The 43,526-nt window shown below is 59.2% G+C and carries 40 protein-coding genes and 1 tRNA gene; 27 read left to right on the top strand and 14 right to left on the bottom strand.

What is annotated here, in order from left to right; genetic code table 11:
- Positions 1 to 1,875 (bottom strand): methyl-accepting chemotaxis protein (locus KGA85_RS24255; RefSeq protein ID WP_223543440.1); only part of this gene is annotated, 1,875 nt, incomplete at its 3' end.
- Between the two features lie 189 nt (positions 1,876 to 2,064).
- Here KGA85_RS24255 and KGA85_RS24250 point away from each other — a divergent pair.
- A complete protein-coding gene (locus KGA85_RS24250) occupies positions 2,065 to 3,543 on the top strand; it encodes a helicase HerA-like domain-containing protein (RefSeq protein ID WP_223543439.1) in 1,479 nt (492 codons plus the stop codon).
- A 120-nt stretch (positions 3,544 to 3,663) separates the two neighbouring features.
- On the opposite strand, the gene KGA85_RS24245 is transcribed toward KGA85_RS24250, so the two are convergent.
- Complete coding sequence (locus KGA85_RS24245; protein WP_108228633.1) at positions 3,664 to 4,119, bottom strand: DUF721 domain-containing protein; 456 nt, start codon at positions 4,117 to 4,119, stop codon at positions 3,664 to 3,666.
- A 307-nt stretch (positions 4,120 to 4,426) separates the two neighbouring features.
- Here KGA85_RS24245 and secA point away from each other — a divergent pair, with 307 nt between their 5' ends.
- From secA to KGA85_RS24225, 4 genes are all read left to right on the top strand, one after another.
- Positions 4,427 to 7,162, top strand: coding sequence for a preprotein translocase subunit SecA (gene secA / locus KGA85_RS24240; RefSeq protein ID WP_223459539.1), 2,736 nt, complete (start codon positions 4,427 to 4,429; stop codon positions 7,160 to 7,162).
- Between the two features lie 119 nt (positions 7,163 to 7,281).
- On the top strand, positions 7,282 to 8,499 hold the full coding sequence (argJ, locus tag KGA85_RS24235; RefSeq protein ID WP_090457453.1) for a bifunctional glutamate N-acetyltransferase/amino-acid acetyltransferase ArgJ: 1,218 nt from the start codon (positions 7,282 to 7,284) through the stop codon (positions 8,497 to 8,499).
- 179 nt (positions 8,500 to 8,678) lie between these two features.
- Positions 8,679 to 9,311, top strand: a complete 633-nt coding sequence (locus KGA85_RS24230) for a glutathione S-transferase family protein (protein ID WP_223459537.1) — start codon at positions 8,679 to 8,681, stop codon at positions 9,309 to 9,311.
- Positions 9,308 to 10,252, top strand: coding sequence for a Nudix family hydrolase (locus KGA85_RS24225; RefSeq protein ID WP_223543438.1), 945 nt, complete (start codon positions 9,308 to 9,310; stop codon positions 10,250 to 10,252). Before KGA85_RS24230 ends, KGA85_RS24225 begins: the two co-directional genes overlap by 4 nt.
- Positions 10,253 to 10,320: 68 nt before the next feature.
- Here the strand turns inward: KGA85_RS24225 and KGA85_RS24220 are convergent, their stop codons facing one another.
- The 3 genes from KGA85_RS24220 to KGA85_RS24210 are packed head-to-tail and all read right to left on the bottom strand — an operon-like array spanning position 10,321 to position 13,904.
- Entirely contained in the window at positions 10,321 to 10,902 is a 582-nt protein-coding gene (locus KGA85_RS24220; RefSeq protein WP_223534406.1) for a cob(I)yrinic acid a,c-diamide adenosyltransferase, read from the bottom strand.
- 2 nt (positions 10,903 to 10,904) lie between these two features.
- Positions 10,905 to 12,941 carry a sensor histidine kinase gene (locus KGA85_RS24215; protein ID WP_223459532.1) on the bottom strand — a complete coding sequence of 679 codons (2,037 nt, stop codon included), beginning with the start codon at positions 12,939 to 12,941 and terminating at the stop codon, positions 10,905 to 10,907.
- A 45-nt stretch (positions 12,942 to 12,986) separates the two neighbouring features.
- Positions 12,987 to 13,904, bottom strand: a complete 918-nt coding sequence (locus tag KGA85_RS24210; protein WP_223459531.1) for a putative 2-dehydropantoate 2-reductase — start codon at positions 13,902 to 13,904, stop codon at positions 12,987 to 12,989.
- A 135-nt stretch (positions 13,905 to 14,039) separates the two neighbouring features.
- Here KGA85_RS24210 and KGA85_RS24205 point away from each other — a divergent pair, with 135 nt between their 5' ends.
- On the top strand, positions 14,040 to 14,525 hold the full coding sequence (locus KGA85_RS24205; protein ID WP_007977344.1) for a YajQ family cyclic di-GMP-binding protein: 486 nt from the start codon (positions 14,040 to 14,042) through the stop codon (positions 14,523 to 14,525).
- A gap of 136 nt (positions 14,526 to 14,661) precedes the next feature.
- Positions 14,662 to 15,504, top strand: a complete 843-nt coding sequence (locus tag KGA85_RS24200) for a mechanosensitive ion channel family protein (protein ID WP_223459529.1) — start codon at positions 14,662 to 14,664, stop codon at positions 15,502 to 15,504.
- Between the two features lie 144 nt (positions 15,505 to 15,648).
- Here the strand turns inward: KGA85_RS24200 and KGA85_RS24195 are convergent, their stop codons facing one another.
- Positions 15,649 to 16,977, bottom strand: a complete 1,329-nt coding sequence (locus KGA85_RS24195) for an OprD family porin (RefSeq protein ID WP_223459527.1) — start codon at positions 16,975 to 16,977, stop codon at positions 15,649 to 15,651.
- 910 nt (positions 16,978 to 17,887) lie between these two features.
- Here KGA85_RS24195 and KGA85_RS24190 point away from each other — a divergent pair.
- Both KGA85_RS24190 and KGA85_RS24185 read left to right on the top strand, forming a co-directional pair.
- A complete protein-coding gene (locus KGA85_RS24190; protein ID WP_223459804.1) occupies positions 17,888 to 18,313 on the top strand; it encodes an HIT domain-containing protein in 426 nt (141 codons plus the stop codon).
- A gap of 3 nt (positions 18,314 to 18,316) precedes the next feature.
- Positions 18,317 to 18,523 (top strand): SlyX family protein, encoded by a 207-nt coding sequence (locus KGA85_RS24185; RefSeq protein WP_008052459.1) that lies wholly within the window; start codon positions 18,317 to 18,319, stop codon positions 18,521 to 18,523.
- A gap of 64 nt (positions 18,524 to 18,587) precedes the next feature.
- Here the strand turns inward: KGA85_RS24185 and KGA85_RS31295 are convergent, their stop codons facing one another.
- Entirely contained in the window at positions 18,588 to 19,190 is a 603-nt protein-coding gene (locus KGA85_RS31295; RefSeq protein ID WP_317848683.1) for a cold-shock protein, read from the bottom strand.
- A 592-nt stretch (positions 19,191 to 19,782) separates the two neighbouring features.
- On the opposite strand from KGA85_RS31295, the gene KGA85_RS24175 reads away from it, so the two are divergent.
- The 18 genes from KGA85_RS24175 to nadA all read left to right on the top strand — a co-directional run bounded on the left by KGA85_RS24175 (position 19,783) and on the right by nadA (position 34,221).
- Entirely contained in the window at positions 19,783 to 20,118 is a 336-nt protein-coding gene (locus KGA85_RS24175; RefSeq protein ID WP_223459526.1) for a ribbon-helix-helix domain-containing protein, read from the top strand.
- Positions 20,119 to 20,254: 136 nt separating this feature from the next.
- A complete protein-coding gene (locus KGA85_RS24170) occupies positions 20,255 to 20,476 on the top strand; it encodes an FmdB family zinc ribbon protein (protein ID WP_032829812.1) in 222 nt (73 codons plus the stop codon).
- 121 nt (positions 20,477 to 20,597) lie between these two features.
- Positions 20,598 to 22,373 (top strand): aspartate--tRNA ligase, encoded by a 1,776-nt coding sequence (gene aspS, locus KGA85_RS24165; RefSeq protein ID WP_223459524.1) that lies wholly within the window; start codon positions 20,598 to 20,600, stop codon positions 22,371 to 22,373.
- Positions 22,374 to 22,501: 128 nt separating this feature from the next.
- Positions 22,502 to 23,248 (top strand): YebC/PmpR family DNA-binding transcriptional regulator, encoded by a 747-nt coding sequence (locus tag KGA85_RS24160; protein WP_046042206.1) that lies wholly within the window; start codon positions 22,502 to 22,504, stop codon positions 23,246 to 23,248.
- A gap of 158 nt (positions 23,249 to 23,406) precedes the next feature.
- On the top strand, positions 23,407 to 23,931 hold the full coding sequence (gene ruvC, locus KGA85_RS24155; protein WP_046042207.1) for a crossover junction endodeoxyribonuclease RuvC: 525 nt from the start codon (positions 23,407 to 23,409) through the stop codon (positions 23,929 to 23,931).
- Positions 23,932 to 24,045: 114 nt separating this feature from the next.
- Complete coding sequence (gene ruvA, locus KGA85_RS24150; RefSeq protein ID WP_008052450.1) at positions 24,046 to 24,654, top strand: Holliday junction branch migration protein RuvA; 609 nt, start codon at positions 24,046 to 24,048, stop codon at positions 24,652 to 24,654.
- Positions 24,655 to 25,716 carry a Holliday junction branch migration DNA helicase RuvB gene (ruvB, locus tag KGA85_RS24145; RefSeq protein WP_223534415.1) on the top strand — a complete coding sequence of 354 codons (1,062 nt, stop codon included), beginning with the start codon at positions 24,655 to 24,657 and terminating at the stop codon, positions 25,714 to 25,716.
- 127 nt (positions 25,717 to 25,843) lie between these two features.
- Complete coding sequence (ybgC, locus tag KGA85_RS24140) at positions 25,844 to 26,311, top strand: tol-pal system-associated acyl-CoA thioesterase (RefSeq protein WP_007990726.1); 468 nt, start codon at positions 25,844 to 25,846, stop codon at positions 26,309 to 26,311.
- On the top strand, positions 26,301 to 26,996 hold the full coding sequence (gene tolQ, locus KGA85_RS24135; RefSeq protein ID WP_008147369.1) for a protein TolQ: 696 nt from the start codon (positions 26,301 to 26,303) through the stop codon (positions 26,994 to 26,996). The genes ybgC and tolQ overlap by 11 nt, the downstream gene beginning before the upstream one ends.
- A 23-nt stretch (positions 26,997 to 27,019) precedes the next feature.
- Positions 27,020 to 27,472: a protein TolR gene (tolR, locus tag KGA85_RS24130; RefSeq protein ID WP_162135951.1), complete on the top strand. Its 453-nt coding sequence runs from the start codon at positions 27,020 to 27,022 to the stop codon at positions 27,470 to 27,472.
- Complete coding sequence (gene tolA / locus KGA85_RS24125; RefSeq protein ID WP_046042213.1) at positions 27,472 to 28,551, top strand: cell envelope integrity protein TolA; 1,080 nt, start codon at positions 27,472 to 27,474, stop codon at positions 28,549 to 28,551. Before tolR ends, tolA begins: the two co-directional genes overlap by 1 nt.
- Before the next feature lie 17 nt (positions 28,552 to 28,568).
- Entirely contained in the window at positions 28,569 to 29,849 is a 1,281-nt protein-coding gene (gene tolB / locus KGA85_RS24120; RefSeq protein ID WP_191624928.1) for a Tol-Pal system beta propeller repeat protein TolB, read from the top strand.
- A gap of 52 nt (positions 29,850 to 29,901) precedes the next feature.
- Complete coding sequence (gene pal / locus KGA85_RS24115; protein WP_003178634.1) at positions 29,902 to 30,399, top strand: peptidoglycan-associated lipoprotein Pal; 498 nt, start codon at positions 29,902 to 29,904, stop codon at positions 30,397 to 30,399.
- Positions 30,400 to 30,405: 6 nt separating this feature from the next.
- On the top strand, positions 30,406 to 31,245 hold the full coding sequence (ybgF, locus tag KGA85_RS24110) for a tol-pal system protein YbgF (RefSeq protein WP_223533557.1): 840 nt from the start codon (positions 30,406 to 30,408) through the stop codon (positions 31,243 to 31,245).
- 166 nt (positions 31,246 to 31,411) lie between these two features.
- The gene (gene queE, locus KGA85_RS24105) at positions 31,412 to 32,059 is read left to right on the top strand and encodes a 7-carboxy-7-deazaguanine synthase QueE (RefSeq protein WP_150754451.1); all 648 of its coding nucleotides are present in this window, start codon (positions 31,412 to 31,414) and stop codon (positions 32,057 to 32,059) included.
- 1 nt (position 32,060) lies between these two features.
- The gene (gene queC, locus KGA85_RS24100) at positions 32,061 to 32,753 is read left to right on the top strand and encodes a 7-cyano-7-deazaguanine synthase QueC (protein WP_223459520.1); all 693 of its coding nucleotides are present in this window, start codon (positions 32,061 to 32,063) and stop codon (positions 32,751 to 32,753) included.
- A 63-nt stretch (positions 32,754 to 32,816) separates the two neighbouring features.
- Positions 32,817 to 32,892 (top strand) — tRNA-Lys (locus tag KGA85_RS24095).
- Positions 32,893 to 33,162: 270 nt separating this feature from the next.
- Entirely contained in the window at positions 33,163 to 34,221 is a 1,059-nt protein-coding gene (nadA, locus tag KGA85_RS24090) for a quinolinate synthase NadA (protein WP_095942772.1), read from the top strand.
- A gap of 135 nt (positions 34,222 to 34,356) precedes the next feature.
- On the opposite strand, the gene KGA85_RS24085 is transcribed toward nadA, so the two are convergent.
- From KGA85_RS24085 to KGA85_RS24055, 7 genes are all read right to left on the bottom strand, one after another.
- Positions 34,357 to 34,845: an RDD family protein gene (locus KGA85_RS24085; RefSeq protein WP_057713522.1), complete on the bottom strand. Its 489-nt coding sequence runs from the start codon at positions 34,843 to 34,845 to the stop codon at positions 34,357 to 34,359.
- A 96-nt stretch (positions 34,846 to 34,941) separates the two neighbouring features.
- Positions 34,942 to 35,154 carry a cold-shock protein gene (locus KGA85_RS24080; protein WP_007977299.1) on the bottom strand — a complete coding sequence of 71 codons (213 nt, stop codon included), beginning with the start codon at positions 35,152 to 35,154 and terminating at the stop codon, positions 34,942 to 34,944.
- A 403-nt stretch (positions 35,155 to 35,557) separates the two neighbouring features.
- Positions 35,558 to 36,682, bottom strand: a complete 1,125-nt coding sequence (gene gcvT / locus KGA85_RS24075; protein ID WP_223543437.1) for a glycine cleavage system aminomethyltransferase GcvT — start codon at positions 36,680 to 36,682, stop codon at positions 35,558 to 35,560.
- Between the two features lie 36 nt (positions 36,683 to 36,718).
- On the bottom strand, positions 36,719 to 38,095 hold the full coding sequence (locus KGA85_RS24070; RefSeq protein WP_223459514.1) for an L-serine ammonia-lyase: 1,377 nt from the start codon (positions 38,093 to 38,095) through the stop codon (positions 36,719 to 36,721).
- 128 nt (positions 38,096 to 38,223) lie between these two features.
- Complete coding sequence (gene gcvP, locus KGA85_RS24065; protein ID WP_223459512.1) at positions 38,224 to 41,076, bottom strand: aminomethyl-transferring glycine dehydrogenase; 2,853 nt, start codon at positions 41,074 to 41,076, stop codon at positions 38,224 to 38,226.
- Positions 41,077 to 41,087: 11 nt separating this feature from the next.
- The gene (gene gcvH / locus KGA85_RS24060; RefSeq protein ID WP_008047373.1) at positions 41,088 to 41,471 is read right to left on the bottom strand and encodes a glycine cleavage system protein GcvH; all 384 of its coding nucleotides are present in this window, start codon (positions 41,469 to 41,471) and stop codon (positions 41,088 to 41,090) included.
- Positions 41,472 to 41,902: 431 nt separating this feature from the next.
- Entirely contained in the window at positions 41,903 to 43,411 is a 1,509-nt protein-coding gene (locus KGA85_RS24055; RefSeq protein WP_223459510.1) for a sigma-54-dependent transcriptional regulator, read from the bottom strand.
- Between the last annotated feature and the right edge of the window lie 115 nt (positions 43,412 to 43,526).

Here is a 43,526-nt window from a genome sequence, read left to right as displayed (position 1 = left end):
GCCTACCAACTGCTTCAACCGTGCCGCCTGCTGCTCAAGGTCCGAACACGCGCGCAAGGTCGATTGCAGGTTTTCCACACCTTCCTGGTTCAGCGTGTTGATCTCGGTGATGTCGACGTTGATCGACTCCACCACGGCGGTCTGTTCCTCGGTCGCGGTAGCCACCGACTGGTTCATACCGTCGATTTCACCGATACGCAGCGTCACGCTGTTCAGGCGTTCACCCGCGAGGTTGGCGATTTCCACGCTGTCCTGGCTGTGGCGCTGGCTGTCGCTCATGGTGCTGACCGATTCCCGGGCGCCGACCTGCAGCTCCTCGATCATGGTTTGCACCTGTTGCGCCGATTCCTGCGTGCGGTGTGCCAGGTTGCGCACCTCGTCCGCCACTACGGCAAATCCACGACCGGCCTCACCGGCGCGGGCGGCCTCAATCGCGGCATTGAGCGCCAGCAAGTTGGTTTGCTGGGAAATGCTGGTGATCACTTCGAGAATCTGCCCGATGTTCACCGTTTTGCTGTTCAGCGATTCGATATTGGAGCTCGAAGCAATGAGCATGTTCGACAGTTGATTCATCGCCACGATGCTGCGGTCCACCACTTGCTGGCCGTCCTCGGCCAGGCTGCGGGCATCGCTGGCCTGGCTCGAAGCCTGCGCGGCGTTACGGGCAATTTCCTGGGCGGCGGCGCCGAGCTGGTTGATGGCGGCCGCGACGCTGTTGGTGCGCGAGGCTTGCTGGTCGGAGTTGAACATCGACGAGTTGGACGCGGCCACCACGCGCAATGCCACTTCGTTGACTTGCCCGGTGGCCGAGGACACTTCGCGGATCGAGCCGTGAATACGCTCGACGAAACGGTTGAACGCGGTGCCGAGGGTGCCGAACTCGTCATTGTTCTGGATGGTCAGGCGCTTGGTCAGGTCGCCTTCGCCGTCGGCGATGTCGGCCATGGCGCGTGTCATGACGTGCAACGGCTGGATCAGGATGCGAATCAGCATGCCGAGCAGGGCGATGATGATGGCCACGGCAATGATGGTCGCAACGACAGCCGAGGTGCGGAATTCGCTGAGCATCGAGTAGGCTTTTTCCTTGTCGACCGACAGACCGATGTACCAGTTGACCGACGACAAGCCTTTGATCGGGGTGAAGGTCACGATGCGGGTTTTGCCGTCGACCTGGATTTCGCTCATTGCGCTGCTGATGGCCGGCGTGTCTTGCGGGTAGACATCCTTGAGCGTCTTCATTGCCAGCGTTTTGTCGGGATGTACCAGGATCTTGCCGTCGGAACTGACCAGGAAGGCATAACCGATGCCGTTGAAATCCAGCGTGCCAAGGCTGTCGGCGATCACCTGCAAACTCAGGTCGCCACCGACCACGCCGATGTTCTGGCCGTCCTTGATAACGCTGTCGACAATGGAAATCACCAGTTGGCCGGAGGCCAGATCAATATATGGCTCGGTCAATGCCGAACCGCTGCTGCCTTGTGCGCTCTTGTACCAAGGGCGTGCACGCGGGTCATAGCCATCGGGCATCTTGCTGTCCGGGCGAATGATGAAAGAGCCATCCTTGTTGCCGAGGTAGGCGCCCATGAAGGTCGAGGTCACGGCTTTTTGTACAAGCAACCTGGAAACGTTGTCGGCATCGGGATTGAGCGCGACAGTTTGTGACAGGTTTTCAATCAGCAGGCTGCGCCCGTTCAACCAGGTCTGGATATTGTTGGCGGTCACTGCGCCCATTTCCTGCAGATAATTTTCCAGGTCTTTGCGGATGGCGTTGCGCTGCAAATAGTCGTTGTACAGCGTGAAGGAGGCGAAGGCGGCAATCACAATGAGGGCGGCGGCCAGCAGGATCTTATGGCTGAAACGCAGATTTTTGTTCATGGCTTGGGGTTCCACTAAGGTCTTAATGTCCAGCGCGTGCTTTTATAAAGGGACGCACGACGGGCAAGGTTGAAAGCAAGTGAATTTTCCGACTCTCCTTAGGGAAATTTCCGACCAGATCGTGTCTGACTGCTTTGTCAGTTATCTCTATCGGCCGTGTAGGGCCAAAGATTAATCATGGGTGACCAAATGCCTGACTCATTGCAACTCGTTATCGGCGCCGATCTCGAAGGGCAGCCGATTGCCCAGGCCATGCGCCTGGCGAACCGCCACGGTTTGATCGCGGGCGCGACTGGCACCGGCAAGACCGTCACGTTGCAAAGAATGGCCGAAGCCTTCAGCGATGCCGGCGTGGCGGTGTTCGCCGCCGACATCAAGGGGGACCTGTGCGGTCTCGGTGCCGCCGGCAACCCCCAGGGCAAGATCGCCGAGCGGATTGCCGGGATGCCCTGGCTCAACCACAAGCCTCAGGCTTATCCGGTGACGTTGTGGGACGTACACGGTCAGTCCGGTCATCCTTTACGCACGACCTTGAGTGAAATGGGGCCGCTGCTGCTGGGCAGCCTGCTGGAGCTGACCGACAGTCAGCAGTCGGCGCTGTACGCCGCGTTCAAGGTGGCGGACCGCGAAGGCCTGTTGTTGCTCGATCTCAAGGATCTGAAGGCGTTGCTCAATCACCTGCGGGACAACCCCCAGTTGCTGGGCGACGATGCGGCATTGATGACCACCGGCTCCAGCCAGGCATTGCTGCGACGACTGGCAACCCTGGAGCAACAGGGCGCCGAAGCCCTGTTTGGCGAGCCGGCGCTGCAACTCGAAGACATCCTTCAACCCACCGCGGAGGGCCGTGGGCGCATTCATTTGCTGGATGCCAGCCGCCTGGTGCATGAAGCGCCGAAAGTCTACGCGACGTTCCTGCTGTGGCTGCTGGCCGAGCTGTTCGAGCAGTTGCCGGAGCGTGGCGATGCTGACAAACCGTTACTGGCGCTGTTTTTCGACGAGGCTCACTTGTTGTTCAACGGTACGCCCCAGGCATTGCGTGATCGTCTGGAGCAAGTCGTGAGGCTGATTCGTTCGAAAGGCGTGGGCGTGTATTTCGTCACCCAGTCACCGGGTGACCTGCCGGATGATGTGCTGGCGCAGTTGGGCTTGCGCATCCAGCACGGTCTGCGTGCGTTCACCGCCAAGGAGCAGAAGTCCCTGCGCGCAGTGGCCGAAGGTTTCCGACCGAATCCTGCGTTCGATGCGTTGTCAGTGTTGACCGAGCTCGGGATCGGTGAGGCGCTGGTTGGCACCCTGCAGGAAAAGGGCACGCCGGAAATGGTCCAGCGGGTGCTGGTGGCACCGCCGCAATCGCGGATCGGGCCTTTGACCGACGCCGAGCGCACGGCGCTGATTGCCGGTTCGCCGTTGCAGGGGCGTTATGACAAGCCGATTGACCGTGAATCGGCCTATGAGGTGCTGATGGGGCGCAAGGGGTTGGCACCTGAGCCCGAAGCGGAGCAGGGCAAACAGGAACCGAGCTTCACCGAGCAGGCGGGAGAGTTCCTCGGCACAGCGGCAGGGAAGGCGCTGAAATCGGCGATGCAACAGGCGGCGAACCAGATTGGCCGACAGTTGGTGCGCGGCTTGATGGGCTCGTTGCTGGGCAGCAAAAAACGCCGGTAGCGAGTGGACACAATTTAACTGTGGGAGCGAGCCTGCTCGCGATGGCGTCGCATCATTCAACTTATGCATTGAATGTTGCATGGCAATCGCGAGCAAGCTCGCTCCCACATTGGATTTGTATCAGGTCCTGGATTTGGCGTGCGCCGCCAGTCGCTCCAGCGCTGCCCGCAAATTCGGGTCGCTGATGCCATCGGCCGTGGCCTGAATGGTCGCGGCCGCGTCGTTGGACAAATCCATGGTATGCCCGGCCGCACCTTGCTGAACGGTCGGCGGTTGAACTTTGAACAGAATCCGGGTCAGATTGGCGAACTCATCGAACATCTGCAGTTGCCGTAGCAGGCGCTTCTGCTGGTAACGCAGGCGGGTTGCCCAATGTCCGTCGGTGACAATCAGCAACAAACTGCCTTCGCGCCAGGAAGCCACGTGGCAATGCTCGCGAGCGGCGGGTTGCAATTGGCTTTCGAGCAAACGTTGCAGATGACCCAGGCGTTGAGCGTGGCCGAGAATGGCCTTCAGCGGCTTGGCTTCGCGTAGTAGAACGGCAGGTACTTTGGCCGTAAGTGGGCGAAATGCCATGATCAGACACCTGAAGTAACAGAGGCGCCATGGTAGCAGAAAGCGCCGGATGCACCCGCCCATTGCTTTTGTGGGTGCTTTGCCCATTAAATCAACAACTAACTTCTGCCTTGAACGGCTTGAAGTTGAGCAAAACGCCCTTATTTTAAGTGAGCCCCGTCAAAGCGTTGTGCCAGCATCGTGGAATATCGCCACTTTCCTCTCCATCGTTTCCGGGTAGAATGCTCGTTCGCATGCGGCCATGAGGGCTGCACGGGCGACTCACGGGGCCGCCCTCCATCCCTTTAGTGTGGAAGATCCTGCCGATATGTTTGCGCCTTTGTTAAAGAAACTTTTTGGAAGCAAGAACGAGCGTGAAGTCAAACGCATGCTCAAGACGGTGCAACTCGTCAATGCCTTCGAAGAGCAAATGGTGGCCCTTTCGGACGATCAATTGCGTGCCAAGACCAGCGAGTTCAAGGCCCGCATCGCCAAAGGGGAATCCCTCGACAAACTGCTGCCAGAAGCCTTTGCGGTCGCCCGCGAAGCCGGCAAGCGTGTCATGGGCATGCGCCACTTCGATGTCCAGCTGATCGGCGGCATGACCTTGCATGAAGGCATGATCGCGGAAATGCGTACCGGTGAAGGCAAGACCCTGGTGGCAACACTGGGCGTTTACCTCAACGCGCTGTCCGGCAACGGCGTGCACGTTGTGACGGTGAACGACTACCTGGCCCGCCGTGACGCCAACTGGATGCGCCCGCTGTATGAATTCCTCGGCATGACGGTCGGCGTTGTCACGCCGTTCCAGCCGCCGGAAGAGAAGCGCGCTGCCTACGCCGCCGACATCACCTACGGCACCAACAACGAATTCGGTTTCGATTATCTGCGCGACAACATGGCGTTCAGCATGGAAGAAAAATTCCAGCGCGAACTCAATTTTGCCGTGATCGACGAAGTCGACTCCATCCTCATCGACGAAGCCCGCACGCCGCTGATCATCTCCGGTCAGGCCGAGGACAGCTCCAAGCTGTACATCGAGGTCAACAAGCTGATCCCGACGCTTGAGTTGCACATCGAAGAAGTGGAAGGCGAAGTCACCAAGGCCGGCCACTACACCGTTGACGAGAAGACCCGCCAGGTCGAACTCAACGAAGCCGGTCACCAGTTCGTCGAAGAAACGCTGACCCGCATAGGCCTGCTGGCTGAAGGCGAGAGCCTGTATTCGGCGCATAACCTGAGCCTGCTGACTCACGTTTACGCCGGCCTGCGCGCGCACAAGCTGTTCCATCGCAACGTCGAATACATCGTGCAGGACGGTCAGGTGGTACTGGTCGACGAGCACACCGGCCGTACCATGCCGGGTCGCCGTTTGTCCGAAGGCCTGCACCAGGCCATCGAAGCCAAGGAAAACCTGAACATTCAGGCCGAAAGCCAGACGCTGGCGTCGACCACCTTCCAGAACTACTTCCGTCTGTACAACAAGTTGTCCGGCATGACCGGTACGGCCGACACCGAAGCGTTCGAGTTCCACCAGATCTATGGCCTGCAGGTCATGGTGATTCCACCGAACAAGCCGCTGGCCCGTAAAGACTACAACGACCTGGTGTTCCTGACTGCCGACGAGAAATACGCGGCAATCGTGGCTGACATCAAGGAAAGCATGGCCGCAGGCCGTCCGGTTCTGGTCGGTACCGCCACCATCGAAACCTCCGAGCACATGTCCAGCCTGCTCGTGAAGGAAGGCATCGAACACAAGGTTCTGAACGCCAAGTTCCACGAAAAAGAAGCCGAGATCATTGCCCAGGCCGGTCGCCCGGGCGCACTGACCATCGCCACCAACATGGCCGGTCGTGGTACCGACATCCTGTTGGGCGGTAACTGGGAAGTGGAAGTGGCTTCCCTGGAAAACCCGACCCCTGAGCAGATTGCCCAGATCAAGGCCGACTGGCAGAAGCGTCACCAGCAAGTGCTCGAATCGGGCGGTTTGCAGGTGATTGCCTCCGAGCGTCATGAATCGCGCCGTATCGACAACCAGTTGCGTGGTCGTGCCGGTCGTCAGGGCGACGCCGGTTCCAGCCGCTTCTACCTGTCGCTGGAAGACAGCCTGATGCGCATCTTCGCCTCTGACCGGGTGAAGAACTTCATGAAAGCCCTGGGCATGCAGCCTGGCGAAGCGATTGAGCACCGCATGGTGACCAACGCCATCGAAAAGGCTCAGCGCAAGGTTGAAGGCCGCAACTTCGACATTCGCAAGCAACTGCTCGAGTTCGACGACGTCAACAACGAACAGCGTAAAGTGATCTATCACATGCGTAACACGTTGCTGGCCGCCGACAACATCGGTGAGACCATCGCTGACTTCCGTCAGGATGTGCTCGACGCCACAGTCAGCGCACACATTCCTCCGCAATCGCTGCCTGAGCAGTGGGACGTGGCCGGTCTGGAAGCTGCATTGCAGAGCGATTTCGGTGTCACGCTGCCGATTCAGCAATGGCTCGACGAAGACGATCACCTGTACGAAGAAACCCTGCGCGAGAAGCTGATGCAGGAACTCATTGCCGCGTACAACGAGAAAGAAGACCAGGCGGGCGCCGAAGCGCTGCGCACCTTCGAGAAACAAATCGTTCTGCGCGTGCTGGACGACCTGTGGAAAGACCACCTGTCGACCATGGACCACCTGCGCCACGGTATCCACTTGCGTGGTTATGCCCAGAAGAACCCGAAGCAGGAATACAAGCGCGAGTCGTTCACCCTGTTCTCCGAGTTGCTGGATTCGATCAAGCGCGATTCGATCCGTGTGCTGTCCCACGTTCAGGTTCGTCGCGAAGATCCGATCGAAGAAGAGCAGCGCCTGCGTCAGGAAGCCGAGGCATTGGCCGCTCGCATGCAGTTCCTGCATGAAGAGGCTCCGGGCCTTGAGCAACCGGAAGTGCTGGGCGAAGAGGTCGATGTTGCCCTCGCTGCTGCGCCGGTTCGCAACGAGCAGAAGCTGGGTCGCAACGAGCTGTGCTACTGCGGTTCGGGCAAGAAGTTCAAGCATTGCCACGGGCAGATTCAGTAAACCCGTTTCAAACGCTGAAATACCTGCGCCGCGACCGGCTTCTGCCGTCGCGGCGTTTTACCATTCGAACCACCGTTCTGCTGAAACGGTGCTGACATCATTTATAAAGGAGCGCATTCATGGCTGTTGGTCTTGGTCCTTTGCCAACGTTGCACCCGGTTGCCGGTTTTGAACTCGGTATCGCCTCGGCCGGCATCAAGCGCCCGGGGCGCAAGGATGTTGTGGTCATGCGCTGTGTTGAAGGCTCCACGGTTGCCGGCGTGTTCACCTTGAACGCCTTTTGCGCCGCGCCGGTGATCCTGGCCAAGCAACGCGTGCAAGGTGCTGTGCGTTACCTGCTGACCAACACCGGCAATGCCAACGCCGGCACCGGCGAGCCAGGCCTGGCCGCGGCCGAGCGCACTTGCGCGAAACTGGCCGAGTTGACCGGCGTCGATGCCAGCCAGGTGCTGCCGTACTCCACCGGCGTGATCGGCGAGCCGCTGCCGGTCGAGAAAATCGAAGGCGCGCTGCAAGCGGCCCTCGACGACCTGTCGATCCACAACTGGGAAGCTGCCGCCACCGGCATCATGACCACCGACACCCTGCCAAAAGGTGCCAGCCGTCAGTTCCAGCACGATGGTGTGACCATCACCGTTACCGGTATCAGCAAAGGCGCCGGCATGATTCGCCCGAACATGGCGACCATGCTCGGCTACATCGCCACCGACGCCAAAGTCTCCCGCGACGTGCTGCAAAACCTGATGCTGGACGGCGCCAACAAGTCGTTCAACCGCATCACCATCGATGGCGATACGTCGACCAACGACTGCTGCATGCTGATCGCCACCGGTCAGGCGGCGTTGCCGGAAATCACCCGTGCCGAAGGCGAGTTGTTCGCCAAGTTGAAGCAAGCGGTGTTCGAAGTGTGCATGGACGTGGCCCAGGCCATCGTTCGCGATGGCGAAGGCGCGACCAAATTCGTCACCGTTGAAGTCAACGGCGGCGGCAACCACCAGGAATGCCTGGACGTCGGTTACACCGTGGCTCACTCGCCGCTGATCAAGACCGCGCTGTTCGCTTCTGATCCGAACTGGGGCCGTATCCTGGCGGCCGTCGGCCGTGCCGGTGTACCGAACCTGGACGTGAGCAAGATCGACGTATTCCTCGGCGATGTGTGCATTGCCAGCCGTGGCGCGCGCGCGGCGACCTACACCGAAGCCCAGGGCGCGGCGGTGATGCAGCAGGAAGAAATCACCATCCGTATCGAGCTGGGTCGTGGCGATTGCAGCGAAACCATCTGGACCACCGACCTGTCCCACGAATACGTGAAGATCAACGCCGAGTACCGTACTTAATACACGGTTCAAGACCGAGTCGTCCCATTCGCGAGCAAGCCCGCTCCCACAGGAGATCTTCAGTGAACACAATATGTGCGTACTGCCCGATCAACTGTGGGAGCGGGCTTGCTCGCGAAGGCTGACGACCAGACGCTAGATATTCTGGCTTGTTACCCTGACGAGAAGGCACCCCGAACATGAGCCTGCACCTGATCATCGGCGACAAACTGCATTCCTCCTGGTCCTTGCGCGGGGCTCTGGCCCTCGATCTGGCTGGTGCCTCCTACACCGAAGAACTGATCAAGCTGAACCAGCCGGACACCCGTGAGCGTCTGCTCAAGCATTCGCCGACCGGCAAGGTCCCGCTGCTGAAAACCGGGCACGGCACCATCGCCGACTCCTTGGCGATTGCCGAGTACCTGGCAGAACAGTTTCCCGACGCGAACCTGTGGCCCAAAGACACTGCCGCCCGTGCCCAGGCGCGTTCGGCGTGCGCGCAAATGCACAGTGGCTTTTTCGCCATGCGCGGCAACATGCCGTTCGATCTGAGCCATGACGCAGCGCTGTCGCCGGTCCCGGCCGATGTCCAGGCGGACATCGAGCGCATGTCGGCGCTGTGGGCCGAGTGCCGTGCCGCTGCGACCGAGAGCGGTCCGTACTTGTTTGGCCGCATCACGTTGGCCGACGCGTTTTTTGCACCCATCGCCGTGCGCCTGCGCACCTATCGGGTGAAACTGTCCGCGGCTGACGAAGCCTATGTTGAAACCCTCTACCAATGGCCGGCGTTCAAGGCCTGGCAGAAGGCTGGACTGGAGGAGTTGCAAAGGTGAAACGAGTCCATGTCGCCGCCGCCGTCATCCGCGATGGCAGTGGCCAAATCCTGATCGCCCGTCGTGCCGACTCACAGCACCAGGGTGGCCTGTGGGAGTTTCCAGGCGGCAAGGTCGAGGCCGACGAGTCGGTCGAAACTGCGCTGTCCCGCGAACTCCATGAAGAGCTGGGCATCGTGGTCGGCGCGGCGCGCCCGCTGATCAAGGTCCGGCACGATTACCCGGACAAGCAGGTGTTGCTGGATGTCTGGGAAGTCTCGGCGTTTACCGGCGAACCCCACGGCGCCGAAGGCCAACCGCTGGCTTGGGTGTCTCCCCGCGACCTGTCGGATTACGAGTTCCCGACGGCCAATCAGCCGATCGTCGCGGCCGCGAAATTACCCGCTCAGTACCTGATCACGCCGGAAGATCTGGAAACCCCTGCGTTGCTGCGTGGTATTCAGAAGGCCATTGCCGGCGGCATCAAGCTGATTCAGTTGCGCGCACCGAACGGTTACGACCCGAAGTATCGCGACCTGGCAGTGGATGCTGTGGGGCTGTGTGCCGGCATGGCGCAATTGATGATCAAGGGGCCGTTCGAATGGCTGGGCGACTTCCCGTCCGCCGGTTGGCACATTACCTCGGCGCAGCTGCGCAAATACGCAGCGGCAGGGCGACCGCTACCAGCATCGCGCTGGCTGGCTGCGTCGTGCCATAACGCTGAAGAGCTGGCGCTGGCCGAACAGATGGGGGTGGATTTCGTGACCCTGTCGCCGGTTCAACCTACCCTGACTCACCCAGGCGCCGAGCCGTTGGGTTGGGAGCAGGCGTCGAGCTTGATCGAAGGGTTCAGCAAGCCGGTGTTCCTGCTCGGTGGTGTTGGCCCGGCTGAGGTCGAGAAAGCCTGGGCGGCGGGTGCGCAGGGGGTAGCGGGGATTCGGGCGTTTTGGCCTGAGGCCTGATTTTGTAGCGTTCCTGCTGGCCTCTTCGCGATCCGGCTTGCTCGCGAAGGGGCCCTGAGAGGCGCCGACTAAACCTCAGGTTTCGCAGCCGGCTGCCATAGAATCTCCGCCACTCCCTGACGCTTGGCAATCAGCCGTGCTACCACAAACAGCAAATCCGACAACCGATTGATGTACGCCAGGCCAACCCCAGCCAACGGCTCAATCGCATTGAGCTGCTGACACCGCCGCTCTGCGCTGCGCGCCAGGCTGCGGCAGACATGAGCCTGGGCAATCAGCGTCGAGCCGCCAGGCAAGATGAAGTTTTCCAGCGGCCCCAACTCTTCATTCCACACATCGATCGCCGCTTCCAGGCGTTCGATTTCCGCTGCATTCAACGCCTGATACACCGGCATCGCCAATTCGCCACCCAGATCAAATAACCGATGCTGGCAGGGAGCCAATACCTCGATCACTTCGTTCAAGCCTGGAAACCGAGCGGTTTCCGCCTCCAACCCGGCCAGAAGCACCCCAACCTGGCTGTTCAGCGTATCGACCTCACCGATTGCTTCAATGCGCGGGTGATCCTTGGGGACGCGACGGCCATCGCCCAGCCCGGTTTCGCCTTTGTCGCCAGTGCGGGTGTAAATCTTCGACAAACGAAAGCCCATGGTTACCTCGATAGCAGATTGAGTTGTTGCGAAACGGGCGGCGTGGTCGCCAGGGGCAGGCGCAAGGTGAAGCAAGTGCCTTGGCCCAGGGTCGATTGCACTTCCATCTGGCCCTTGTGGTTATTGGTGATGATGAAGTACGACACCGACAGCCCAAGTCCGGTGCCCTGGCCGATTTCCTTGGTGGTGAAAAACGGCTCGAAGGTGCGTTTGCGCACGCTTTCGCTCATGCCGATGCCGTTGTCCTCGACCTGAATTTCCGCCCACGGCGGATTCAGCCTGGTGCGCAGAATGATCCGCCCCGGCTCGCTGTCGTCTTCGCGCTGGTGAATGGCTTGCGCGGCGTTTTTCAACAGGTTGAGCAGCACTTGCTCCAGTTCGTTGGCGGTGCCGGGGACCGGTCCCAGTGCCGGATCGAACTGGCGAAGGATGGCCTGGCCCTTGAAGTCGAAGCCGATCGCCAAGTCGAAATCGTTACCGGCGATCTCCACCGCTTGGTCGATCAGGGCAGGCAGATCGCAGGGAGCCATCTGCCGGGTGCTGCGGCGGCTGAAACTGAGCATGTGGGTGACGATTTTCGCCGCCCGGGCACCGGCCTGCTGGATGCCGTCGAGCAACTGCGGCACTTCACGCACTTGCAGATACTGATTGACCATCGCCAATTCGATGCCGGCCTGTTCGGCCACTTCGAGGTTCTTCGGCAAATCGGGCGACAGGCGTCGGCGAATGTTTTGCACGTTGTGCAGGATCGCGCCCAGCGGGTTGTTGATCTCGTGGGCCATGCCGGCGGCCAGGCCACCCACCGAAAGCATTTTCTCCGACTGCACCATCATCTCTTCCAGGGATAGGCGCTGGGTGATGTCGTCGATCCGGATCACCACGCCACGCCCGGCACCGCCCATCAGCGGATAGAAAGTCAGGGCGTAATGGCGGGGGTCGTCGTCCTTGAGCCAGGTGACACGTTCGATTTTGGCCACCGTATGCTGCTCGACCGTTTCCTTGAGTTGCGGCAAAAACGGTTTGAGCGGTTCGAAGGCGAGGAAGATGGGCTGGTTCAGGGCTTCATCGAGGCGCGTGCCGGATAGGGCGCTGGCTTCCTGGTTCCATTGTGTTACGTAGAGCTGTTCGTCGAGGGCGATCAGCGCCGACGGCATGGAGTCGATGATGCTGTTGAGGTAGTTCTGGAAACCGGTGAGCTTTTTCTCGATCTTGCTGCGCACCTGGACTTCGAGCTCCAGTTTACGGTTGGTATGGCGGGTTTCCTCTGCCAGTCCCTGGGCCTGGTCGTAGGCTGCCTGGGAGTCGTCCCTGGCCCGCTTGAGTTGCTGCTCCCTGGCCTCGATCCGCGAGAGCATGGTGTTGAACGCCTCGGCGAGGCTGCCGATTTCATCGTGGTTTCCTCGCGAAGCGCGCAGTGCGTAGTTTTCTTCACGGGTTACCTGCCGGGACAACTCCTCGAGTTGGTGGATCGGCCGGGTAATCAGGCGCTTGATCTGGCGGGCAATGATCAGCCACAGCAGCACGCTGAAGATCAGAATCCCCAGGCTCGCCGTCAGGGTCCCGGTGTAGAACGCCACTGGCAATTCGCTCGTGGCCACCAACAGTAAGTGTCCTGGTGCCGCACCGGAGCGGGGCAGGGGGATGACTTGGTTGGTACGAAACTCGGTGGCCTGCCAGTCTTCGATATGCCGGAAACGCTTCGGCAGCTCCAGGTTGTCGCCATGCTGCAATTGCGCCAATCGCTCGCCCTTTGCGTCATACAGGGCCGCCGCGCGCAACGGCGAATAGCTGTTGAGTTCATTCAGCAGGCGCTCGGCGTTTTGCGGTGACTCCAGGGCTTCGGAGGCCAGGCTCGGGTTGGATACCAGCCGGCCGATGGTCTGCAGGGCCTGGGGCGCCATGCTTTCCTGGGAGATGTAGTAGGCGGCGCTGATAAAGGTCAGGTTGGCAACCAGCAGGACGGTGACCATCAGTACCAGCAGGGCGGCCAGCAGTTTCTGGCCGACGGGCAGGTTTTCAAGGCGCTGGCGCAATGGCATTGGATTCATCGCAAACAAGGAACAAGTGGCCAGCGTAGCCGCTGCTCAGTCGCTGGGCAATCCAAGGCTTTGCAGGCGGGCGATCAACCTTGCCTCAAGTTGATTGAGGTGAGGCAGGTTCAGTTGATGGCGCTCGGCCACTTTGCAGGCGTAACCCAGCAGGTAGCTGATTTCCGTGCGGCGCTGGCTCGTGACGTCCTGATGCATCGAGGAGTAGTTGGCTGCGGTGGCGTGAATCACCCGTTCGACTTCCTGCGGCAGGTTTTCGGCTGCTGCCGGCTGACCACAACGCTCAAGCAACTCCACCAGTTCACCGCACAGGGTGGCGACTTCGCAGTGATGTTGCTGCAAACCACCGTTGCGGCAATCGTGCAGCACCGTCAGCGGATTGATCGCACAATTAAGGGCGAGTTTGCGCCACAGTCTGGTCAGGATTTCGGTGCTCCACTCATGTGGGATGCCGGCAGCGCTCAGGTCATCGAGCCAGATCGGCGCGACCGGATGGCTCGCGTCCCCCAGCCAGGTGAAGCCATGACCGGCAAACACCACGCGCCAATCACCATCGCGGAAAGCGCCTTCGGTGCTCGAGGCATAGATGCAGCGTGCCTGGGGGATCTGTGCGGCCACCGCGTCCTGACTGCCCAGGCCATTTTGCAGCAGGATCAGTTCGGCGCCTGGGGCCAGGCGTGGCGCCAGTCGGGCCACCGCACTTTCGGTATCGTAGGCTTTGCACGCCACCAGCAGGCGGTTGATCGGTTGGGGGCTGTCGGCTGTCTCGGCGGGCACAGCATAGTGTCGCGCCTCGCCGTGTTCAACCAGGGTCAATCCACCGGCCGCCTCATAGGCCTGCAGTCTCGCGGTGTCCCGCAGGATCAGACTGACCGGCACTCCAGCCCGTGCCAGACGTGTCGCCCATAAAGTGCCGAGGCTGCCGGCGCCCAGTACATGCCAGGTGGTAGACATCAGCTTTTTGCTCTGTTTAAGGCGTGCATCGGCAGCTCACAGTGAATGATGGGAAAGACCCGTTATAATCAGCGCGGATTTTAACCGCAAGCCAGGCGTGCTCCATCAGTGCGCCTTTAAATTTGGAGAGATTACATGCCGTCGTTCGACGTGGTATCCGAACTGGACAAACACGAAGTCACCAACGCGGTCGAGAACGCCGTCAAGGAACTCGATCGTCGTTATGACCTGAAAGGCAAAGGCAGCTTCGAGTTCAAGGAAAAAGACCTGACCGTCAACCTGACCGCGGAAGCGGATTTCCAGCTCGAAGCAATGATTGAGATCCTCAAGCTGGCGCTGGTCAAGCGCAAAATCGACGTGCAGTGCCTTGAAGTCAAGGACGCGTTCGCGTCGGGCAAGCTGATGAAGCAGGAAGCCGTCCTCAAGGAAGGTATCGACAAGGAACTGGCGAAGAAAATCGTCGCTCACGTCAAAGACGCCAAGCTCAAGGTCCAGGCGGCCATTCAGGGCGAGCAGGTTCGTATTACCGGCAAAAAGCGTGATGACCTGCAAGAAGCCATTGCAGTGCTGCGGGCCAAGGAATTCGGTATGCCGCTGCAGTTCAACAACTTCCGCGACTGACCTTTAAAGCGGGAACCTCTTGGCGTTTGCGACGTCGGAGGCCCAAGCAACGGCAGAAACGATTGAGCCCGTCGCGGTTCAATCTTTCTGCCGCTTTTTTACGCATGCCGGGTAGCCGGAAAACAGGAGTAAGCAGATGGACTTAAATGCTGAGGTAGACAACCTGGTCAAGGTATCCCAAACCTGGATCCCGATGATCATGGAATACGGCAGTCGTGTACTGCTGGCGGTCATCACCCTGGCCATCGGCTGGTGGCTGATCAACAAAGTCACGAAAAAACTCGGCGGCCTGATTGCATTGCGTAATGCCGACCTGGCGCTGCAAGGCTTTATCAGCAGCCTGGCGAACATCATCCTCAAGATCCTGCTGATCGTCAGTGTGGCCTCGATGATCGGTGTGGAAACCACTTCGTTTGTGGCAGCGATTGGTGCGGCTGGCCTGGCCATTGGCCTGGCCTTGCAGGGCAGCCTGGCGAACTTCGCCGGTGGCGTGCTGATTTTGCTGTTCCGTCCGTTTCGTATCGGTGACTGGATCGAGGCTCAGGGTGTCGCCGGTACTGTCGACAGCATCCAGATTTTCCATACCGTACTGCGCACCGGTGACAACAAAACCATCATCGTGCCCAACGGTAATCTGTCGAACGGCATCATCACCAACACCAACCGTCAGCCGACCCGCAAAGTCGTATTTGATGTAGGCGTCGATTACGAAGCGGACTTGCAGAAAGCCCGAGAAGTGTTGCTGGAGTTGGCCAAGGACCCGCGAGTATTGGCAGATCCGGCACCACAGGCAGTTGTTTCTACCCTGGGTGACAGTTCGATCACACTTTCGCTTCGTGTCTGGGTAAAGACTGCCGATTACTGGGACGTGATGTTCATGTTCAACGAACTGTCCCGTGATCGTTTGAGAGAGGCCGGCATCGATATTCCATTTCCACAGCGGGTTATTCGTGTGGTTCAGGAATCTGCTGCGCAGTAATTGGTTTTCTGGTCAATGCCTGACTATTCGGTCAGGCATGTTCTGCATAGATCTGATCGTTTAAACGCACTGTTGACACGCCAACGAAAAAGGCCCATCCGAAGATGGGCCTTTTTTTGATTACCGCGAACTAGCTTTCTGCAATTACAGAATGTTGAGCGGGTAGTCGGTGATCAGGCGGAACTCAGAGATATCGCCTTCGCCTTCGTCAGCATTGGCGGTGTGCCATGCTTGACGGATGCGGAACGACAGATCTTTGGCTGGGCCGGATTGAATGACGTACTTGGCTTCCACGTTGGTTTCGTGGTGTTTGCCGTCTGCACCGTACAGACCGGTGTAGGTGCTGTTCGATGGAGTGTTGGTACCGTCGATGTTCCAACCATTCGCGTAACGGACCATGAAGCTCAGGCCAGGTACGCCGTACTCGGCCATTTTCAGGTCGTAACGGGCTTGTACCGACTTCTCGCCAGGGGCGTTGAAGTCAGAGTACTGGATGGAGTTGGCGAGGAAAATCGAGTCGCCACCACGGTTGTTGTCACCCACACCGATGTAGTCGAACGGAGTATCGCCGTTGACCTTCTGGAAGGCCAGGGTCACGGTGTGTGCTTTCAGGAACGAGTAAGCAGCAGCCAGGGAGTAGGCGGTGTTGCTGATGTCGCCTGCTTTAGCGTCACCGGTATCCTTGGTGTTGTAGATGTTACCGTCGAAGTTGATCGAGTTGTCGCCGCCCAGTGCGAGGGTGTAGTTCGCGTTGGCGTAGTACTGGTTCCAGACGTCTTCGAGCTTGGCACCGTAGAGCGATACGCTCAGGTCCGGGGTAATGCCGTACTTGCCACCGAAGTAGTCGATGGAGTTGGCTGTCACGCCAGCGTAAGTAGCGAACAGTTCGCCGTCACGAGCGTTGCGGTCCTGGCTGGTTGCCGAGTAGAAGTGACCGGCTTCGAGGTCGAGGTCTGTAACTTCGCTGCTCTGCAGTTGGATACCGCTGGCAGTTTGGTGAAGGATACGGGAACCGCCTACAGCGAACACCGGAGAGGTGCTTGGCTGCATGTCGCCGATTTTCAGCTCGGTCTTGGAGATGCGGAACTTGGCGGCAGCGCCGGCTTTGCCCTGGCTGTTGTTGACCTCGCCATCAGAGTCCACGGACATGTTGCCGGAACCTGCATATTTGTCGGAACCGTCCAGCTTAATGGCCAGTTGGCCCCAAGCTTCAACGCCAACACCGATCAGACCTTGGGTGTAGCCCGAGCTGTACATGCCCTGAATGCCCTGGGTCCAGTCTTTGTCATCGACTGCGCCGTCTTTCTTGTTACGGTTGTAGTAGTAGTTGCGAACCAGCAAGTCGAGTTTGCTGTCTTCAACGAAACCTTTGGCTTCGGCCTGGTCGCTTACGAAAGGTGCGGCTACTGCCAACTGAGTACTGGCTGCTGCTGCAACTGCCAGTGCGATCATGCTCCACTTCATCACGCGCATCGTGATTTGCTCCTTTGGTTTTAGAAGAGTACTGCCGTCCCACCTGATTTATTATCTGGGCGGCTCTTTCTTTTTGTGTCGGCGCAAACTTATATCACGCCGACAATGTTGGCGATACTTGCGTATCTAACCTTTCGCCTTCTTTACGACCCTGTCGCAAACAGCGTGGTAGATGTCGCAAATTTTCCGCTCCGACGCAACAGGGCTGACAGCTTTTATGCTGTTTTCTGAGTCTTGGCACCGGTAAAAAGAGTCCTGGTGAAACGTTTGAATCTCCATCGGGCTACCTTGCCACTGTTTTTTTTGCCTGAGGGCCTCCGCTTCCAGCGGGTGCCACTCAGGCGATGTTGGGTATGAATGCAATAAGTGTGCGCAAATTCGGGTTTTGTTGCAGTTTTTTTCCAGTTGACTGTCTGACGCCGTAAAAACCTCATAAAACCGGGGGTTCAAGCACGTTTAGTTTGGGCTTGACGCCTTGTCCGGCATCATGTTGCACCGTTCTGGTCCACTGCATGACAGGCAAAAATGTTACCGGATCACCCCGTCAGTGAGTAAATGGCGGATGTCGAAGCGTTCAGCGTAGACCCACTGTGCGGTTTTGGTGCAAAAAAATTTTGTGTCGTGCCGAGTTCATCCAGTTTGACCGTTTGTCTGTAACGAACTCCTTCTTGTTAATCAGTCATTTCGGTGTTTTTTGCCGGCTTATCGGTTCTGCAATGGTGCGCAGCAGCGAAAAGTGTCTCAATCGGGGGCGGGTTGTCAGCCTTTCGTTAGCGCTTGTGACTTCTGCGTAAGGTTCGTCGTGAAGCGTGCGCCGTTCGCAGGTATGCTGCCGTCCGGTCGTTTGGCGCGCTGTCCCGTCAGGATGGGCGCTAAGCTGAAAAATGATGATCCGGCGGGAGTGCGCGCAGTGTTCGCTTTAGATCCACGACTTCAACAAGACACGTTACCAATCGGGGACTTTCCGCTCTGCCGGTTGCTGCTGTCCAACGATTCGAACTATCCCTGGTTCATCCTGGTACCTCGTCGCGAGGCTATCAGCGAGATATTTCAGTTGGATGTCGCAGACCAGCAACAGCTTTGGCAGGAAACAACTGCGCTGTCGCAAGTGCTCAAGGACTCGTTCGATGCGGACAAGTTGAATGTTGCGGCGCTGGGTAATGTTGTCAGTCAGTTGCACATGCATGTGATTGTGCGCAAGCGCGAAGATGCCGCCTGGCCCGCGCCGGTTTGGGGTAAACACCCGGCAAAACCCTACAAGTCGGAGCAGATCGTCGCCATTCGCGAACGTTTGCGTCTGATTTTGACCGATGATTTTACGTTTCTGGAGGGCTGAACCATGAGCCTGGAAGAACGCGTTACCGAGCTTGAAAGTCGTCTGGCCTTTCAGGATGACACCATCCAGGCATTGAACGATGTGCTGGTGGCGCAGCAGCGGGTGGTCGAGCGTCTGCAGCTGCAAATGGCCGCACTGCTCAAGCGGCAGGAGGAAATGGTCGGCCAGTTCGAGTCATTCGAAGAAGAAGCGCCGCCGCCCCACTATTAAGTAAATCGCAGGCATGAAAAAACCGCGGACAGCTCGGCTGTGCGCGGTTTTTTTTAGCCTTGAATCAGCGGCGCGGCAGTGCGGCGATCACATCTTCGGCTTGCAGGCCCTTGTCACGATTCATGACGGAGAACTCCACGCGCTGGCCTTCGACCAGGACGCGGTGACCTTCGCCGCGAATGGCCCGGAAGTGGACGAAGATATCGTCGCCGGAGTCGCGGGAGATGAAGCCGAAGCCTTTGGACGTGTTGAACCACTTGACGGTGCCGGTATCGCGGTTGCTCATGTCGTAGCTAGGCGAGGCGGTGGCTGGTGACGACTTGTAGAAGCTGATGCCCAGGTGCAGGGCAACGGCGATCAGGGCAGCGACCAGGCTGAACAGAACGGCGGGTTGACCGGCGATGACGGGCATCGGTGCGAGCAGCGTCAGGGTTTGCAGGACCACGCTCAGAACCAGCAGGGCGCTGACCAGGTTTTGCAGTTGGTGACGCGGGCCTTTGTTCCAGTAAGGGATGACAGGTGCCAGTGTGAGGTTGAGCAGGCCGAAAAAGGCCAGGTACAGCGCGTCGGGTTGTTGCAGGTAAGGTAAGGCTTCGGATTGCAGGCTAGGGATGAAGGACAGCAGCAAGGCCGCTGCGCCTATCAACAGATGGACGATTTTCAACATTTTGATTAACTCACGTTAAGACAGCTCACAAGGAAGAGCTGATGGCGCACGGTTCGCTTCAAGATAATAAAGAGGCGTTGGACACGTACCCGGTATCAGCCTATGCGCCGTGCCCGGAAAAAATAGGCACTGGCGACACGCTGTCTATTTAACAGCAAAGCTGCAGGCTACTCAAATCAGGGCGTCCGGCGGCTCTTTGGGGATGATTTGGTGCAGGTTGCCCCGGGTTGCGGGGCTGCGGTACCTACGGCCGACTTGCTGCCCCAGCCTATGCAGGTGCATGAAAAAAAACGGGGTGGATACTTCGCTCTCTGCTAGATCAGTAACGCTCGCGTGCGCGGATGACGCCTTGAAGTGTTGTTCGCGCTCTTCTTTCCTACACCGTTCAGCACGGCGCTTCTGAAGGGGGCATCACTTTGCTGCGTGGGAAAATGTCCGGAGTAGGACGTTCTCCGGGGTCTGCCAACAGTTGTTGGCTTATCTTACGTTGATGGTCATAAAGTCGTCTGGATATGCCTTTGTAACTGCGTTTCTATAAGTCGACAGACAGTTGCTCTTAACGAAACCAGGATGGCAAAGGAGTGTCAGCGTTATGGTTTATGAACGGCAAGAAGAGGGGCGATACGGTTCGCACAGGGATGTAAGGGTCGATCCGTTTGTTCGCGAGTTCGATATGGGGTTGGCCCAGCCCTTGTCCCGCTCCGTACGATTGAATGGCTTCGCCACCTGTTTGCGGCTTGAACAGGTTTATTGGGATATTTTGGGGGAGATGGCCCGGGCCAATGGTTGCTCGGTCAGTAGCCTGTTATCTCACGTGGATCGCGAAGTTCACTTGCGTCATGGCGGGGTAAGGAACTTCAGTGGATTGGTGCGGGTTGTCTGTGTCGTGCACAGTCTCAAGGAAGGGGGTTGCGCCGTCACGGCCTAGCCTCGGCGGCGAAAGCAGCAGAGTGTCGGTCTGTGCAGTCTTACGGCTGCACAGGCCGCATTTAATGGATATAATCCCGCTCTTTGCCGCAAAACCCTGCGTGTGCGGTAGCAATCTGATCGCCGAGACAACCTCCATGCCGATGTACGATTATCAATGTGCTTCCTGTGGTCATCAGTTGGAAGCCATTCAAAAGATCAGCGATGCACCGCTGGTCGACTGCCCTGCCTGTCAGGCGCCAGAGCTTAAAAAGTTGCTGTCCATGCCGGGCTTCCGCCTCAGCGGCACGGGTTGGTACGAAACCGATTTCAAGACCGGTTCCAAGAAGAACCTGGCCGGCGGCGACAAAGCTGACTAAGGTCTGGAACCTGAGTTGAACGACACGCGCGAGCTTTTGCATCACCCGGCGCCTTTTTTAAAGGCGGGGCTGCTGTAGGATCTCCACCGAATTTCGAATTACGAGAAGTGAAACCACGACCATGATGCGCAGCCATTATTGCGGCCAACTGAACGAAAGCCTGGACGGCCAGGAAATTACCCTTTGCGGATGGGTTCACCGTCGCCGTGACCACGGTGGGGTGATTTTCCTCGATATCCGTGATCGTGATGGTCTGGCCCAGGTCGTGTTCGATCCGGACCGCGCTGAAACCTTCGCCGCAGCCGATCGCGTGCGCAGCGAGTACGTCGTGAAAATCACCGGCAAGGTTCGCCTGCGTCCGGCCGGCGCGACCAACGCCAACATGGCGTCGGGCATGATCGAAGTCCTGGGTTACGAACTGGAAGTGCTGAACGAATCGGAAACCCCGCCGTTCCCGTTGAACGAGTTCTCCGACGTCGGCGAAGAAACCCGCCTGCGCTATCGCTTCCTCGACCTGCGTCGCCCGGAAATGGCCGAGAAGCTGCGTCTGCGTTCGCGCATGACCACCAGCATCCGCCGCTTCCTGGACGAGAACGGCTTCCTCGACGTCGAGACGCCGATCCTGACCCGTGCTACCCCGGAAGGCGCGCGCGACTACCTGGTGCCGAGCCGTACTCACGCCGGTTCGTTCTTCGCCTTGCCGCAATCGCCACAGCTGTTCAAGCAGCTGCTGATGGTGGCCGGCTTCGACCGTTACTACCAGATTGCCAAGTGCTTCCGTGACGAAGATCTGCGTGCCGACCGTCAGCCGGAATTCACCCAGATCGACATCGAGACCAGCTTCCTCGATGAAAAAGAGATCATGGGCCTGACCGAGCAAATGATCCGCAACCTGTTCAAGGAAGTGCTGGGCCTGGAATTCGGCGAGTTCCCGCACATGACCTTCGAAGAAGCCATGCGCCGCTACGGTTCCGACAAGCCAGACCTGCGTAACCCGCTGGAACTGGTTGACGTGGCCGATCAGCTCAAGGAAGTCGACTTCAAGGTGTTCAGCGGCCCGGCCAACGACCCGAAATGCCGTATCGCCGCCTTGCGCGTACCTGGCGGGGCGAGCATGCCGCGCAAGCAGATCGACGACTACACCAAGTTTGTCGGCATCTACGGTGCCAAGGGCCTGGCGTACATCAAGGTCAACGAGCGCGCGAATGGCGTTGACGGTCTGCAATCGCCGATCGTGAAGAACATCCCTGAAGCCAACCTCAACGTGATCCTGGATCGTGTTGGTGCAGTTGACGGCGACATCGTGTTCTTCGGTGCCGACAAGGCCAAGATCGTCAGCGAAGCGTTGGGCGCATTGCGCATCAAGCTCGGTCACGACCTGAACCTGTTGACCTGCGAATGGGCTCCGATGTGGGTCGTTGACTTCCCGATGTTCGAAGAGAACGACGACGGCAGCCTCAGCGCCTTGCACCACCCGTTCACCGCACCGAAGTGCACCCCGCAAGAGCTGGAAGCCAACCCGGCTGGCGCTCTGTCCCGTGCCTACGACATGGTCCTGAACGGTACCGAACTGGGTGGCGGTTCGATCCGTATCCACCGTAAAGAGATGCAGCAGTCGGTATTCCGTCTGTTGGGCATCAACGAAGCGGAACAGGAAGAGAAATTCGGCTTCTTGCTCGACGCCCTGAAGTACGGCGCGCCGCCGCACGGTGGTCTGGCCTTCGGTCTGGACCGTCTGGTGATGCTGATGACCGGCGCTCAGTCGATCCGTGAAGTGATCGCCTTCCCGAAAACCCAGAGTGCGGCAGATGTCATGACTCAGGCACCGGGTCAGGTGGATGCCAAGGCACTGCGCGAACTGCACATTCGTCTGCGCGAAACGCCTAAGGCCGAGTAAGGCTGACCTGAAGGGCGCATCTGTGGATGCGCCCTTTCTTTATAGATAGAGCTGTTCAAGATTTTTGTTTGCCGGCCGGCGCAATACAGCGCAGCGGGCAATGTTTCAAAGAGAATTCGGAGCGAGTTATGGCAGGTCATTCCAAGTGGGCGAACATCAAGCACCGCAAAGAACGTCAGGATGCCAAGAAAGGCAAGATTTTCACCAAGTGGATTCGTGAGCTGACTGTCGCTGCCCGTCAGGGTGGCGGTGATCCAGGCTCCAACCCGCGTCTGCGTCTGGCATTGGACAAGGCCCTTGGCGCGAACATGAGTCGCGACATCATTGATCGGGCAGTTGCCCGTGGTGCTGGCGCCGCCGATACCGACGACATGGTCGAACTGACCTACGAAGGTTACGGTCCGGGCGGCGTGGCGGTGATGGTCGAATGCATGACCGACAACCGTAATCGCACCGCAGCCGCTGTTCGTCACGCGTTCAGCAAATGCGGCGGCAACCTGGGGACTGACGGTTCGGTGGCCTATCTGTTCGAACGCAAGGGGCAGATATCCTTTGCTGCCGGCGTTGACGAAGACGCACTGATGGAAGCGGCCATGGAAGCCGACGCCGATGACGTGGTGACCAACGAAGACGGTTCGATCGACGTTTTCACCTCGTTTGCCGGGTTCTATTCGGTGCGTAACGCACTGGAAGCGGCGGGCTTCAAAGGTGACGACGCGGAAATCGTCATGTTGCCGACCACCAGCGCCGAGCTCGATCTGGAAGGCGCCGAGAAAGTCCTCAAGCTGATCGACATGCTCGAGGACCTGGATGACGTGCAAAACGTCTACTCCAATGCGGACATCCCGGAGTCGGTGGCTGCACAGCTCGGCTAAAGGGCAACAATGTCCCATGTGGGAGCGGGCTTGCTCGCGAACGCGGATTTGCAGGCAACGTTGTTGCTGAATATGAAACCGCTTTCGCGAGCAAGCCCGCTCCCACATTTGTTATTTGCTGTAATGAATATCGTGCTTTTACTTAACCCGCAGGCGTTATGACTTTAATTCTTGGTATCGACCCCGGTTCGCGCATCACCGGTTACGGTGTGGTTCGTGATACCGGCCGTGGCTGTGAGTACGTCGCCTCCGGTTGTATCCGCACCGGTGCCGGCGAGCTGCATGAGCGTCTGCAGATTGTCTACCGCGGGGTGCGGGAGATCATTCAGACGTACCATCCGGTGACCATGGGCATCGAAAAGGTATTCATGGCCCGTAACGCCGATTCCGCCCTGAAACTGGGGCAGGCCCGTGGCGCCGCCATTGTGGCGGGCGCGGAAGAAAACCTGGAAATTGCCGAATACTCCGCGACCCAGGTCAAGCAAGCGGTGGTTGGCACCGGTGCGGCTAATAAAGAGCAAGTGCAGATGATGGTCATGCACATGCTGAAATTGACCAGCAAACCACAGATCGATGCCTCGGACGCCCTGGCCATTGCCATCTGCCACGCTCATACCCGTTCCAGTCTGCTGCCCCACGGTCTGGGTGCTGCACGCAGTCGTGGCGGGCGCCTGCGTCTCTGATAGCATCAGCAATCATTTTCATGGAGTGAGGGCGTTCCGCCTGGGTTGTCGGCGGTATTCCCTCGCTCTATCAGTCGCTGGCCCAGAGCTGGCCAACGCTCAAGGATTTGTAACGTGATTGGACGTTTGCGCGGCACCCTGGCTGAGAAGCAGCCTCCCCATCTGATTCTGGATGTAAATGGCCTGGGCTATGAACTTGAAGTGCCCATGACGACCCTTTACCGCTTGCCGTCGGTCGGTGAGCCGCTAACCTTGCATACCCATTTGGTCGTGCGCGAAGACGCACAGTTACTCTATGGTTTTGTCGGCAAGCGTGAGCGCGACTTTTTTCGCGAATTGATCCGCCTCAACGGCGTCGGGCCGAAACTGGCCCTGGCCTTGATGTCGAGCCTGGAAGTCGACGAACTGGTTCGTTGCGTACAGTCCCAGGACACTTCGGCGCTGACCAAGGTCCCGGGCGTCGGCAAGAAAACCGCCGAGCGCTTGCTGGTGGAGCTCAAGGATCGCTTCAAGGCCTGGGAAACCGTGCCGGCCATGTTCGCCCTGGTGCCGAACCAGCCGGATGGACCGGCCCCGGTGAACACTGCCGAGACTGACGCCGTCAGCGCCTTGATTTCCCTGGGCTACAAGCCACAGGAAGCGAGCAAGGCGGTGTCTGCGATCAAGGAGAAAGATTTGAGCAGTGAAGACATGATCCGCCGCGCCTTGAAGGGAATGATCTAAGTGATTGAAGCTGATCGTCTGATCGCTGCCACGCACAGCCCGCGTGAGCGCGAAGAAGTCCAGGACCGCGCCATTCGCCCGGTCAGCCTGGCTGAATACATTGGCCAGCCGAGCGTTCGCGAGCAGATGGAGTTGTTCATTCAGGCCGCTCGCGGTCGTAACGAATCCCTGGATCACACGCTGATCTTCGGGCCGCCCGGCCTGGGCAAGACCACCCTCGCCAACATCATCGCCCAGGAAATGGGCGTATCGATCAAGAGCACCTCGGGGCCGGTGCTGGAGCGCCCCGGTGACCTGGCGGCGCTGTTGACCAACCTTGAGCCTCACGATGTGCTGTTTATCGACGAAATCCATCGCCTGTCGCCCATCGTTGAAGAAGTGCTGTACCCGGCCATGGAGGATTTCCAGCTCGACATCATGATCGGTGAGGGGCCGGCCGCGCGTTCGATCAAGCTGGACCTGCCCCCGTTCACCCTGGTGGGCGCAACAACGCGGGCGGGGATGCTGACCAATCCGTTGCGGGACCGTTTCGGGATTGTCCAGCGCCTGGAGTTCTACAACAACGCCGATCTGTCGACAATTGTCAGCCGCTCGGCAAGCATCCTTGGTTTGCCGCTGGACCCGGAAGGTGCTTTCGAAATCGCCCGACGTGCCCGTGGCACCCCACGAATCGCCAACCGTTTGCTGCGCCGGGTGCGCGACTTCGCCGAAGTTCGCGCCAAGGGCCACATCACCAAGCCGATTGCCGACCTGGCGCTGAACCTGCTGGACGTCGACGAGCGTGGCTTCGATCACCAGGACCGGCGTCTGTTGCTGACCATGATCGAGAAGTTCGACGGCGGGCCAGTCGGGGTCGACAGCCTGGCCGCCGCCATCAGCGAAGAGCGTCACACCATTGAAGACGTGCTGGAGCCTTACCTGATCCAGCAGGGCTACATCATGCGCACGCCACGGGGGCGGGTGGTGACGCGGCATGCCTACCTGCATTTCGGTTTAAACATTCCGTCACGATTGGGCGAAATGCCCGTGGTAGACGAGTTCCTCGATGCCGCTGACGATTAATTAACGTTGCGTGCTGATTTTTTCGGGCAATGTAGGGTCCCAGGACCGTACTTTCACGTGAAAGCCGCAGAACAATGAAAAACAGTTGCCATGCCGGATTGGCAACCTGAGGAGTAAGCACTAGAGTATGCGCGCGCAAAACGGGCTTGAGCCTTTCGCACATCGTTGTCGCGTTTATTACGAGGACACCGATGCGGGCGGCATCGTGTATTACGTTAATTACCTCAAGTTTATGGAACGGGCTCGAACCGAGCGGCTACGAGATCTGGGCTTTGCCCAATCGCAGCTTGCCGGGGAGGACCTGTTGTTCGTCGTGCATTCCAGCGAAGCGCGCTACCACGCGCCGGCGCGACTGGATGACGAGCTGCTGGTAAGCGCTGAAGTAATCGAATTGAACCGTGCCAGCCTGCGCTTTAAACAGCAGGTCAGGCGGGCGACGGATAATGTGCTGCTCTGCGAAGGGCAGTTTCTGGTGGCCTGTGTGCGCACTGAAAGTTTAAAACCCCGGGCCATTCCCGAAGCTCTACGAGCGGCCTTTGCCGACGTGAGCGGCGCGGGTACACACTCAAAGCAGGAGATAAAGCGTGGAAGCTAACGTCGTCGACCATTCCTCCATGTGGAGCCTGGTCAGCAATGCCAGTATCGTGGTGCAACTGGTAATGCTGATCCTGGTAGCCGCATCGGTGACCTCGTGGATCATGATCTTTCAGCGCAGCAACCTGCTGCGCGCCGGTCGACGTGCCCTGGAGAGCTTCGAAGAGCGCTTCTGGTCGGGTATCGACCTGTCCAAACTGTACCGTCAGGCCGGCAGCAATCCGGACCCTGATTCGGGCGTCGAGCAAATCTTCCGTGCCGGTTTCAAGGAATTCTCCCGTCTGCGCCAGCAGCCAGGCGTTGACCCGGAAGCGGTCATGGAAGGCGTGGCGCGTGCCATGCGCGTTGCCATTTCCCGCGAAGAAGAAAAGCTCGAGCAGAGCCTGCCCTTCCTGGCCACGGTCGGTTCCGTCAGCCCGTACATCGGTCTGTTCGGTACGGTCTGGGGCATCATGAACTCCTTCCGCGGTCTGGCGACCGCCCAGCAAGCGACCCTGGCCACTGTGGCCCCGGGTATCGCCGAAGCACTGATCGCCACCGCGATCGGTCTGTTCGCCGCCATTCCAGCCGTTATCGCTTACAACCGTTTTGCTGCTCGCAGCGAAACCCTGCTGGGCCGCTACTACACCTTCGCCGACGAGTTCCAGGCGATCCTGCACCGCAAAGTGCACACCAGCGAAGAATAAGCAGGTAATTTCCAATGGCTTTAATCGCTCGAGCTCGCAAAAAGCGCAAGCCGGTCGCCGAGATGAACGTGGTGCCTTACATCGACGTGATGTTGGTGCTGCTGGTGATCTTCATGGTGACCGCGCCGATGCTCAATCAGGGCGTGAAAGTTGATCTGCCCAAGGTTTCCAGCGAAGCCTTGCCGCAGGACAACAACACCCAGGTCCTGACCATTTCCATCAAATCCGACAAGACCTACTACTGGAACCTTGGCAGCGAAGTCGACACCGAAAAGCAGCAGGATCGGGCCATGACCCTGCCGCAGATGACTGACGCGGTGACCAAGATCATTCGCGTCGGCAACGAAGGCGGCAAGCGTACCCAGGTCTTCATTCGCGGCGACAAGAGTGTCGATTACGGTTCCGTCATGGGGGCCATGGGCGGGTTGCAGAAAGCCGGGGTCGGTAATGTTGGCTTGATTACCGAGGCGCCCTGATGCAGCAACAGCGAGAGCCGTCCGCCTCGGAAAGCTACTTCTGGCCTAGTGTCTGGGCGATTGGCTTGCACGTGCTGGTGTTCGGCATGCTGTTCGTCAGTTTTGCCTTTACCCCGGAACTGCCGCCGGCCAAGCCGATTGTCCAGGCGACCTTGTACCAGCTGAAATCGAAAAGTCGGGCGACCACCCAGACCAATCAGAAGATTGCCGGTGAGGCGCAGAAATCTGCTGCGCGTCAGACCGAAGTCGAGCAGATGGAACAGAAAAAGGTCGAGCAGGAAGCGGTGAAGGCTGCGGAACAAAAGAAAGAAGAGGCGGCTCAAAAGGCCGAAGAAGCCAAGAAGGCCGACGAGGCGAAGAAAGCGGACGAGGCGAAAAAGGCTGATGAAGCCAAGAAAGCCGACGATGCGAAGAAAACCGCGGAAGCCAAGAAGGCAGAAGAGAAACAATTGGCTGATATAGCCAAGAAGAAAGCCGAAGAAGAAGCCAAGAAAGCTGCGGAAGAAGAGGCCAAGAAAGCGGCCGCTGAAGAAGCCAAGAAAAAGATCGTCGAAGACGCGAAGAAGAAAGCCGCGGAAGACGCCAAGAAGAAAGCTGAAGCTGAAGAGGCGAAGAAGAAAGTCGCCGAGGAAGCGAAGAAGAAAGCTACTGCCGATGCTGCGAAGAAGAAATCGCAGGACGCGGCACGTAAATCCGCCGAAGACAAAAAGGCCCAGGCCCTGGCAGATTTGCTTTCCGACACGCCACAGCGTCAGCAGGCCTTGGCCGATGAGCAGGGCGACGAAGTCGCCGGCAGTTTCGATGACCTGATTCGTGCGCGTGCAGCGGAAGGGTGGGCTCGTCCACCTTCGGCACGCAAAGGCATGACGGTCGTATTGCAAATCGGCATGTTGCCGGACGGTACGGTGACTTCGGTCAGCGTGTCCAAGTCCAGTGGCGACGGTCCGTTTGACGCCTCGGCTGTTGCAGCGGTGAAGAATATTGGACGTTTGACAGAAATGCAGGGAATGAAGCCGAGTGATTTCGCTCCGTATCGTTCATTCAAGATGACATTCACACCTGAGGATCTAGCCTTGTGAGAAACCTTCTTCGAGGAATGCTGGTCGTTATCTGCTGCATGGCAGGGATGGCGATGGCAGATGAGAAAAACATTCTGGTTACCAGTGGCAGCGATCGGGCGACCCCGATCGCCGTTGTACCGTTCGGCTTCCAGGGCGGTAGCGTGCTGCCGGACGATATGGCGGAAATCATCGGTAACGACCTGCGCAACTCGGGTTACTACTCGCCGCTTCCAAAGCAGAACATGATCAGCCAGCCGAGCCAGGCCAGCGAAATCATCTTCCGTGACTTCAAGGCGCTGGGTGCCCAGTACGTCATGGTCGGCAGCATTGTTCCGGCGGGCGGCCGCCTGCAGGTGCAATACGCACTGTTCAACGTGGCCACCGAGCAGCAAGTGCTGACCGGCAGCGTGTCCGGCGGCGTCGATCAGTTGCGCGACATGGCGCACTACATCTCCGACCAGTCGTTCGAAAAACTCACGGGTATCAAGGGTGCCTTCTCGACTCGCCTGCTGTATGTAACGGCCGAGCGTTTCTCCGAGAACAACACTCGCTACACCCTGCAACGTTCGGACTATGACGGCGCTCGTGCCGTGACCCTGCTGCAGTCGCGCGAGCCGATCCTGTCGCCGCGGTTTGCGCCGGATGGCAAGCGCATCGCGTATGTCTCCTTCGAGCAGAAACGTCCACGCATCTTCATGCAGAACATCGACACCGGTCGCCGTGAGCAGATCACCAACTTCGAAGGCCTGAACGGTGCGCCGGCCTGGTCGCCGGATGGCAACCGCCTGGCGTTCGTGCTGTCAAAAGACGGCAACCCGGACATCTATGTGATGAACCTGGGTTCGCGTCAGATCAGCCGCGTCACCAACGGTCCTGGCATCAACACCGAACCGTTCTGGGGCAAGGATGGCTCGACCATCTACTTCACTTCCGACCGTGGCGGCAAACCGCAGATCTACAAGACCAGCGCGGGTGGTGGCGGTGCCGAACGTGTGACGTTCGTCGGTAACTACAACGCCAACCCTAAACTGTCGGCTGATGAAAAGACGCTTGTCATGATTCACCGTCAGGATGGCTTCACCAATTTCAAGGTGGCGGCCCAGGATTTGCAGCGCGGTAGTGTAAAAATCCTCACTGATAGCACTCTGGACGAGTCGCCTACTGTCGCGCCCAACGGCACCATGGTAATCTACGCCACCCGCCAGCAGGGCCGGGGAGTCTTGATGCTCGTGTCCATCAATGGACGCGTAAGGCTCCCACTTCCTACCGCACAAGGCGAAGTCAGAGAACCTTCCTGGTCCCCTTTCCTGAACTGACGCGGCGCTATACGTTTTACTTAACACACTGGGGTTCATTAGGAGTTTCACGATGGAAATGCTGAAGTTTGGTAAATTTGCTGCGCTGGCACTGGCCATGGCTGTAGCTGTAGGTTGCTCGTCCAAAGGCGGCGACAATGCCGGTGAAGGCGCGGTAGATCCAAACGCTGGTTATGGCGCAAACACTGGCGCAGTTGACGGCTCCCTGAGCGAAGAAGCTGCTCTGCGCGCAATCACCACTTTCTACTTCGAATACGACAGTTCGGACCTGAAGCCAGAAGCCATGCGCGCTCTGGACGTTCACGCCAAAGACCTGAAAGCAAACGGCGCTCGCGTTGTTCTGGAAGGCAACACCGACGAACGTGGTACCCGTGAGTACAACATGGCTCTGGGCGAGCGTCGTGCGAAAGCCGTTCAGCGCTACCTGGTACTGCAAGGTGTTTCCCCAGCTCAGCTGGAACTGGTTTCCTACGGCGAAGAGCGTCCAGTTGCTACCGGCAACGACGAGCAGTCCTGGGCTCAAAACCGTCGCGTCGAACTGCGTAAGTAATTCGTCATGCGAACGTGCCGTCGTGCTGTAACTGTTCTGGCTCTCAGCCTCGCGCCACTTGCGGTGTGGGCTGCGGTTCCTGTGGTCGATGACAACTCCGGTTATAACAATAGCGGGAGCAGTTATCCGCCTGCAGGTTACGGTACGAACGGCGCCTATGCCGGGGGAGGGGTTTCGGCCCCTGTCTCGGCACAGGGCGAGCTGTTCAACCAACTGCAATCAATGCAGCAACAGATCGAGCGCCAGCAAGGTGCGATTGAAGTTCTGCAAAATGATGTAGCGCGCATGAAGCAGGAAAACCTGGAGCGATACCAGGATCTTGATCGGCGCATAGGAACCGGCGTTGCACCAGCCGCGAGTCCTCAAAATTCTTCCACCAGTGGTGATTTGAATGCCACCGGTGCAGCCGCAGGTGCGGCAGCTGGCGCAGCCGCCGCTCAAGCACCTGCCGCGGGTAGCGAGCCGGCAGATCCGGCGAAGGAAAAGCTCTATTACGACGCTGCCTTCGACCTGATCAAGGCTAAGGACTTCGACAAGGCCAGCCAGGCTTTTGCCGCGTTCCTGCGCAAATACCCGAACAGCCAGTATGCGGGCAATGCCCAGTACTGGTTGGGCGAAGTGAACCTGGCCAAGGGCGATCTGCAAGGTGCAGGTCAGGCATTTGCCAAGGTTTCGCAGCTGTATCCCAAGCACGCCAAAGTGCCTGACTCGCTGTACAAACTCGCTGATGTAGAGCGTCGCCTGGGTCATACCGACCGGGTCAAAGGCATTCTGCAGCAGGTGGTGTCCCAATATCCGGGCACTTCCGCCGCTCAGCTGGCCCAGCGCGATCTGCAAAAAATGTAAGCCTGCTTGACCCGTTTCAAAGAAACCCGCGCTTGTCGCGGGTTTTTTCGTTAGAATTCACGCCCATTTTATGAAACACGCTTTTGGGGGCCTGCGCTTTGCCGGGGTTCCTTCAAGTGCCTGACGGAGGCGGACAGCCTGTTTAGCTGTTACGCCCGTGGCGACTATGCAAGACACATTGAGAATCACCGAAGTTTTCTACTCGTTGCAGGGTGAAACGCGGACTGCTGGCCTGCCCACTGTTTTTGTGCGCCTGACCGGTTGCCCTCTGCGTTGCCAATACTGCGACAGCGCCTACGCGTTCACCGGCGGAACCATTCGCACGCTCGACGACATCCTCGAGCAGGTCGCAGGGTTTCGCCCGCGATACGTCTGCGTCACGGGCGGCGAGCCCCTGGCACAGCCCAACGCCATTCCCTTGCTCAAGCGCTTGTGTGACGCCGGTTACGAAGTGTCACTGGAAACCAGTGGCTCTATCGATATCTCGGCAGTAGATTCCCGGGTCAGTCGCGTTGTCGACCTGAAAACCCCGGGTTCGAAGGAAGCGCACCGCAACCGTTACGAAAACATTGAGCTGCTCACGCCCAACGATCAGGTGAAGTTTGTCATCTGCTCGCGGGAGGACTATGACTGGTCCGTTTCCAAGCTGATCCAGTACGGTCTTAACCTGCGTGCCGGTGAAGTCCTGTTCTCGCCAAGCCACCATGATCTCAATGCTCGGGATCTGGCGGACTGGGTGGTGGCGGACAACCTGCCAGTGCGTTTGCAATTGCAGTTGCATAAATATCTATGGAATGACGAGCCGGGGCGCTGAAATGACTGAACAACTGAACACTCCTGAAAAACGTGCGGTCATCCTGCTGTCCGGTGGCCTGGACTCGGCGACCGTCGTGGCCATGGCCCGTGCCGAAGGCTACAGCTGCTACACCATGAGCTTTGATTACGGTCAGCGCTCTCACGCCGAACTGCACGCCGCCGAGCGTGTAGCGCGAGACCAGGGTGTGGTCGAGCACAAGGTGATCGGCCTGAACCTGAACGGCATGGGTGGCTCGGCGCTGACCGACAGCAGCATCGATATTCCGGAAGAGTTGGGTGAGGGCATTCCGGTGACTTACGTGCCAGCGCGTAACACGGTGTTCCTGTCCCTGGCCCTGGGCTGGGCAGAAGTGCTCGGCGCCCGGGACATCTTCATCGGCGTCAATGCGGTGGATTACTCCGGTTACCCGGACTGCCGTCCCGAATTCATCGAGTCGTTCGAGCGCATGGCCAACCTGGCAACCAAAGCCGGCGTGGAAGGCAATGGCTTCCGCATCCAGGCACCGCTGCAAAACCTCAGCAAGGCGCAGATCGTCCAGGCCGGCGTTAAGCTTGGCGTGGATTATGGTCTGACCGTTTCCTGCTATCAGGCCGACGATGAAGGCCGTGCGTGCGGCAAGTGCGACAGCTGCCGACTGCGTGCAGAAGGCTTTGCGGCGGCCGGAATCAGCGATCCAACCCCTTATTTTTGATTTATTTCAAAATAGGTGTTGAATAGTCCTTAAAAATCAGTATTATACGCGCCACCACACAGCGGGTCGTTAGCTCAGTTGGTAGAGCAGTTGGCTTTTAACCAATTGGTCGTAGGTTCGAATCCCACACGACCCACCATTTTTGGCGGTTTAGAAAATCCGGAAGGCCCACGCAAGTGAGGATTTCCGGGTTTTTTTTTGCCCGCGATTCAAGTCAGCCCCGCAGCGGGCTGCTGCGCATGACGCAGGTCAGAATCACCTTTTGCATCCGTCGGATATTCTGTAGCCTTGCGCAGCTTCAACGCTGTCCGTGCCTGATGAATACTCACTTTCCCGGCGGTACCCTGAAGGGGCCGGAGCCGGGTGTATACTCGACTTTCGCGCGAATGCGCCTGCAGGTCTTGCGAACATGACGCAAATTTCCGAACGCCTTCTGGTTCAAGCCCACCTCGACGCCAAACAGCCCAAGCCGCTGACCGCCGATGAAGAGGCTTATTACCGTGCTGCCATCGCTGCCGAGCTCAAGGCTCAGGACGCGGTGCTGGTGGCCCACTTCTATTGTGACCCTGTGATTCAGGCGCTGGCCGAAGAGACGGGCGGTTGTGTCTCCGACTCGCTGGAAATGGCCCGTTTCGGCAACGCCCATCCGGCCAAGACCGTGGTCGTCGCCGGCGTGAAGTTCATGGGTGAGACCGCCAAGATCCTCAACCCGGAAAAACGCGTGCTGATGCCGACGCTCGAAGCGACTTGTTCGCTCGACCTGGGTTGCCCGGTGGACGAATTTTCTGCGTTCTGCGATCAACATCCGGAACGCACGGTGGTGGTGTATGCCAACACTTCGGCTGCGGTAAAGGCCCGAGCGGATTGGGTGGTGACTTCAAGCTGTGCGCTGGAAATCGTCGAAAGCCTGATGGACAACGGCGAGACCATCATCTGGGGCCCGGACAAGCACCTGGGGACCTATATCCAGCGCCAGACCGGTGCCGACATGCTGCTGTGGGACGGTGCCTGCATCGTTCACGAAGAGTTCAAGTCCAAGCAGCTTGAAGACATGAAGGCGCTGTACCCGGATGCGGCGATTCTGGTGCACCCGGAGTCGCCGACATCGGTGATTGAATTGGCCGATGCCGTGGGTTCCACCAGTCAGTTGATCGCGGCGGCACAGAGCCTGCCGAACAAGACGTTGATCGTTGCGACCGACCGCGGCATTTTCTACAAGATGCAGCAGCTGTGCCCGGACAAGGTCTTTATCGAAGCCCCAACGGCGGGTAACGGCGCGGCGTGCCGCAGTTGTGCACATTGCCCGTGGATGGCCATGAACACCCTTGAGCGCACGCTCAAGGCGTTGAAGGAAGGGTCGAACGAGATCTTTGTCGACCCGGCACTGATTCCGCAGGCGATTCGCCCGCTCAAGCGCATGCTTGATTTCACTCAGGCGGCGCGGATGAAGCTGGCCGGTAACGCCTGAGGTCTGTCAGGTAAGTCGTAAAAACTGTGGGAGCGGGCTTGCTCGCGAAGAGGGTGTATCAGTCGACATCTAGGTTGGCTGAGGCACCGCTTTCGCGAGCAAGCCCGCTCCCACATTGTTTTGCGCAAGCCCGGATTACTTGGTCTTCTTCGGAATCCGCACCAGTTCGGTATTTGAATAGATGTCATGCCAGCTGCGCTTCTGCTTGTCGAACAGCGACCAGAAGAATCCCAAGCCAACACACAGCAGCGAGGCAATCGACACCACAAAGCGCAGCAGCGCCTGCCACAGGCTGATGGACGAGCCGTCGGCATTCTGCACGCGGATGCACCAGACCTGCATGCCCAGCGTCTGACCGGACCAGGTCCAGAATTTGGCGAAGAAGCCGAACAGTACGAACAACAGCACTGTGGAGAGCAAGGGATCGCCGTCCAGCGCACCGGCTTCGGTCAGTGTGCGCATCCTTTCTTCGCCGATGATCGCCATCTGGATCATCTTGTAGATGCCGCTGGTGACGATCAGCAGGGCGGTGCACAGCAGGAAATCATAGAACATGGCTGCCAGGCGACGACCGAGGCCAGCGGCAGGAAAGTCGCCCTGGGGAGTAAGCAGGTGTTTCGACATGGCAGGCTCTCGGTGAAAAAAAGAAGCCATTTTACGGATTTACGCGCACAAAAAAGCCCCTGATGTCAGCATCAGGGGCTTTTTCGTTACAGAAGATTAGGCTTCTGCTTGTACTTCGTCAGCCTGCATGCCTTTCTGGCCCTGCACGGCGATGAAAGTCACTTTCTGGCCTTCTTTCAGGCTCTTGAAGCCGTTGCCCTGGATGGCGCGGAAATGCACGAACAGATCCGGACCGCTTTCAGGAGTGATAAAACCAAAACCTTTCTCGTCGTTAAACCACTTGACGGTACCGCTCTGACGTTGGGACATTTCTTATTTCCTTTGACGCAAAAAATTAATGACAGTCTCCTTCTCATGAAAGAGTACTGGGGCTGGTTGCAGGAGAGTAAGAAGACGTCGAACGGGATGTAGCTAACTTGTAGGCTACTGCCCAGGTCACGATTCCAAGCGACCCATGCAAACACAGTGAACAAACTCTACGCCAACTACGGGAGAAAAAACAAGCCCTGTGAAGGCCCCGTATTTCCTCAGGTTGATGGCAAAGTCAGTCCACTAGCGGGGGCTTATTCCCTGGTCTTGTTCAGTTGTTTTCGATCGTTATAAGCAAAGTTCATAATCGAAGCTTATAGCCAAGCGATGCACTGTTATATGGCGGTTGCGTTACACATTAGTGCACTGTTAACGCAACCGCGTTACTTATAGGAACATTCAATCAGCCGCGATAGTAGCGTTGTGGAACAAATGGCATTTTGCTTACAAGCAAAGGCACCTTTTTCCCACGAACAATCGCCCAAACCGGTGTGTCCAGTGCGATGTAGGCGCTGTCGACATAACCCATGGCCAGCGGTCCGCCCAGGGTCGGCCCGAAACCGCCGCTGCAGACGCTACCGATGATGTCGCCGGCTTCGTTGACGATCTCGGCGCCTTCACGCACGGGGGTACGTTCCTGTGGTAACAAACCTACGCGTTTGCGGTTCACGCCTGCCTGTTGCTGAGCGAATACGCTTTCAGCACCAGGGAAGCCGCCGGCCCGTGCGCCATCAGCGCGACGTGGCTTGGAGATCGCCCACAGCAGGCTTGCTTCGATCGGGGTGGTGTCGGTGTTCATGTCGTGGCCGTACAGGCACAGGCCGGCTTCCAGGCGCAAGGAGTCACGAGCGCCAAGGCCGATGGCGGCCACTTCGGCTTCAGCCAGCAGCGCACGAGCCAGGGCTTCGGCACTGGCGGCGGGTACGGAAATTTCGTAGCCGTCTTCACCGGTGTAACCCGAACGGCTGACAAAGCAGTCCACGCCCAGCAGCTTCACGCGGGCGAACTGCATGAAGGTCATCTTTGCAACTGTAGGGGCCAGGCGTGCCAGCACGGTCACGGCAGCCGGGCCTTGCAGGGCGAGCAGAGCGCGCTCTTCGAACAGCGGCTCGATCGTGCACTGGTCGCCAATGTGCTTGCGCAGGTGGGCCAGGTCCTGGTCCTTGCAGGCGGCGTTGACCACCAGGAATAGTTCGTCGTTACCCAGGTTGGCGACCATCAGGTCGTCGAGGATGCCGCCCGTCGCATTGGTGAACATGGCGTAGCGCTGCATGCCCACCGGCAGGTCGATGATGTCCACCGGCACCAGGGTTTCCAGGGCCTTGGCGGCATTGGCGCCGGTCAGGCGGATCTGGCCCATGTGCGAGACATCGAACAGCCCGGCCTGATCACGGGTGTGCTGGTGTTCTTTCATCACGCCCAGCGGGTACTGGACGGGCATGTCGTAGCCGGCGAACGGCACCATGCGCGCGCCGAGTTCGATGTGCAGTGCGTGCAACGGGGTTTTCAACAGTTGTTCGGTGGACATATTCAGCTCCTGAAGAAGGGTGCAGATGAGCGCGCATCAGCACTCGATAATGTTGACCGCCAAACCGCCACGGGCGGTTTCCTTGTATTTGCTTTTCATGTCGGCGCCGGTCTGGCGCATGGTGCGAATGACCTTGTCGAGGGAGACGAAGTGTTGCCCGTCGCCGCGCAGGGCCATGCGCACGGCATTGATGGCCTTGACCGAGCCCATGGCGTTGCGCTCGATGCAAGGCACTTGCACCAGCCCGCCAATCGGGTCGCAGGTCAGTCCGAGGTTGTGTTCCATGCCGATTTCCGCGGCGTTTTCCACTTGTTGCACAGTGCCGCCAAGCACTTCGCACAGGGCACCGGCGGCCATCGAACAGGCGACGCCGACTTCGCCCTGGCAGCCGACTTCGGCGCCGGAGATGGAGGCGTTTTCCTTGTACAGAATGCCGATGGCTGCGGCAGTGAGCAGAAAACGCACCACGCCGTCGTCATTGGAACCCGGGATAAAGCGCATGTAGTAGTGCAACACCGCTGGAATGATCCCCGCCGCACCGTTGGTGGGCGCCGTTACGACGCGTCCGCCGTTGGCGTTCTCCTCGTTGACGGCCAAGGCGTAGAGGTTGACCCAGTCGAGCACCGACAGCGGGTCGCGCAACGACGACTCCGGGTTCTTGCACAACTGCCGATGCAGCGCGGCGGCCCGGCGCTTGACCTTCAGCCCACCGGGCAGGATGCCTTCATTACGGCATCCGGCGGCGACGCAGTCCTGCATCACTTGCCAGATTTTCAGCAGGCCGGCGCGGGTTTCCGCCTCCGGGCGCCAGGCGCTTTCGTTGGTCAGCATCACCTGGCTGATCGACAGCCCGTATTTGACGCAATGACCGAGAAGATCCTTGGCACTTTTGAACGGAAAGGTCAGGGGGGTGGCGTCTTCGACGATGCGATCGGCGCCGGCGGCGTCCTCATCGACCACAAAACCGCCGCCGACCGAGTAGTACTCGCGGCTGCGGATCTGCAGGCCCGCCGCGTCGAAGGCGCGAAAAATCATGCCGTTGGGGTGATAGGCCAACGGTTTGCGAATCATCGCCAAGTGTTCTTTCTCGTTGAACGCAATGCTGTGTTCGCCGAGCAGGTTCAAGCGGCCGTTGCCGCGAATTTCTTGCAGGCGCGCGGCGACGGTCTCTGTATCCACGGTGTCCGGGTGTTCACCTTCCAGGCCCAGCAACACAGCCTTGTCACTGCCGTGGCCTTTGCCGGTGGCGCCGAGCGAGCCGTACAGCTCGACCTTGACGCAGGTGGTGGCCGTCAGCAGCCCTTCACGGCGCAGGCCTTCGACGAAACGCACAGCGGCGCGCATCGGGCCGACGGTGTGGGAGCTGGAGGGGCCGATGCCAATCTTGAACAGGTCGAACACGCTTAACGACATGGTGGTTCTCCGGTTTCTTGTTATTGAGGCAGCGGCAAGCAGCAAGCAGCAAGCAGCAAGCTACAAGCCGCAAGTTGAAAGCCGATCAGCTCTTTCTTGCAGCTTGAGGCTTGTAGCTTGTAGCTGCTTTAAGCGTAGCTTTCGATCGACGGGCAGGCGCAGACCAGGTTGCGGTCGCCGAACACGTTGTCGACGCGACCGACCGGTGGCCAGTACTTGCCTTCGATCAGCGACGCAACCGGGTACACCGCTTGCTCACGGCTGTACGGGTGCGACCACTCGCCCACCAGCTCCTTGGCGGTGTGCGGGGCGTTTTTCAGCGGGTTGTCGTCCTTGTCCAGGGTGCCGTTTTCCACTGCGCGGATTTCTTCGCGGATGCGGATCATGGCGTCGCAGAAGCGGTCCAGTTCTTCCTTGGATTCGCTTTCGGTCGGCTCGATCATCAGCGTGCCGGCTACCGGGAACGACATGGTCGGCGCGTGGAAGCCGAAGTCGATCAGGCGCTTGGCGACGTCATCGACGCTGATGCCGCTGCTGTCTTTCAGTGGACGCAGGTCTAGGATGCACTCGTGCGCCACCAGGCCGTTGCTGCCGGTGTACAGCACTGGATAGTGCTCTTCGAGGCGACGGGAAATGTAGTTGGCATTGAGGATCGCCAGCTGCGAAGCACGCTTGAGACCCGCGCCACCCATCATACGAATGTACATCCAGGTGATCGGCAGAATGCTCGCGCTGCCGAACGGTGCCGCGCAAACGGCGCCTTCCTTGCGCTCCATCTGTGCGTGGCCCGGCAGGAATGGTGCCAGGTGCGATTTCACACCGATCGGGCCGACGCCCGGGCCGCCACCGCCGTGGGGGATGCAGAAGGTCTTGTGCAGGTTCAGGTGCGAAACGTCGCCGCCGAACTTGCCCGGGGCGCAGAGGCCGACCATGGCGTTCATGTTGGCGCCGTCGATGTACACCTGGCCGCCGTTGTCATGAACGATGCCGCAGATTTCGCGGATGCCTTCTTCGAACACGCCGTGAGTCGACGGGTAGGTGATCATCAGCGCGGCGAGGTGTTCGCGGTGCTCGATGGCTTTGGCGCGCAGGTCTTCGATGTCGACGTTGCCACGGGCATCGCAGGCGGTGACGACCACGCGCATGCCGGCCATTTGTGCGGTGGCCGGGTTGGTGCCGTGGGCCGACGACGGGATCAGGCAGATGTCGCGACGGTCTTCGCCACGGCTCTGGTGGTAGGCACGGATCGCCAGCAGACCTGCGTATTCACCCTGGGAGCCGGCGTTCGGTTGCAGCGAAACCGAGTCGTAGCCGGTGGCAGCGCAAAGCATTGCTTCCAGTTCGTCGGTCAGTTGCTGGTAGCCGGCGCTTTGCTCGGCCGGGGCGAACGGGTGCAGGGCGCCGAACTCGGCCCAGGTCACCGGGATCATTTCGCTGGCGGCGTTGAGTTTCATTGTGCACGAACCCAACGGGATCATGGTGCGGTCCAGCGCCAGGTCCTTGTCCGCCAGTTTGCGCAGGTAGCGCATCAGCTCGGTTTCCGAGTGATAGCGGTTGAACACCGGGTGGCTGAGGATCGGCGACTGACGCACCAGCGCAGCCGGGATGGCGCTCTGCACCGAGGCGGCGAGGGCGGCGAAGTCTGGCAGGGCCTTACCGTCGGACAGCAGGCTCCACAGGGTTTCCACGTCGGCCTGAGTAGTGGTTTCGTCCAGGGACAGGCCCAGGCGCTCGCCATCGACCACGCGCAGGTTGATGCGCTGGGCGTGTGCCTTGTCGTGCAGGGCCGCGGTTTGCGCGCCGGTCTTCACGGTCAGGGTGTCGAAGAAGCTCGCTTGCTCGACGTTCAGGCCCAGTGCGCTCAAGCCTTTGGCCAGGATCGCAGTCAGGTGATGCACGCGATTGGCGATCTGCGTCAGGCCTTTTGGACCGTGGTACACGGCGTACATGCTGGCGATGTTGGCCAGCAGTACTTGCGCGGTGCAGATGTTGCTGGTGGCTTTCTCGCGACGGATGTGTTGCTCGCGGGTCTGCATGGCCAGGCGCAGGGCCGGGTTGCCGAAACGGTCTACGGAAACACCGACCAGACGGCCCGGCATGTCACGCTTGAACGCGTCCTTGGTGGAGAAGTACGCCGCGTGTGGGCCACCGAAGCCCAGCGGCACGCCGAAGCGTTGTGCACTGCCGATGGCCACGTCAGCGCCGAATTCGCCGGGCGCGGCCAGCACGGTCAGGGCCAGCAGGTCGGCAGCCACGGCAACGAGGGCGTTGGCGGCGTGGAAGCGTTCGGTCAGCTCGCGGTAATCGAACACGTCACCGTTGCTCGCCGGGTATTGCAGCAGCGCGCCGAAGAATGGCGTCACGTCAGTCAGTTCGTGCTCGTCGCCAACCACCACGTCGATGCCCAGAGGCTCGGCACGGGTGCGCAGTACGTCAAGGGTCTGCGGGTGGCAATGCACGGAGGCGAAGAAGGCGTGGCTGCCCTTGTTCTTGCTCAGGCGTTTGCAGAAGGTCATGGCTTCGGCTGCGGCGGTGGCTTCGTCGAGCAGCGAGGCGTTGGCGATCGGCAGGCCGGTGAGGTCGCTGATCAGGGTCTGGAAGTTCAGCAGCGCTTCGAGACGACCCTGGGAAATTTCTGGCTGGTACGGGGTGTAGGCGGTGTACCAGGCCGGGTTTTCCAGCAGGTTGCGCAGGATCGGCGACGGCGTGTGGGTGCCGTAGTAACCCTGGCCGATGAAGGTCTTGAACAGCTGGTTTTTAGTCGCGATGGACTTGATCAAGGCCAGGGCATCGGCTTCGCTCAAGCCGTCTTCCAGGCCGAGGACGCTGGTGCCCTTGATGCTGTCGGGAATCACGCTGGCGCTCAGGGCTTCCAGGGAGTCAAAACCGAGGCTGTTGAGCATGGATTGCTCGTCACCGGCGCGCGGGCCGATGTGACGGGCGATGAATTCGTTGGCGGTAGTCAGATTCACTTGGGTCATGTCAGCGCTCCTCAGGCTTCGGCTTGGGCTTTGATCAGGCGGTCGTAGGCGTCCTGATCCAGCAGTTGGGCGACAGCCGAGGCGTCGCTTGGCTGGAAGCGGAAGAACCAGCCTTCGCCCAGCGGATCTTCGTTGACCAGCTCAGGGCTGCTGTCCAGCGCCGGGTTCACTTCCAGCACTTCGCCGTCCAGCGGCATGTACACGCCGCTTGCAGCCTTTACCGATTCCACGGTGGCGGCTTCGGCGCCTTTGTCGTAGGACTGCAGCTCAGGCAGTTGAACGAAAACCACGTCGCCCAGGGCGTTCTGTGCGAACGCGGTGATGCCGACCGTAACGCTGCCGTCAGCTTCGGTGCGCAGCCATTCGTGATCTTCAGTAAAACGCAACTCGCTCATGGAAACTCCTAAGGGGCCAGACTCGTCTGGTGGACGCGATTGAATGCTTGGGCAATGCCCGGGTTATGGGGGAGTACATAGCAAGAACGCGGCCAACGTTGTTTTTATTCTTATTGATCAATGATTTAGGTGGTTTCGACAAAGGCTGAAATTCAATCGTTGTAGCGAAATCGATACGGCATATGTCAAGGATGAAAGCCGAGGTGGATCAAAGCCTTGCACAGCCGTGATCGGAGAGGGGTGTAGCGATATCGTTCCGCTGTAGCGCTTTCAGTACAGATTGAGGTCGTTTTTGGCGCGGTTTTTCGGATGACGGAGGAATCTGTAGGAGCGAGCCTGCTCGCGATGAGGCCATGTCAGTCGACATCAATGTTGAATGTCACACCGCTATCGCGAGCAGGCTCGCTCCTACAGTTGTTCGGTGTCAGGCCTCAGGCTTTGTTGGGAATCCCATACTTGCGCAACCGATGGGCAATCGCCGTGTGGGAGGTTTGCAGGCGGGTCGCCAGTTGCCGGGTCGAGGGATAGCTGGCGTAGAGTTTTTCCAGCAGGGTTTTCTCGAATTCATCCATGGCCTGTTCCAGGCTGTCGACGTCATGGTCGCTCTGGCGCGCTACCGAGGTGCCGGCGATGTCGAGGTCGCCGATGTCCACCAGGCTGCTTTCGCAAATCGCCGCTGCACGGAAGATCACGTTCTGCAATTGCCGCACGTTGCCCGGCCAGCGGTTGCCCAGCAGCGCCGGATAAGTGCCTGGCGCCAGGCGACAGATTGGTCGCTGGATCTGCGCACACGCTTGCTGCATGAAGTAGCGGGCCAGCAGCAGGATGTCCTGGCCGCGTTCGCGCAGGGGCGGAACTTCGACGTTGAGGACGTTGAGGCGATAGAACAGGTCTTCGCGGAACTGCCCTTCGCTGACCATTTTTTCCAGGTCGCGGTGGGTGGCGCTGAGGATCCGCACATTGACTTTGACCTCACGGTCACCGCCGACCCGGCGAAAACTGCCGTCGTTGAGGAAACGCAGCAATTTGGCCTGCAAGTACGGCGACATCTCGCCGATTTCATCGAGAAACACCGTGCCCTGGTTGGCCAGTTCCATCAACCCCGGCTTACCACCCCGTTGTGCGCCGGTGAAGGCACCAGGGGCGTAGCCGAACAGTTCACTTTCGGCGAGGTTCTCCGGCAATGCCGCGCAGTTCAACGCGAGAAAGGGTGAACTGTGCCGGGCGCTGATGGCGTGGCAGGCGCGGGCCACCAGTTCCTTGCCGGTGCCGGTTTCGCCCTGGATCAACAACGGTGCATCGAGGGCCGCCACACGCTGGGCGCGCGTCTTGAGGGTGCGGATCACCGGGGACTCGCCGAGCAGGGCATCGAAACCTTCGGCGTGGTCATGGTGCAGCGCGGAAAGGCGTTCGCCGATGCGGTTCGGTTGGTACAGGGTCAGCAGGGCACCGGCGTCGGTGATCGGAGTGGCGTCGAGTAACAAAGTCTGGCCGTTGACGGTGATTTCCCGCAGCGGCAGGCGAAAGCCGTGTTCGAGCAGGGCGTCGAGCAAGGCCGGGTCGGCAAACAGGTCGCCCACGCTTTCACCGTCCGGTTCGCGGCCGTACAGGGCGATCAGGGCCGGGTTGGCCAGCAGCACCTTGCCGTCGCTGTCCAGTGCCAGTACCGGGTCGGTCATGGCAGCAAGCAACGCGTCGAGCTGCAAGTGCCGGCGCTGGCCGGGCAGGATGTCGACCACCGTCACCGCTTGCACGCCACGCACGCTGAACAGGGCATCGCGCAGTTCCTCGAGGACTTGCGCGCTCAGGGTCGGGGCATCGATATAAACATTGGGCGGGACCATTTCCACCGCATCCAGGTTCAGATTGCGCCCGCCGAGCAGGGCCAGGACTTCCTGGGTGATACCGACGCGGTCGATGAAACTGACGTGGATACGCATGGGGCGGTTTTGGGTTCTGCAGTGCGAAGGGTGGCAAGTATGCCTTGGGGCGGGCTAATGGTGAAATTTTGAAACGGATTTGCAAGTGCCCACCGAACCAATGTGGGAGCGGGCT

The organism is Pseudomonas sp. GL-B-12, assembly GCF_019955895.1.
Classification (GTDB): domain Bacteria; phylum Pseudomonadota; class Gammaproteobacteria; order Pseudomonadales; family Pseudomonadaceae; genus Aquipseudomonas.
This window is presented reverse-complemented; position numbering and strand designations above follow the sequence as displayed.

Bases quoted from the DNA above. Each gene is read 5' to 3' on its own strand.
- KGA85_RS24210 (WP_223459531.1), bottom strand. From the start codon at position 13,904: ATGTCTACCACCTGGCATGTACTGGGCGCCGGCAGCCTCGGCACTTTA.
- KGA85_RS24245 (WP_108228633.1), bottom strand. From the start codon at position 4,119: ATGGCATTTCGCCCACTTACGGCCAAAGTACCTGCCGTTCTACTACGC.
- KGA85_RS24230 (WP_223459537.1), top strand. From the start codon at position 8,679: ATGAGCCTGCACCTGATCATCGGCGACAAACTGCATTCCTCCTGGTCC.
- queC (WP_223459520.1), top strand. From the start codon at position 32,061: ATGACTGAACAACTGAACACTCCTGAAAAACGTGCGGTCATCCTGCTG.
- KGA85_RS24200 (WP_223459529.1), top strand. From the start codon at position 14,662: ATGGACTTAAATGCTGAGGTAGACAACCTGGTCAAGGTATCCCAAACC.
- KGA85_RS24195 (WP_223459527.1), bottom strand. From the start codon at position 16,977: ATGCGCGTGATGAAGTGGAGCATGATCGCACTGGCAGTTGCAGCAGCA.
- ybgF (WP_223533557.1), top strand. From the start codon at position 30,406: ATGCGAACGTGCCGTCGTGCTGTAACTGTTCTGGCTCTCAGCCTCGCG.
- KGA85_RS24175 (WP_223459526.1), top strand. From the start codon at position 19,783: ATGGTTTATGAACGGCAAGAAGAGGGGCGATACGGTTCGCACAGGGAT.
- KGA85_RS24080 (WP_007977299.1), bottom strand. From the start codon at position 35,154: ATGTCCCAACGTCAGAGCGGTACCGTCAAGTGGTTTAACGACGAGAAA.
- ruvC (WP_046042207.1), top strand. From the start codon at position 23,407: ATGACTTTAATTCTTGGTATCGACCCCGGTTCGCGCATCACCGGTTAC.
- KGA85_RS24085 (WP_057713522.1), bottom strand. From the start codon at position 34,845: ATGTCGAAACACCTGCTTACTCCCCAGGGCGACTTTCCTGCCGCTGGC.
- KGA85_RS24170 (WP_032829812.1), top strand. From the start codon at position 20,255: ATGCCGATGTACGATTATCAATGTGCTTCCTGTGGTCATCAGTTGGAA.
- KGA85_RS31295 (WP_317848683.1), bottom strand. From the start codon at position 19,190: ATGTTGAAAATCGTCCATCTGTTGATAGGCGCAGCGGCCTTGCTGCTG.
- argJ (WP_090457453.1), top strand. From the start codon at position 7,282: ATGGCTGTTGGTCTTGGTCCTTTGCCAACGTTGCACCCGGTTGCCGGT.
- KGA85_RS24215 (WP_223459532.1), bottom strand. From the start codon at position 12,941: ATGCCATTGCGCCAGCGCCTTGAAAACCTGCCCGTCGGCCAGAAACTG.
- KGA85_RS24250 (WP_223543439.1), top strand. From the start codon at position 2,065: ATGCCTGACTCATTGCAACTCGTTATCGGCGCCGATCTCGAAGGGCAG.
- tolA (WP_046042213.1), top strand. From the start codon at position 27,472: ATGCAGCAACAGCGAGAGCCGTCCGCCTCGGAAAGCTACTTCTGGCCT.
- gcvP (WP_223459512.1), bottom strand. From the start codon at position 41,076: ATGACCCAAGTGAATCTGACTACCGCCAACGAATTCATCGCCCGTCAC.
- pal (WP_003178634.1), top strand. From the start codon at position 29,902: ATGGAAATGCTGAAGTTTGGTAAATTTGCTGCGCTGGCACTGGCCATG.
- tolB (WP_191624928.1), top strand. From the start codon at position 28,569: ATGCTGGTCGTTATCTGCTGCATGGCAGGGATGGCGATGGCAGATGAG.
- KGA85_RS24205 (WP_007977344.1), top strand. From the start codon at position 14,040: ATGCCGTCGTTCGACGTGGTATCCGAACTGGACAAACACGAAGTCACC.
- KGA85_RS24070 (WP_223459514.1), bottom strand. From the start codon at position 38,095: ATGTCGTTAAGCGTGTTCGACCTGTTCAAGATTGGCATCGGCCCCTCC.
- aspS (WP_223459524.1), top strand. From the start codon at position 20,598: ATGATGCGCAGCCATTATTGCGGCCAACTGAACGAAAGCCTGGACGGC.
- KGA85_RS24185 (WP_008052459.1), top strand. From the start codon at position 18,317: ATGAGCCTGGAAGAACGCGTTACCGAGCTTGAAAGTCGTCTGGCCTTT.
- KGA85_RS24160 (WP_046042206.1), top strand. From the start codon at position 22,502: ATGGCAGGTCATTCCAAGTGGGCGAACATCAAGCACCGCAAAGAACGT.
- KGA85_RS24220 (WP_223534406.1), bottom strand. From the start codon at position 10,902: ATGGGCTTTCGTTTGTCGAAGATTTACACCCGCACTGGCGACAAAGGC.
- KGA85_RS24055 (WP_223459510.1), bottom strand. From the start codon at position 43,411: ATGCGTATCCACGTCAGTTTCATCGACCGCGTCGGTATCACCCAGGAA.
- secA (WP_223459539.1), top strand. From the start codon at position 4,427: ATGTTTGCGCCTTTGTTAAAGAAACTTTTTGGAAGCAAGAACGAGCGT.
- gcvH (WP_008047373.1), bottom strand. From the start codon at position 41,471: ATGAGCGAGTTGCGTTTTACTGAAGATCACGAATGGCTGCGCACCGAA.
- gcvT (WP_223543437.1), bottom strand. From the start codon at position 36,682: ATGTCCACCGAACAACTGTTGAAAACCCCGTTGCACGCACTGCACATC.
- nadA (WP_095942772.1), top strand. From the start codon at position 33,163: ATGACGCAAATTTCCGAACGCCTTCTGGTTCAAGCCCACCTCGACGCC.
- ybgC (WP_007990726.1), top strand. From the start codon at position 25,844: ATGCGCGCGCAAAACGGGCTTGAGCCTTTCGCACATCGTTGTCGCGTT.
- queE (WP_150754451.1), top strand. From the start codon at position 31,412: ATGCAAGACACATTGAGAATCACCGAAGTTTTCTACTCGTTGCAGGGT.